At 59.3% G+C, this 57,671-nt stretch carries 51 protein-coding genes (2 of these 51 cut by a window edge); 32 read left to right on the top strand and 19 right to left on the bottom strand.

The window, feature by feature from the left end; all coding sequences use genetic code 11:
* Positions 1-399: the 5' portion of a LacI family DNA-binding transcriptional regulator gene (locus ACR0K1_RS08500; protein ID WP_480849945.1), read on the bottom strand. The gene continues 612 nt to the left of window position 1, outside the view; the window shows 399 of its 1,011 coding nt (coding positions 1-399); it begins with the start codon at positions 397-399; its stop codon lies off the left edge, out of view.
* 107 nt (positions 400-506) lie between these two features.
* On the opposite strand from ACR0K1_RS08500, the gene ACR0K1_RS08495 reads away from it, so the two are divergent.
* The 4 genes from ACR0K1_RS08495 to ACR0K1_RS08480 all read left to right on the top strand — a co-directional run bounded on the left by ACR0K1_RS08495 (position 507) and on the right by ACR0K1_RS08480 (position 6,474).
* Positions 507-2,828: a DUF1989 domain-containing protein gene (locus tag ACR0K1_RS08495; protein WP_480849943.1), complete on the top strand. Its 2,322-nt coding sequence runs from the start codon at positions 507-509 to the stop codon at positions 2,826-2,828.
* Positions 2,829-2,863: 35 nt separating this feature from the next.
* On the top strand, positions 2,864-3,832 hold the full coding sequence (locus ACR0K1_RS08490; protein WP_480849941.1) for an ABC transporter substrate-binding protein: 969 nt from the start codon (positions 2,864-2,866) through the stop codon (positions 3,830-3,832).
* 64 nt (positions 3,833-3,896) lie between these two features.
* On the top strand, positions 3,897-4,946 hold the full coding sequence (locus ACR0K1_RS08485) for a quaternary amine ABC transporter ATP-binding protein (protein WP_480609551.1): 1,050 nt from the start codon (positions 3,897-3,899) through the stop codon (positions 4,944-4,946).
* A gap of 10 nt (positions 4,947-4,956) precedes the next feature.
* Positions 4,957-6,474 (top strand): ABC transporter permease, encoded by a 1,518-nt coding sequence (locus ACR0K1_RS08480; RefSeq protein ID WP_480849938.1) that lies wholly within the window; start codon positions 4,957-4,959, stop codon positions 6,472-6,474.
* A 370-nt stretch (positions 6,475-6,844) separates the two neighbouring features.
* Here the strand turns inward: ACR0K1_RS08480 and ACR0K1_RS08475 are convergent, their stop codons facing one another.
* On the bottom strand, positions 6,845-7,996 hold the full coding sequence (locus tag ACR0K1_RS08475; RefSeq protein WP_480849936.1) for an adenylate/guanylate cyclase domain-containing protein: 1,152 nt from the start codon (positions 7,994-7,996) through the stop codon (positions 6,845-6,847).
* 237 nt (positions 7,997-8,233) lie between these two features.
* On the opposite strand from ACR0K1_RS08475, the gene ACR0K1_RS08470 reads away from it, so the two are divergent.
* The 4 genes from ACR0K1_RS08470 to ACR0K1_RS08455 all read left to right on the top strand — a co-directional run bounded on the left by ACR0K1_RS08470 (position 8,234) and on the right by ACR0K1_RS08455 (position 11,462).
* Positions 8,234-9,121, top strand: coding sequence for a helix-turn-helix domain-containing protein (locus ACR0K1_RS08470; RefSeq protein WP_480849934.1), 888 nt, complete (start codon positions 8,234-8,236; stop codon positions 9,119-9,121).
* Between the two features lie 113 nt (positions 9,122-9,234).
* Positions 9,235-10,188, top strand: a complete 954-nt coding sequence (locus ACR0K1_RS08465) for an alpha/beta hydrolase (RefSeq protein ID WP_480849932.1) — start codon at positions 9,235-9,237, stop codon at positions 10,186-10,188.
* Between the two features lie 60 nt (positions 10,189-10,248).
* On the top strand, positions 10,249-10,758 hold the full coding sequence (locus ACR0K1_RS08460; RefSeq protein WP_480849930.1) for a nuclear transport factor 2 family protein: 510 nt from the start codon (positions 10,249-10,251) through the stop codon (positions 10,756-10,758).
* Positions 10,759-10,769: 11 nt separating this feature from the next.
* Complete coding sequence (locus ACR0K1_RS08455) at positions 10,770-11,462, top strand: SDR family oxidoreductase (protein ID WP_480849928.1); 693 nt, start codon at positions 10,770-10,772, stop codon at positions 11,460-11,462.
* A gap of 1 nt (position 11,463) precedes the next feature.
* Here ACR0K1_RS08455 and ACR0K1_RS08450 read toward each other — a convergent pair whose 3' ends face one another.
* Positions 11,464-12,300 (bottom strand): LysR family transcriptional regulator, encoded by an 837-nt coding sequence (locus ACR0K1_RS08450; protein ID WP_480849926.1) that lies wholly within the window; start codon positions 12,298-12,300, stop codon positions 11,464-11,466.
* A 91-nt stretch (positions 12,301-12,391) separates the two neighbouring features.
* Here ACR0K1_RS08450 and ACR0K1_RS08445 point away from each other — a divergent pair, with 91 nt between their 5' ends.
* Positions 12,392-13,387, top strand: a complete 996-nt coding sequence (locus ACR0K1_RS08445; protein WP_480849924.1) for a quinone oxidoreductase family protein — start codon at positions 12,392-12,394, stop codon at positions 13,385-13,387.
* A gap of 26 nt (positions 13,388-13,413) precedes the next feature.
* Positions 13,414-14,154, top strand: a complete 741-nt coding sequence (locus ACR0K1_RS08440; protein WP_480849922.1) for an SDR family oxidoreductase — start codon at positions 13,414-13,416, stop codon at positions 14,152-14,154.
* 164 nt (positions 14,155-14,318) lie between these two features.
* On the opposite strand, the gene ACR0K1_RS08435 is transcribed toward ACR0K1_RS08440, so the two are convergent.
* The gene (locus ACR0K1_RS08435) at positions 14,319-15,263 is read right to left on the bottom strand and encodes an alpha/beta hydrolase (RefSeq protein WP_480849920.1); all 945 of its coding nucleotides are present in this window, start codon (positions 15,261-15,263) and stop codon (positions 14,319-14,321) included.
* 91 nt (positions 15,264-15,354) lie between these two features.
* Here ACR0K1_RS08435 and ACR0K1_RS08430 point away from each other — a divergent pair, with 91 nt between their 5' ends.
* Positions 15,355-15,972: a TetR/AcrR family transcriptional regulator gene (locus ACR0K1_RS08430; RefSeq protein ID WP_480849918.1), complete on the top strand. Its 618-nt coding sequence runs from the start codon at positions 15,355-15,357 to the stop codon at positions 15,970-15,972.
* A 69-nt stretch (positions 15,973-16,041) separates the two neighbouring features.
* Here the strand turns inward: ACR0K1_RS08430 and ACR0K1_RS08425 are convergent, their stop codons facing one another.
* Positions 16,042-16,923, bottom strand: a complete 882-nt coding sequence (locus ACR0K1_RS08425; protein WP_480849916.1) for a LysR substrate-binding domain-containing protein — start codon at positions 16,921-16,923, stop codon at positions 16,042-16,044.
* A 177-nt stretch (positions 16,924-17,100) separates the two neighbouring features.
* On the opposite strand from ACR0K1_RS08425, the gene ACR0K1_RS08420 reads away from it, so the two are divergent.
* Genes ACR0K1_RS08420 through ACR0K1_RS08405 form a run of 4 tightly spaced genes read left to right on the top strand, consistent with a single transcriptional unit; the run spans position 17,101 to position 22,083 of the window.
* A complete protein-coding gene (locus ACR0K1_RS08420) occupies positions 17,101-18,036 on the top strand; it encodes a sterol desaturase family protein (RefSeq protein WP_480849914.1) in 936 nt (311 codons plus the stop codon).
* Positions 18,037-18,058: 22 nt separating this feature from the next.
* A complete protein-coding gene (locus ACR0K1_RS08415) occupies positions 18,059-19,138 on the top strand; it encodes a zinc-binding dehydrogenase (RefSeq protein WP_480849912.1) in 1,080 nt (359 codons plus the stop codon).
* 9 nt (positions 19,139-19,147) lie between these two features.
* A complete protein-coding gene (locus ACR0K1_RS08410; protein ID WP_480849909.1) occupies positions 19,148-20,518 on the top strand; it encodes an MmgE/PrpD family protein in 1,371 nt (456 codons plus the stop codon).
* Positions 20,515-22,083, top strand: coding sequence for a trimethylamine methyltransferase family protein (locus ACR0K1_RS08405; RefSeq protein WP_480849907.1), 1,569 nt, complete (start codon positions 20,515-20,517; stop codon positions 22,081-22,083). Before ACR0K1_RS08410 ends, ACR0K1_RS08405 begins: the two co-directional genes overlap by 4 nt.
* Before the next feature lie 161 nt (positions 22,084-22,244).
* Here ACR0K1_RS08405 and ACR0K1_RS08400 read toward each other — a convergent pair whose 3' ends face one another.
* On the bottom strand, positions 22,245-23,147 hold the full coding sequence (locus ACR0K1_RS08400) for a LysR substrate-binding domain-containing protein (RefSeq protein ID WP_480849905.1): 903 nt from the start codon (positions 23,145-23,147) through the stop codon (positions 22,245-22,247).
* A gap of 115 nt (positions 23,148-23,262) precedes the next feature.
* Here ACR0K1_RS08400 and ACR0K1_RS08395 point away from each other — a divergent pair, with 115 nt between their 5' ends.
* The 4 genes from ACR0K1_RS08395 to ACR0K1_RS08380 all read left to right on the top strand — a co-directional run bounded on the left by ACR0K1_RS08395 (position 23,263) and on the right by ACR0K1_RS08380 (position 30,297).
* Entirely contained in the window at positions 23,263-24,804 is a 1,542-nt protein-coding gene (locus tag ACR0K1_RS08395; protein WP_480850085.1) for a trimethylamine methyltransferase family protein, read from the top strand.
* 215 nt (positions 24,805-25,019) lie between these two features.
* Positions 25,020-25,862, top strand: a complete 843-nt coding sequence (locus ACR0K1_RS08390) for a TauD/TfdA dioxygenase family protein (RefSeq protein WP_480849903.1) — start codon at positions 25,020-25,022, stop codon at positions 25,860-25,862.
* 169 nt (positions 25,863-26,031) lie between these two features.
* Positions 26,032-27,177 carry an efflux RND transporter periplasmic adaptor subunit gene (locus ACR0K1_RS08385; RefSeq protein ID WP_480849901.1) on the top strand — a complete coding sequence of 382 codons (1,146 nt, stop codon included), beginning with the start codon at positions 26,032-26,034 and terminating at the stop codon, positions 27,175-27,177.
* Positions 27,178-30,297, top strand: a complete 3,120-nt coding sequence (locus ACR0K1_RS08380) for an efflux RND transporter permease subunit (protein WP_480849899.1) — start codon at positions 27,178-27,180, stop codon at positions 30,295-30,297. It begins immediately after the preceding gene.
* A gap of 34 nt (positions 30,298-30,331) precedes the next feature.
* Here the strand turns inward: ACR0K1_RS08380 and ACR0K1_RS08375 are convergent, their stop codons facing one another.
* From ACR0K1_RS08375 to proX, 8 genes are all read right to left on the bottom strand, one after another.
* Complete coding sequence (locus ACR0K1_RS08375; protein WP_480609606.1) at positions 30,332-30,574, bottom strand: glycine zipper 2TM domain-containing protein; 243 nt, start codon at positions 30,572-30,574, stop codon at positions 30,332-30,334.
* A gap of 189 nt (positions 30,575-30,763) precedes the next feature.
* Complete coding sequence (locus ACR0K1_RS08370; protein ID WP_480849897.1) at positions 30,764-31,909, bottom strand: ABC transporter permease; 1,146 nt, start codon at positions 31,907-31,909, stop codon at positions 30,764-30,766.
* Positions 31,906-32,832 carry an ABC transporter ATP-binding protein gene (locus ACR0K1_RS08365; RefSeq protein ID WP_480849895.1) on the bottom strand — a complete coding sequence of 309 codons (927 nt, stop codon included), beginning with the start codon at positions 32,830-32,832 and terminating at the stop codon, positions 31,906-31,908. Before ACR0K1_RS08365 ends, ACR0K1_RS08370 begins: the two co-directional genes overlap by 4 nt.
* Complete coding sequence (locus tag ACR0K1_RS08360; RefSeq protein WP_480850083.1) at positions 32,829-33,782, bottom strand: HlyD family secretion protein; 954 nt, start codon at positions 33,780-33,782, stop codon at positions 32,829-32,831. Before ACR0K1_RS08360 ends, ACR0K1_RS08365 begins: the two co-directional genes overlap by 4 nt.
* 271 nt (positions 33,783-34,053) lie before the next feature.
* Complete coding sequence (gene betC / locus ACR0K1_RS08355) at positions 34,054-35,547, bottom strand: choline-sulfatase (RefSeq protein ID WP_480849893.1); 1,494 nt, start codon at positions 35,545-35,547, stop codon at positions 34,054-34,056.
* 4 nt (positions 35,548-35,551) lie between these two features.
* The gene (locus tag ACR0K1_RS08350; RefSeq protein ID WP_480609619.1) at positions 35,552-36,469 is read right to left on the bottom strand and encodes an ABC transporter permease; all 918 of its coding nucleotides are present in this window, start codon (positions 36,467-36,469) and stop codon (positions 35,552-35,554) included.
* Positions 36,470-36,479: 10 nt separating this feature from the next.
* Positions 36,480-37,499: a quaternary amine ABC transporter ATP-binding protein gene (locus tag ACR0K1_RS08345; RefSeq protein ID WP_480849891.1), complete on the bottom strand. Its 1,020-nt coding sequence runs from the start codon at positions 37,497-37,499 to the stop codon at positions 36,480-36,482.
* A gap of 64 nt (positions 37,500-37,563) precedes the next feature.
* Positions 37,564-38,520 carry a glycine betaine/L-proline ABC transporter substrate-binding protein ProX gene (gene proX / locus ACR0K1_RS08340; RefSeq protein ID WP_480849889.1) on the bottom strand — a complete coding sequence of 319 codons (957 nt, stop codon included), beginning with the start codon at positions 38,518-38,520 and terminating at the stop codon, positions 37,564-37,566.
* 118 nt (positions 38,521-38,638) lie between these two features.
* Between proX and ACR0K1_RS08335 the strand changes: the two genes are divergently transcribed.
* The 7 genes from ACR0K1_RS08335 to ACR0K1_RS08305 all read left to right on the top strand — a co-directional run bounded on the left by ACR0K1_RS08335 (position 38,639) and on the right by ACR0K1_RS08305 (position 46,660).
* The gene (locus ACR0K1_RS08335; RefSeq protein WP_480849887.1) at positions 38,639-39,541 is read left to right on the top strand and encodes a LysR substrate-binding domain-containing protein; all 903 of its coding nucleotides are present in this window, start codon (positions 38,639-38,641) and stop codon (positions 39,539-39,541) included.
* Positions 39,542-39,688: 147 nt separating this feature from the next.
* Positions 39,689-41,056: a dipeptidase gene (locus tag ACR0K1_RS08330; RefSeq protein ID WP_480849885.1), complete on the top strand. Its 1,368-nt coding sequence runs from the start codon at positions 39,689-39,691 to the stop codon at positions 41,054-41,056.
* A gap of 112 nt (positions 41,057-41,168) precedes the next feature.
* Positions 41,169-41,945 (top strand): SDR family NAD(P)-dependent oxidoreductase, encoded by a 777-nt coding sequence (locus tag ACR0K1_RS08325; RefSeq protein ID WP_480849883.1) that lies wholly within the window; start codon positions 41,169-41,171, stop codon positions 41,943-41,945.
* Between the two features lie 307 nt (positions 41,946-42,252).
* On the top strand, positions 42,253-43,362 hold the full coding sequence (locus ACR0K1_RS08320; RefSeq protein WP_480850080.1) for an ABC transporter ATP-binding protein: 1,110 nt from the start codon (positions 42,253-42,255) through the stop codon (positions 43,360-43,362).
* Between the two features lie 63 nt (positions 43,363-43,425).
* Positions 43,426-44,478 carry an ABC transporter substrate-binding protein gene (locus ACR0K1_RS08315; RefSeq protein WP_480849881.1) on the top strand — a complete coding sequence of 351 codons (1,053 nt, stop codon included), beginning with the start codon at positions 43,426-43,428 and terminating at the stop codon, positions 44,476-44,478.
* Positions 44,479-44,538: 60 nt separating this feature from the next.
* Positions 44,539-45,792 (top strand): ABC transporter permease, encoded by a 1,254-nt coding sequence (locus ACR0K1_RS08310; protein WP_480849879.1) that lies wholly within the window; start codon positions 44,539-44,541, stop codon positions 45,790-45,792.
* A 4-nt stretch (positions 45,793-45,796) separates the two neighbouring features.
* A complete protein-coding gene (locus ACR0K1_RS08305; protein ID WP_480849877.1) occupies positions 45,797-46,660 on the top strand; it encodes an ABC transporter permease in 864 nt (287 codons plus the stop codon).
* A gap of 7 nt (positions 46,661-46,667) precedes the next feature.
* Here ACR0K1_RS08305 and ACR0K1_RS08300 read toward each other — a convergent pair whose 3' ends face one another.
* Positions 46,668-47,147, bottom strand: coding sequence for an Lrp/AsnC family transcriptional regulator (locus tag ACR0K1_RS08300; protein WP_480849875.1), 480 nt, complete (start codon positions 47,145-47,147; stop codon positions 46,668-46,670).
* Between the two features lie 87 nt (positions 47,148-47,234).
* Between ACR0K1_RS08300 and ACR0K1_RS08295 the strand changes: the two genes are divergently transcribed.
* Positions 47,235-48,245 (top strand): pyridoxal-phosphate dependent enzyme, encoded by a 1,011-nt coding sequence (locus tag ACR0K1_RS08295; RefSeq protein ID WP_480849873.1) that lies wholly within the window; start codon positions 47,235-47,237, stop codon positions 48,243-48,245.
* A complete protein-coding gene (locus ACR0K1_RS08290) occupies positions 48,238-49,362 on the top strand; it encodes an amidohydrolase (RefSeq protein WP_480849870.1) in 1,125 nt (374 codons plus the stop codon). The genes ACR0K1_RS08295 and ACR0K1_RS08290 overlap by 8 nt, the downstream gene beginning before the upstream one ends.
* 129 nt (positions 49,363-49,491) lie before the next feature.
* On the opposite strand, the gene ACR0K1_RS08285 is transcribed toward ACR0K1_RS08290, so the two are convergent.
* Positions 49,492-50,457, bottom strand: a complete 966-nt coding sequence (locus ACR0K1_RS08285; RefSeq protein WP_480849868.1) for a chymotrypsin family serine protease — start codon at positions 50,455-50,457, stop codon at positions 49,492-49,494.
* Between the two features lie 248 nt (positions 50,458-50,705).
* Here ACR0K1_RS08285 and ACR0K1_RS08280 point away from each other — a divergent pair, with 248 nt between their 5' ends.
* Entirely contained in the window at positions 50,706-51,359 is a 654-nt protein-coding gene (locus ACR0K1_RS08280; RefSeq protein WP_480849866.1) for a hypothetical protein, read from the top strand.
* A gap of 33 nt (positions 51,360-51,392) precedes the next feature.
* On the opposite strand, the gene ACR0K1_RS08275 is transcribed toward ACR0K1_RS08280, so the two are convergent.
* A complete protein-coding gene (locus tag ACR0K1_RS08275; RefSeq protein ID WP_480849864.1) occupies positions 51,393-52,103 on the bottom strand; it encodes an aspartate/glutamate racemase family protein in 711 nt (236 codons plus the stop codon).
* Positions 52,100-52,804 (bottom strand): GntR family transcriptional regulator, encoded by a 705-nt coding sequence (locus ACR0K1_RS08270; protein WP_480849862.1) that lies wholly within the window; start codon positions 52,802-52,804, stop codon positions 52,100-52,102. Before ACR0K1_RS08270 ends, ACR0K1_RS08275 begins: the two co-directional genes overlap by 4 nt.
* Before the next feature lie 112 nt (positions 52,805-52,916).
* On the opposite strand from ACR0K1_RS08270, the gene ACR0K1_RS08265 reads away from it, so the two are divergent.
* Positions 52,917-54,611 (top strand): thiamine pyrophosphate-binding protein, encoded by a 1,695-nt coding sequence (locus tag ACR0K1_RS08265; protein WP_480849860.1) that lies wholly within the window; start codon positions 52,917-52,919, stop codon positions 54,609-54,611.
* Here the strand turns inward: ACR0K1_RS08265 and ACR0K1_RS08260 are convergent.
* The gene (locus ACR0K1_RS08260) at positions 54,572-55,492 is read right to left on the bottom strand and encodes a LysR family transcriptional regulator (protein WP_480849858.1); all 921 of its coding nucleotides are present in this window, start codon (positions 55,490-55,492) and stop codon (positions 54,572-54,574) included. The two genes, ACR0K1_RS08265 and ACR0K1_RS08260, sit on opposite strands and share 40 nt — an antisense overlap.
* Positions 55,493-55,588: 96 nt before the next feature.
* Between ACR0K1_RS08260 and ACR0K1_RS08255 the strand changes: the two genes are divergently transcribed.
* Both ACR0K1_RS08255 and ACR0K1_RS08250 read left to right on the top strand, forming a co-directional pair.
* Entirely contained in the window at positions 55,589-56,722 is a 1,134-nt protein-coding gene (locus ACR0K1_RS08255) for an enolase C-terminal domain-like protein (RefSeq protein ID WP_480849856.1), read from the top strand.
* Positions 56,719-57,671 carry the 5' portion of an NAD(P)/FAD-dependent oxidoreductase gene (locus ACR0K1_RS08250; RefSeq protein WP_480849854.1) on the top strand. The gene runs 298 nt beyond the window's last position, so only the first 953 of its 1,251 coding nucleotides appear in the window; the start codon lies at positions 56,719-56,721; its stop codon lies beyond the right edge, outside the window. Before ACR0K1_RS08255 ends, ACR0K1_RS08250 begins: the two co-directional genes overlap by 4 nt.

Genomic DNA, 57,671 nt, shown 5'->3' with positions numbered 1-57,671 from the left:
GACCCCGGTTATGATCAGCCCCTCAGCTCCGATATCCAGCAGGCTTTTGGCTTTCTCGGCTTCGATGTCCAGACTTGCCTCGGTGGTTGAAACGATCAGGGACAATTGGTGCTCTGACAGCTTGCGTTCCAGCGCTGCGAGAAAGCGGGCAAAGATCGCATTGTCCAGGGTCGGGACCAATGCGCCGACAAACCGTGTGCGGCCGGAATTGATCGCACGGGCGGCGGCACTTGGGACGAATTTCAGGTCGGCAATGGCGGCCTGAACTTTTTCCAATGTGTTTTTCTTGACCACCGCCGGTTCGTTCAGAACCCGCGAGACTGTCGCGACGGACACGCCTGCAGCCTTTGCCACGTCTCTGAGATTTGCTCGTTTTTTAGGCTCTGGGGCTTTTTCCATCGTGGGTTTTTGCGTCCGTTTCGCGGGTTTCTAAGGAAAGAGTTGACATATGTAACTAGTTTCATCAACCTCTGTAACTAGTTACATTTTGGGAATCTGACGCCGATATGCAGGGATCTTCGGTCTTACATGCGTTTACGAACACGGGATTTGACGGCCCCGGTCGCCTGTTTCCGGGGTTTCCAAAAGCGTCCGATACCCGCGCGCATATTCTTGCCCCACGTGAAGCCGTTCGGCTGACTGTGGAACCCGGAGATTTGCTTTCGATAGAAGGGGTTGCTCCAGCGCGACCGCTGGAAGTGGTGGCCTTCACCGACGAGGGGCAACCGGGACTGGCAGCGCTGGGTTTGACGGGAACCGGGCTGATTGAGTGGGACGAGTTTGACAGTACCCGGCTCTCGGCCTGGGTCTCGGGGCAGGGCGGGGGGCGGCGGGTTCTCTGTCACAGGTTGGATCATGGGCCCGAGCCGCTGATTCTCCGTGCGGATCAGGCGGTCACGGTCTGGGTGATCCGTCCTGCCTGTGTTCCAGGGCTGATCGAAGGCAGGGGAACCGGGAACATCACGGTCCAACACAAGTCAGCAGCGACCAAAGGCCCGCATTTGCCGCCTTTGCTGGGCGACACGCGGGATGAATTCACCGTGCAGCGGGGCAGCGCGCTGGCCTATGAGCTCAAGGCCGGAGAAGTCGTTCAGATAATCGATGTCGAGGGCCAGCAATGCTCTGACTTCATGGCGTTGCGGGCTGATGGTCTGGACCGGGGGCACGAGTGGATGATCGACTCGACCGCGACCCGCTCCATGGTGCGGCGGGCCTATCCCGGTCCCGGCTTGCTGGACAAGTTCTATGACCGCGAGATGCGGCCACTGCTGAATGTAGTTCAGGACACCTGCGGGCGGCACGATACATTCGGATTGGCCTGCACGGCGCGGGGCTATGAAGAAAGGGGTTTTCCGGGGCACCTGAACTGTTCTGACAACATGTCAAACGCTCTGGCCCCCTATGGGGTGGCGCGCCGCGCCGCGTGGCCTGCGATCAATTTCTTCTGGAGCACATGGATCGACCCGGCATCCCATCACATCCTGACCGAGGAATCCCACTCGCGCCCCGGCGATTACGTCGCCATGCGCGCTTTGGAGGATCTGGTCTGTGTCTCGACGGCCTGCCCGGATGACATTGACCCCATCAACGGCTGGAACCCGACCGATGTGCATGTGCGCATCTACCGTCCCGAAACGCCAATCCGCCGTGCGGTTGCCTATCGTGAAAAGGAAGACGCCCCGATGTCGATCAGTCAGGAGTCCGCATTTCATGACCGTCTGGCCCCACTGACCCAGAATTTCGCTCCGGCCCGGGACTTGTGGACGCCGGTCAGCTATCCCGCCCATGGCACTCTGGGCGAGTATTGGGCCTGCCGACAGGCGGTCACCGTGCAGGACATGAGCGGCCTGCGCAAGTTCGACATCATCGGCCCGGATGCCGAGGCGCTGTTGCAACTGGCCACCACGCGCAATGTCGCGAAACTGCCGGTTTGGCGCGGGTCTTACACGCTTATGTGCGACGAGAGCGGATCGGTCATCGACGATGGCACACTGTTTCGCCTCGCCCCCGAAATTTTTCGCTGGTGCTGCGGGTCCGAGGAAAGCGGGCGCGTGCTGCAGGAACTGGCGGATGCGCGCGGCTTGCAGGTGCGGGTCCATGCACTGCGCGGTGCAATGCCGAACCTTGCCATCCAAGGGCCGAAGTCGCGCGATCTGCTGCGCAAGATTGCCTTTACACAACCGCATGTACCGGGTCTCGATCATCTCAAATGGTTTGGCGTCACCATCGCGCGGCTGCACGACCGCGAAGGCGCGCCGTTCATGCTGTCGCGCTCGGGGTATACCGGGGAATTGGGGTATGAAATCTTCTGCTCAAAATCCGATGCGGTGGCGATCTGGGATGCCGTGATGGGCGCAGGTGAAGAGTTCGGGATCACCCCAATGGGCTCGGCCGCGCTGGACATTATCCGGATCGAGGCAGGGCTGGCCGCGGCCAACGCGGAATTCGCACCGGGCGTGGATGCCTTTGAGGCCGGACTGGGCTTCGCCGTCGATCTGAGCAAAACCGAATTCACCGGCAAGGCCGCGCTGGAACGCAACGCGCGTGACCCGCGCCGGGTGCTCAAAGGGCTGTTGATCGGCTGCGACGATGTGCCGGCGCATGGTGCCCCTGTCTATGCGGGTGAGCGGCAGGTGGGTGTAGTCACCTCGGCCACACGCTCGCCCATTCTGGAACACGCGATCGCCATGACACGTCTTTCGGTCGAACACGCGGAGAACCGTACTGCGTTGGAAATCGGTCAACTCGACGGGCGGATGAAACGCCTGAGCGCCACCGTCTCGGACATTCCATTCATAGACCCGCAACGCAAGCGGGCACGCGCCTGATGGCGCATGTAACTCAACATAACGGGAGAAATGATATGAAAAAACTTACGCTTACAACAACATTGGCGCTGGCCTTGGGCGCGACAACGGCAATGGCGCAGGATAAGGTCACGGTCGGTGAACCCAGCTGGCCCGGTGCCAAGATCATGAGCCGGGTTATCGGCCAGGTCATCGAAACCCGTTTGGGTGGGGAAGTTGGCTATGCCCCCGGTGCCAACGCGGTGATCTTTGCCGCGATGGATGGCGGGCGTGGCGATATCGACGTGCATCCGGATGTCTGGCTGCCGAACCAGTCGTCCTTTACGGATGAATATGTCGACCAGAAAGGCACCGTCGCGCTGTCCTCGGGCAGCTATGAAGGCCGCGCGGGGATTTGCGTGCCGAACTACATGGTCGAGGATCACAACATCCGCTCGATCTACGATCTGGCCACGCCCATGGCACAAGAGCTGTTCGATTCAGATGGCGACGGTATGGGTGAGGTTTGGGTCGGTGCGTCGGGCTGGGCCTCGACCAACACTTTCAAGGTACGTGTACGGGACTATGGGATCGAGACCTTCCTGACGCCGACCACCGAGGATGAGACGGTATTCTATTCGCGTCTGAAGGATCAGATCGATCAGCAGAAAGGGGCGGCCTTCTACTGCTACGCGCCGCATTACGTGCACGCCTTGTATGACGTGACAATTCTGGAAGAGCCCGAGCATGATGCGGCCACCTACAAGATGGTGCAGCCGGATCAGGACGCCGATTGGTACAACAAATCCAACGTCAGCACGGGCGAACCGGTCAAAACCGTGACCGTGGCGCATTCCAAATCGCTGGAACAGCGCAACCCGGCGGCGGCGTCTTTCCTGGCCAATATCGACATGGATGCGGGCGCGCTGAGCGGGTTGACCTATGAGGTCGTCGTAAAGGGTCGCGACACGGATGAGGTCGTCGCGGAATGGATTGCCGCCAATGGCGATACCGTCGACAGCTGGCTGGGTCTGACCACCAACTGAAGCCTGTGCGCCCCCGTTTCTGCGGGGGCACCACGACATACAAATCAACAGCGGTGGGGCCAGTATGACAGCGGAAATCGCAATCGACGCAAAAGGCGTGTGGAAAGTGTTCGGCGCACGGTCGCAGGAGGCTTTGAACGCCATCCATAGCGAGGGTTTGAGCAAGGCCGAAGTGCTGGAGCGCTTCAATTGCGTCGTGGGCGTGGCCGATGCCAGTTTCGAGATCGAACGGGGTGAGCTCTTTTGCGTCATGGGCTTGTCGGGCTCGGGCAAATCGACCCTTGTCCGCCACGTGAACCGCCTGCTGGAACCCACCGACGGCCATATCTATCTGGATGGAGATGACGTGATGGGCCTGAATGATGAGGGCCTGCGCGACCTGCGTAACCGGCGCGTCGCGATGGTGTTCCAGAACTTTGGCCTGATGCCCCACCGCACTGTCCGCGACAACGTCGCGATGCCGCTGGAAATCCGCGGCACCGGCAAGGCCCGCCGCTGGGAAGAGGCGGATCGGGTGCTGGAACTGGTCGAACTGAACGGCTGGGAAGACAAATACGCGCATGAGCTGTCGGGCGGCATGCAGCAGCGTGTCGGTCTGGCCCGCGCCATCGCTGCCGATCCTGAAATCCTGCTGATGGACGAGCCGTTCTCGGCCCTCGACCCGCTGATCCGCAAGCAGCTGCAGGATCAGTTCATGGAACTCAGCCACAAACTGAACAAGACGACGATGTTCATCACCCATGACCTGGACGAAGCGATCCGCATCGGCCATCGCATCGCGATCATGAAGGACGGGCGCATCGTGCAGATCGGCACGCCGGAAGAGATCATCCTCAACCCCGCCGATGACTACGTGGCCGATTTCGTGGCCGGGATTTCCAAACTCAACATGATCTTTGCCCACGCGGTCATGAAGCCGGTCGATGAGTTCGAAGCGCATCACGGCGAAGTGCCCGATGACGCTAAAGAGGCGCATCCGGATATGGACCTGTCCGATCTGATGAACCTGTGCGTCGATGGGCATGGCGTCGTGGCGGTGACGCAGGACGGCAAGACCGTTGGCGTGATCAACCGCGCGGGTCTGATCCGCGCGATTCAGGACAGTCAGGCATAAGGGGACCGCTATGAAACATGTTGATATGCAACAGATCCAACCGGAAACCGCCGACCGCCTGAATGGTCTGATCGGAGATTTTGTGGGGCAGGGGCAATCCTATTATCAAAAGACCTTCGCCTATATGATGCAGGCCCCCGGCTATCGCTTTACGCTGAACAAGGCGGCTGCGATCCTAGGGCCGATCTGGTTCGGGGCACGTGGTTTGTGGTCGTGGTTCCTCGGGTTTCTTGTGCTGGAGACGCTGGCTTACATTCAGATCGGGCTTGGTTTGTTCGGCGATCTCGGGCGCGAATTCCGCGAACGGGCTGAACAGATCGAACAGACGCTGGAACTGCGCCGCCAGCAGATCGCCGCGGCAGAGCAATCCGGAGCATCCTCTCTTGAATCCCTGAAACGCGCTGCGGAGTCGCTTGAGGGTGCACTTGCAAGCGCGCAGGAGGCCGCGCGCACCGCCGATTCGACCGGCATCACCTATCTGGTCATTGGGATCGTGCTTCTGCTGGCAGTCAAGTTTCTGGCCGCGTCGCTGGCCAACTGGACGCTCGAGGGGCAGTTCGCCCGCTGGCGCTCGGACCAAAGCGTCGCCCATGGCTGGTCGCTCCCCCGGCTGGTTGTTGCATCGGTGCTGACTGCCGTGGTGGTCATCCTGTCGATGATAAAATTCGCGCAGCCGGATGCGGTGGCCGTTCTGAAAACCTTTCCGACCAATCGCGACTGGCGTCTGAATGTCGGCGACGGGGTTCAGGCGGTGTTCGAATGGACCAAAACCGCCGGGCGCGGGTTTTTCGACGGGCTGACCTATGGAATGCGCACTCTGCTGGACTGGATCGAGGTCGTGCTGGTCGATACCCCCTGGCCGGTTGTGGCGCTGGTGATCATCATGCTGGCCTACCTGTCGGCTGGTCCGCGCGTGGCGATCTTTACCGGCGCGGCGCTGGCCTATCTGGGTCTGCTGGATTTCTGGGAAAAGGCGATGACCACGATTGCGCTGCTGGGCGCGGCTGCGCTGATCTCGATCACGCTGGGCATTCCGCTGGGCATCTATTGCGCCCGCCGCCCGCGCGCCTTTGCCATCGTGCGGCCCATTCTGGATTTCATGCAGTCGATGCCGTCCTTCGTCTATCTGATCCCGGTTGTGGCTTTCATCGGGTCGGGCAAACCTGCGGGCGTGGTCGCAACCATGATCTTCGGCAGCCCGCCGGTGATCCGTTTCACCGTTCTTGGCCTGCAACAAGTGCCCGAAACCGTGCGCGAGGCTGCCTTGGCTTTCGGTGCAACGCCCCGCTATTTGCTGTGGCGCGTGGATCTGCCTTTGGCGCACAAGACCATTATGGCGGGGGTGAACCAGACCATCCTGATGTCGCTGGCTATGGTCGTCGTGGCCTCGCTGATCGGAGCCAAGGGCTTGGGTGAAGACGTGCTGGAGGCACTGCAATACGCGGCAGCGGGCCAGGGCATTCTGGCCGGTCTGGCGATCCTGTTCTGTGCGCTCATTCTGGATCGGATTGTGGCCGGACGGAAATAAGGATTTTGGCAGGTGCATGATCGTCTGACAGGATTTCGAGGTGGGTGATCAGAGCCGGTTCGCAGAAGGTGCAGCTTGGTCTGACGTTGTAGACCGAGCTGAACCGTCGGTCCCGCCTAAATGGGCATGAGCAGAGTGTCTTAGCGGGGTGTGTGGGTCAGAGCCATCTGATCCACCGTCTCGTCCCGTAGAAAACCCGTGAGGCAGGCCTCGGGATAGTTGGGCTGGTGACACATATCGGATGTTCGAATGGCTTGGGATCGCTGTGAAGCCTAGTGCAGATTCTTCTGGCCCGGTCCCAGACGTCCAGATCGGTGATCGAAACGGTTGAAGTGACTGTTATTAAGAATTGAAATCAGAAACGGTTTGTTCAGACCTTGAACACTTCAATATCCGCGCGCAAACCGCGGATGGGATGGTAGCCGACTGACTCCGCATCACGCACCATGTGCTCTGCGACGCTCTGTGTCACCAGTATCTTTTCGTCAAGCGTCTTGCACAGGTCCTGAACGCGGCTGGCCACGTTCACAGCCTGACCGACGACCGTGAAATCTAAACGATCGGGGCTGCCGATATTGCCGAAGGTCACCCGCCCGAAATCGATGCCGATCACGAATTCGATGGCCTTTTGGCCTTTGGCGGCAGCTTTGTCGTTGTAATCGCGCAGATTGTCCAAGGCTTGATGTGCCGCCCCAACGGCCGCCCTGCAAGAGGCCTGAGCGCAATCATCAACATCAAAAACCGCAAGTATGCCATCCCCCATGAATTTCAGAACGTCGCCGCCTGTATCCTGAATGGGCGAGACGACCATCTCAAAATACTCACCCATCATGTTCAGCAAATCGGCCTCGGGCCAGGCCGAGGCTTTCTCGGTAAAGCCGCGGAGGTCGGCAAACAGGATCGCGGCAGAGACAGTCCTGTGTTCGCCGCGTTTTATTTGGCCCTGACCGATTTCCTCGGCCGGTCCATATCCCAGATAGGTTTGCAGCAGGCTCTTTTGCGAATGGCGCATTGCGATGGGTTCCAATGCAGCGGCAAGGGCGTAGCGCGTGTCTTCGATGTACAGGATATGCGCGTCCGAAAATCCTGTTTCTGCATTCGAGGTGAAACTGGTGCCCTGAACCGATCCGTTGCCGTGTTCCAGAGGGATGGCCAGAAAGTCGGTGGCACCCGTTTCGGCAAGTTCGGCATAAACCGGATGTTCAGCCTTGAGGTCGAGATCGGTCAGGCGTTTGCGCAATGGACGCCGCTGGGTGACGACATATTCGAAGGGGCTGCCATGCCACGCGCTGGTTGCCAGAACGGTGGTCGGTACGGTGTAGCGGCGGGTCTCTTCGGGTGTCCAGATGATGCCCCAGGCGCTGAGCAGTGGGTTGGAGTAGTTCTGAGCAATCCGCGCGCGGGACAAAGGGACACCAAGCGCCACCAAACCTTCGCAATAGCCCTGGACGATTTGCGTTTCATCGCCAAGCAACCGACCTTCGGAAGTTAGCCAGTGTTTCAGGTGATCAATCTCGGTCACGATGGTCTCAGAATCTGTTTTCGTGCTGATATTCTACCTATCGGTGGACGGGAAAGAACCCGTGCCGGCCCGAACTGTTGCCGCATTCGTAATGGCAGGGGGTTAGCCGTAGCTGTTCATCGACCATATGGAACAACACTTGACGGCTTGATCGGGACCAGTCAATCGCCCCAGTCCAGCGTTGTCTGCCATGCCGATACCTGCAAAGCTGGTTGCGTTCTCAGGCGGAGCCGGTGATTGCCCTTGAAATACGCTGATATCTATCCTTCGGAACCGCTGCTCAACAGTGATGCGATGCAGCGGCCTTCGGCGGCGGGGCTGATGTCTGTGCGATATTTTCAGGCGCAACCGGACCGCATGCCCGAGGATGTGTTTTCCGAACATCATGTCCTGTTGAACCTTCAGGAAAACGGCCACCGGGTGAAAAACTGGCGGGATGGTGCGTTGCGGGATTTCATCTTTCTAAAGGATGAAGTCATCGTGACCCCCGCTGGGATGCGGTCGGGATGGCAATGGTACGGGCAATCCGACGTAATCGTCATCACCTTGCACCCGGACAAGGTACAGAACTTTGCCCAGTCCGAACTTGGGATGCTGCTGGCACCGGAACAGTTTCACGACCTGCCGCAGTTTTCCGACCCCGATCTGTGTGCCGCCGGTGTCATTCTGCGCGATGCGCTGGAAACCAACGACATGTCCTCGGTCGTCATGTTCGAGGCCATGAGCCGGGTGTTTCTGGTCAAACTGCTGCAGAAATACGGAAAACGCCGCGCGGAAGAGGTTGAGTTGTCGGCGCGTTTCACGTCTCAGCATTATCAACGGGTGCTGGCCTATGTGCAGAACCGGTTGGATCAGACGATCACCGTCGAGCAGATGGCGTCTGAGGCGGGTATGAGCCCCTCGCATTTCGCGCGGGTGTTCAAGGAAACGCTGGGCTCGACGCCCATGCAATATGTCATGGCCTATCGGATCGAACAGGCGATGAAGATGATGGAGGATCAGGCGCGTCCTTTGGGGGACATCGCTTTGGCCTGCGGGTTTTCCGACCAGGCGCATTTCACCCGCAGCTTCAAACAGGTGGTGGGGCAAACCCCGCGAGCGTTTCGCGCAACAAACACAACCTGAAGCAGGATCTTTCAAAAACGCGGCAGTCCGGTGCAAGTTTGGCCGGTCCAAACCTCGTATCTCTTGGGTCATCGGGCTTGCGCCCTTTCAGAATGACCTTGGGAGATACCGCCATGAAAACCCTCGCTTTGAACACCGCCGCTGCGCTGATGGCCTCGACAGCCGCCGTCGCGCAGGTCGAAACCCGCACCGTGACGTTTGAGAACGAAGGCGCTGTCCTGTCCGGCACGCTGTACCTGCCGGAAGAGCGTGGTGAGAAACCGCTGCCGACAGTCGTCGTGACCGGGGCCTGGACCTCGGTTCAGGAGCAGATGCCTGCCAACTATGCCCGCGAAATGGCTGAACGGGGTTTTGCTGCCTTCACCTTCGATTTTCGCGGTTGGGGCAAGTCGGGCGATCTGCCGAACCATGTGCGTTTTGTGGAAAGCCCCGAGGCCAAGACCTCGGACATCAAAGCCGCAATTGCATTTGTCGCGACCCTGCCCGAAGTGGACGCCGATCACATCAACGGTCTGGGGATCTGCGCCTCGGCCGGGTACATGGTCGATGCGGTGTCCGGCAACCCGCTGGTTCAGCGGCTGGGTCTGGTCGCGCCCTGGTTGCAGAACGCCGAGATCGTCGAGGCCGTCTATGGCGGCGCAGAAGGCGTTGCCGGGCTGATCGAAGTGTCCCACGCAGCCGAAGCCGCAGGGGGTCAGATCATTCCCGCCGCAGGCCCCGAGGGTGCCGAAGGTGTGCTGATGCCGATTGGCGGCTACTATTACGAAGCCGACCGTGGCGCGATCCCGGAATACGACGGCAAGTGGGACAACGCAGGCTGGGAAGGCTGGCTGACCTATCATCCCGCCGACAATCCGCAGCGTCTGGACAAGCCTCTGGCCGTTGTCCATTCGGAAAGCGCGGCGATCCCGCAGGGTGTGCAGACCTTTCTGGCCGGGTTTGCGGGCGAAGCTACGGCGCAATGGCTGGAAGACGTCACTCAGTTCGATTTCTACGACAACCCCGAGGATGTCACTCGTGCCGCGGACGCGGTGGCCGTCCACTTTAGCGCCGGTCTGAGCAACTAAGACCCGTCGGGACGACGGACGACCCTTCGGCGTCCCCCCTCAGTCAATCGGAGACTTCCCATGCACAGAAAACTCACATCCACCCTTGCGGCCGTGACCATGATCGGAACCGCAGCGTTTGCCGAAGAACAGGTCGGCATCTCAACCGCGATCACCGACATTGCGGCAGGGGCCGACCGCCACGACTGGACCCGCGTGCGGGCCGCATTTGCCGACACCGTGACCATCGACTACACCAGCCTTTGGGGCGGAGAACCGGCAACACAACCCGCCGATGACCTCGTGGCGGGCTGGGCGGTATTCCTTCCCGGCTTTGACAGCACGCATCACATGGTGACCAACCACGCAATCACCTCGCTGACCGACAACGCGGCCACGGCGCAGGCCGATTTCACCGCGACCCATAGCCTTGATGATGGGTTGTGGGTGCTGGGCGGTCGGTACGATTACAAGCTTGAGAAATTGAATGACCGCTGGGTTGTCACCTCGATGACCATGACCGCATTGTGGGAAACCGGCGACCGTGGCCTTGTTGCCACCGCAGGGGAACGCGGCGCGCAGGCAAACTGACCGAGGTGATCATGACGACACAGCGAATTGCCCTAGTGACCGGGGCCAACCGGGGGATCGGCAAAGAGGTCGCGCGCCAACTGGCGCGGGATCATGGATTGAAAGTCCTGATGGGCGCGCGTGATCTGAGGAAAGGACAAGTCGCAGCGCAGGAGGTTGGGCACGATGCGGAAGCGGTAGAGTTGGATGTGTCCGATCCGGCCTCGGTCACTGCGGTTTTCGCGCAGATCGAAGCCAGCTTTGGCCGTCTCGATGTTTTGGTAAACAACGCAGGCGTGGATTACGACACGGATCAGCAGGCGCATCGCGCCGATCTTGATCGTGTGCGCCGTGGGTTTGACACCAACCTCTTTGGCCCATGGGCCACGACAATCGCCGCAGTCCCGCTGCTGCAAAACGGGCAGGGTGCCCGGATCGTCAACGTGTCGTCGGGCGCTGGGGCACTGACCGGCATGTCAGCAGGAACGCCCGGTTACGGTCTTTCCAAGGCGGCGCTGAATGCGCTGACCATCAAAACGGCGGCGGAACTGAAACCAAAGGGCATCCTCGTCAACGCTGTTTGCCCCGGATGGGTTGCCACGGATATGGGCGGCGGGGGACGTCCGGTGCCCGAGGGTGCCAAAGGGGTCGTCTGGGCGGCAACCTTGCCGCAAAACGGCCCGACCGGCGGGTTCTTTCGCGACGGCGTCGCGATTGATTGGTAGGCTATCCGGGCACCATGAAATCAATCAGTTTCCTGACCCGTGCAGGCAAAAGGCGTCGGCTTGGATAGACGGCAAACATGGCTCGGGTCAGGGGCACAGCATCCTCGACCTCGAGCGGGTGCAGGTCGCCATGGACCATATCTGCGGGCAACATTGCGACACCCAGATTGCGCTGCGCAGCCTGAGCGATGACATCAAGATCGCTTAAACTGTGCGCAATATGGGACGGCCGCACCGTCTCGCCGGTCTCCAGCACCCAGGGTTGACCCGCCGCCAACGCGGGCAATTCCTGAAACTCCTGACGCGAGATTGGTGCGCTCAGCCCGTGGTCCCGGATAAATCCCGCCCCGGCGCAAAACCGATAGGGCACCGACCACAGCCGCTTGGCGATCAGACCGGAATCCGTCAGGGGCCCGAGGCGAAACGCCAGATCGATATTGTCCCGAAAGAAGTCCAGCAACACGTTCGTTGTGGTCAGCTCAAGCTCAACGTCCGGGTTCTGCTCCGCAAATCCCAGCAAACGCGGGCCTATGGTTGTCCGGGCGGCCAGTGGCGGTGCAGTGATACGGATGATTTGCCGTCTGGTCTCGTCCGCGAAACCCGAAACGCTCTGAAGGGCTTCAATCGGGTCCTGACAGCGATCCAGAAGGCGGCGGCCCTCTTCCGTCAGGCGAACCTGACGGGTGGTGCGTTCAAACAGCTTTAGTCCCAGATGATGCTCAAGTTCGGCAACCCGGCGGCTGACCCGGCTTAGCGGAACGCCCAGCCGGTCCGCAGCCTTGGAAAAACTGAGGTGGTTGGCGACAACAGTGAACAGAGCAAGGTCATTATAGATCATTATCCTAATTTTGAGATAATCTGATCCAAAATCAACCATTATCACTAAAGGGCCCGAGTTCTACCTTCTGCGCAACAGAAGGAGACACATCATGCCGTTCGCTATTGAAATCACCCAGACCGGCGGCCCGGACGTTTTGCGCAAGACCGACCGCGCGGTTCCAGCCCCCGGTCCTCAAGAAGTTCTGATCCGCAACCATGCCGGGGCGGTCAACTTTATCGACACGATAATCCGCCGGGGCGAGATGCCCGAAGGGATGATCCCCGATCTGCCGCATGTGCCGGGTGTTGAAGGGGCCGGAGTTGTGGAAGCCTTGGGTGCGGGTGTCGAGGGGATCGCTGTGGGTGACCGCGTGGCGTGGATGGGGCCGATTGGTGCGGGCGGGTACGGCACGCATTCCGTGATCGCAGCGCCCTACGTGACCCGGTTGGCCGATACGATCAGCTTTGACACCGCTGCGGCGATCCCGGTCAACGCGATGACCGCCTATCACATGCTGGTCAATCTGGGCGGTGCGGCGGCGGGCAAATCCGTGCTGGTTCACGCCGCTGCAGGCGGTGTCGGCACCATGGCTCTGCACATCGCCAAACATCTGGGCATGACCGTGATCGCTTCGGCCAGCACCGACAAGCTTGGGTATGCCAAAGACCAAGGCGCCGATCACGGCATCGACTATCGCACCGAAGATGTCACAGCGCGGGTGATGGAGATCACCGGCGGGCGCGGGGTGGATCTGACGCTGAACCCGATCTCGGGCGAGTCATTGAAATCCGACCTCGACGCGCTGGCCCCGCTTGGCACGGCAGTTCTGTTCGGGTTCCTTGCCGGTCCGCCAACAGGCAGCTTTGCCGAAGATCTGGCGAAGCATTTCCAGAAATCCGTCTCGGTCCGGGTCAGCGACATTTACACCTATTACGTCAACGACCCCAATGGATTCAGAGCGGATATGGAGACGGTGTTCAACCTGCTGAAGACCGGCGTTCTGCGCCCGCAGATCACCACCTTGCCCATTGCAGAAGCCACCGAGGCGCACCGCCGTCTGGAAGCAGGCGAAATCACCGGCAAGCTGGTGCTGAGCATCGACTGACCAACCTGACAAAAAGGAGCTAAGCAATGAGCACGGTTTTCGAACCCGCCCTGAAAGACAAACATATCGTCATCGTCGGCGGCAGCAGTGGCATGGGTAAGGCCACCGCAAAAATGGCTACCGCCCTTGGCGCGAAGGTCACCATTGCCAGCCGCAACTCGGCCAAGTTGCAGGCCGCAGCGGAGGAAATCAGGGGCGGGGTGCAGATCGCGCCAGTGGACACGACGGATGAAGTTGGCGTGGCATCCTGGGCCGGCGGGCTGGGACCGGTGGATCATCTGGTGATCTCGGCCTCAAGCGCTGCGCGTGGAGCGTTCACGGATCTGCCCACGGACGATCTGCGCGCCATGGTCGAGGCAAAGTTCATCGGCCCCTATGTGGCTGCGCGCGAAGTCTTGCCTGTGTTGGTCAAAGGCGGCTCCATCACATTCTTTTCCGGCGTCCTCAGCCGCCGCCCATCTGCCGGAGCCTCGGGTCTGGGTGCGGTGAATGCGGCGGTCGAGACGCTGGCGAAAGGGCTGGCGCTGGAGCTGTCCGGCCGCGCGCGGGTGAATTGCATCAGCCCCGGCATGGTCGCAACCGAAGCCTATGCCGCAATGCCGGATGAGGCGCGCGAGCGTATGTACACCGAGGTTGGCAGCAGCTTGCCCGTCGGGCGTGTCGGTAAGGCCGAAGACGTCGCTTTGGCTGCGGTCATGGCCATGACAAACGGGTTTCTGACGGGCGCGGTGCTGGATGTGGATGGCGGCCATCTTGTCCGCGATTGATGCCTTGCCCAAGTCCGGCATAAGGGACGTAACATGCCAGCCAAGGTCTTGGGCTGGCATTGATTAAAGCTCTGGCAAATCCCATGCGGAGCGTTTGCCGCTGATACCGCGATCATACGACTTTGAGAGGGCAGAGGTCGCAGTGCGACCTCTGCCAAATCGGTTTACCGGTCGAAGAATTCCGCCACGGCGTCGGTCGATGCCTTCACGGCCTCGGGCTTGTAGTAGAAATCCACGTGGCCGAATTCGTCGAAGGTCAGTTCCTCATGCTCATTTGTCAGCTTTTCGACAAACTGGGTCGAGCAAATCGCTGTAAATGCCGACGTGCTGTAGATGGTCAGAGAGGGCTGCACGATCTTGTCGGCATAGGCTTCCCCGATAGAGATAAGGGATTGCATGCCCTGATCGCCGATATGCATGTTCGAGTAGGTCGGAACCGCCGTTGGCCCTTTCACGCCGTCGCGCCCGTAATAGTCATAGGATTCTCCGGCCATCGGATTGACGCCCAGATCAGTGAACTCTTGTCGAGACATCTCGTCGTTCAGGCCGAAGGGGGCCACGACATCGGGCTGGCCTGTCTCGTACATCTTTTGCTTCGACGCGTTCGCGGCCGCGATCTGCTGATTGGCCATGTCGCGGTCGGCCCATTGGAATGCATCCGCCGCCATCATGCCCGATACCATGGCGATCTTCTTGATCCGGTGATCGGTCACGGCTGCCGATGCGATGATCGAGCCGCCCTGGCACACGCCCAGACCGTAGATTTCTTCGACGCAGGGAAGTGTTCCAAGGTAAGAAACCGCGTCCCAGGTGTTTTCAATCAGGCGGAACATGTAGCGGGACCGTTTGTGCTCACCCGGCAAGGCCGGGGAGTCGCCCATGCCCAGGTAATCGAAGCCCAGATAGATGAAGCCCCGGGCGGCCATTTCCGGGCCGTAAGTAGCCGGAATCTGATCCTTGACCTGCGGGAACGGGCTGGCGCCCACGATTGCCTTGTACGTCTTGGTCTCATCAAAACCTTCGGGAAGGTAAAGATCGCCAGCCAAATCCACTCCAAAGGATTTGAAGGTTACTTGGTTTTTGCCAGCAGTCAGAGTTTGGGAAGCCATAACTCGTATCCTTTCGGGTTGGTTGGCATCTCGCCTTGCCAAAGTAAATCGTTCTGTTTACTTATGTTGTGGATCTCGTGTTTGTAAACACATGATTTTACTTTTTGAGGCAAAAATCGTGAAGCGTACTGAAAAGAAAAGAAAAGATATCATCGATGCTGCCATCGAAGAGTTCCGCGAGCAGGGATTTCTGGGGGCCAAGACCACCTCGATCGCCAAAAAAGCGAATGTATCGAGTCGCACGCTCTACAATCATTTCGAAAGCAAAGAGGCGCTGTTCGAGGCGATCTCGGAGATTATGGTTGCCCAGAACCAGAGAATGGAGCCGGTGCCCTATGACCCGGATCGCGACTTCGTCGAACAATTGAAGGACGCTTTGTGGCGGTACATTGATGTGATCACTGACGAAACGGCGATAGGTTTGAACCGGATGGTCATATCGGAACTGATCCGTGACCTTGATCGCTCCCGCCAATTCTTCACGGAAACGGCAACCCATGACTACCCGATAACAAGGCTGATCAGCGAAGCCATGGACGCAGGTGTGATCCGCACAGCCGATCCTGCCTTGGCGACCAGCCAGCTTCTGGCGCTGGTCAAAAACTTCTTCTTCTGGCCCGAGTTTTTCCTGGGAGAGAACCCAACACCCAAAAACGTATTGGACGATTGTGTCGCAATGTTCATGGCACATTACAGGCGGGACACGTGAAGGTTCCGGCCACGGCATCAGTTTCGGCTACGGAACTTCAAAACAGCATCGTCGGGTCAGAGCAGCGTTCTAAGACGCGAGAGAGGACACCCAATTCCAAAGCGTTCTGGCAGACGGGCTGTTTTCTGCCCTTTCGGTCAGGCAGGCGAAATAGCCCCTGTCGGTTTCAACGGTCCTCTCAGTCAGACGGACCAACTGGCCCTGATCCAGCAAACTCTGAAACAGCGTCTCCCATCCGAGAATGATGCCGTCGCCATTTAGCGCGGCCTGCAGGTATACCATGAATGAGGTGAACCTTTGCTCGGATCTGGGGGCGGGTAGTGAAATGCTCGTTCCCTGAAAGTACGTTTCCCAGTCACGTGCGTGAACACCGGTGGACAGATGCAGCAGTTCAAACCGTGCGAGGTCTTCCAGCGCATCGCCGACCGGCCGAAACACATCCGGCTTTCCGACAGGTATTAGCTTCTCAGAAAATATGCGTTTGGTCTGAGTGTTAGGCAGATTTTTCGGCTCATCGAACACGATAAGGACGTCTGCCTGCGCGCTTCTGTAAGCCTCATTCTGATCGCGGGAAACAAGTTCGACCGCGATATCGGGATGCTCCAGCCGAAAATTCGCCAGATGTTGCATCAGGTAGCAGCTAGCAAATCCGATTGTCGTGTTCACCACCACGACATTCCGATCCTGTTGCGCCCTTATGTGATTCAAGGCCTCTGTGACCTGAGCGACCCCGCCTGAGATCGCACGGAACAAAAGGTCTCCTTCCGCCGTCAGGGCCGCAGTTGGGCGTGTACGAACCAGGAGTTTGACGCCAAGCTCGTCTTCCAGTTCCGCAACCCGTCTGCTGATCGACGGTTGCTGTACGTTCAGTTCACTTGCAGCGCGGGTGAAATTCAGATGCCGGGCCACAGCTTCAAAGGCAGTAAGGAGTTTCCAGTTCAGTGCCGGCATCGCGCATTCCCTCATGGAATAGTTAGCATAGCTCTTTTAGGCGTTCTCAGAAGCCCGGCAAAAGCCCAAAAATGAAACTGACACGTCAGTTGACGGGCTTGCTTGCGAATGAATGCGCATATCACGGATCATCCCGTCCCCGAGGGCGGTGCCAGAGAATGGGCATGGAACCCTGCAATGCCCATTCCTGTGAGCCCGGTTTTTGCCTGGCCGCCACGCCCTGTCCAAGCGGTCAAATGGCTTGCGTCCTATTGGCTGGCGTTGTCCTCGACCGTGATTGAACTGGCGCTGGCAATTGTGATCTGGTGGCTGTTTCAGCCGCCCTTAGAAGCAATACGAACGCTGGAACCTGCGTGGATCGCCGCGATCTGGTCGCGCAACATGGCGCTGTTGGTTCTGGTCGCAGGGGGGCTTCACCTCTGGCTTTGGCGGTGGCGCGGGCAGGGGACGACCACCAAGTTCGATGCGCGCGACCTGGCTGTCGACAACCGGAAATTCACCTTCCGAAACCAGGTTTTCGACAATGTCTTTTGGTCCTTGGCGTCCGGGGTCACACTCTGGACCGTTTACGAAGTTCTGTACTTCTGGAGCGCCGCCAACGGCTTTGCGCCAACCATCAGCCTAAGCGACGCGCCGGTCTGGTCGGTGGCGTGGTTTGTTTTGATCCCGCTTTGGGCGTCGTTCCACTTTTACTGGATCCACCGCCTGCTGCACTGGCCGCCAATCTACAAGCGGGTGCATTCCCTACATCATCGCAATGTCAACGTTGGCCCATGGTCGGGCATGTCGATGCATCCGCTGGAACATCTGGGTTACTTCTCGTCTGTTCTGATCCATCTCGTGGTTCCTTCAGACCCGATCCACGTAATCTTCCACCTCTACAACCTCGCGCTAAATCCGGCGGTCTCGCATGCAGGGTTTGAGAAGCTGTTTGTAAGGGATCGAAAGCGCATGGCGCTTGGGGACTTCTTTCACCAGCTTCACCATCGCTATTTCGAATGCAACTACGGTACGGCCGAGGTTCCCTGGGACGTTGTTTTTGGCTCGTTCCACAACGGCACGCCAGAGGCGACGCGGCGGATCCGAGACCGCAAGCGTCGATTGGGGCGCTGATATGCGGGCGCGGGCGGCAGTGATGTATGATGTGGGTGAAACCCTTCGCGTTGAAACGCTTGAACTGGCGGAACCGAAGGCCGGAGAAGTGCGCCTGCGGATGGGCGCGGCAGGTGTTTGCCATTCAGACTATCACGTCATGTCGGGCCAATCGGGTCATGAATTGCCCGTTGTGCTGGGGCACGAGGGGGCGGGGACGATCACGGCTGTCGGCGAGGGTGTCGAGACCCTCAGCGTTGGCGATCACGTCGTGCTCAGCTGGATCCCATACTGCGGCGAATGCTTCTTTTGCGACCGCGACCAAACCCATCTGTGCCAGACCTACAAAACCCCACTTTGGGACGGGACAATGATGGATGGCTCCTGCCGGTTTTCGAATGGCAACGGACCGGTCCGGCATCTGTCGATGCTCGCCTGCTGGGCTGATACCGTGGTCGTGCCGCAAGAGAGCTGCGTGCCGATAGACAAAGCTGTCCCGTTCGAAGTCGCCGCCCTTTTGGGATGTGCTGTCACCACCGGCGTCGGAGCGGCTCTCAACCGGGCCAAGGTCGCTGCGGGTGATCGGGTGGCGGTGATCGGAGCAGGCGGCGTTGGGCTGTCCATCATCATGGGCGCAAAACTTGCTGGCGCGGAACAGATCATCGCCGTTGACGCTTCACCCGAGGCTGAAACCAAGGCCCGGGCGCTTGGGGCGACGCATTTCCTGAATGCGAAACAGGACGTTGGCGCAGCAATCCGGGCGCTTACCGCGCATGGTGCAGACCATGTTTTCGAGGCGGTCGGCAAGCGCGCGTTGCAACGCGCGGCAATTGATTATTGCCGGCCGGGCGGTCAGGTCACCTTTGTCGGCATGGACGCCAATGATGCGACCATCGATCTGCCTTCGACCGGTATCACGCGGTCCGAGATCAACGTGACGGGCTCGATCTTTGGCTCTGCCTGCACGACGCGCGATTTCAAAGCCTATGGCCAGCATTTTCTGGAAGGAAAGCTGCCGATCGACCAACTGATCGGTCGCCGCTATAGACTGGAAGAGATCAATCTGGCCATTGACGATATGCTCTCCGGTAAACCCGGCCGCGGCGTCATCCTGTTTGACTAGGGTGGTGGCATGATCGAGACCGCACTCACGCGTCTTGCACAATTCGTGGCCGAGGATGGTCTGACCCCGGATCCGGCGACTATGGCGGTACTGCGAGACGGCGTGATCGACACGCTCGGATGCATGCACGCGGGCGCAAAAACTGAGGTCGCGCAACGCAGCCTATCCGCCGTCGATCAAATGGGCGGCGGCGGACCCGCCCGTGTCGTGGGTGCGTCGAGCCGTGTGTCGCGCCCGCATGCCGCGTTCCTGAATGCGGTTGCGGGGCACGCGCTGGACTTTGACGACTGGGAAATTCCCGGAAACACGCACCCCACTGTGGTCCTGGTGCCCGCCCTTTTGGCCATGGCGGACGCACGGACGGGTGGACGTGACCTGGCCCGCGCCTATCTTGCGGGCTTCGAGGTGATTGCCCGTCTCGGCGAAGGCCTGAATTTCGAACATTACGATGCGGGGTGGCACTCGACGGCGACGCTTGGCGCTATTGGTGCGGCAGCAGGCTGCGCGCGCTTGATGGGGCTGGACGCCTTGGCAACCACGCGGGCCATGTCTTTGGCTTGTAGCGCTGCCACCGGCTATACCTGCCAGTTCGGGTCACATGCCAAGCCGGTGCAAGCGGGCTTTGCCGCTCGGGCCGGGGTAGAGGCTGCCTGTCTTGCCAAAGCTGGCTTGAGCGCACAGCCTCATGTGCTGGATCATCCCCGTGGCCTCGCTGCGCTGATGGGCGGTCTGGATCGCAACCGCCTGTCAAAAGCGCTGTCAAAGCTCGGTCAGATCTACGCCCTGAGCGAACATGGACTTGTGCTGAAACCGTGGCCGAGTTGCGGCTACACCCATCGGATCATGACCTGCGCCTTGGCGCTGCGAAAGCGCATCGAAGTGGAAGATATTGCGCGTGTGATCCTCTGCATGCCGGATTTTCACGCCGCCGTTCTGCCTTTTGGCTCACCGAAGTCGCGATCAGAGGCGCTGTTCAGCGTGCCCTTCGTTGCCGCCATCGGCCTGCTGCAAGGCGACCTAACGCTTGCCGATCTTGATCGCGAAGCGTGGCAAGCGCCCGAGATTGCAAGACTGGCGGCGCGCTGCGAACTTCGGCCATTCAGCCCGAAAAGACCCGATCTGAACTACAGCCCGGAAGACCCGGATCGCATGGAATTAATCCTCGGATCAGGGGAACGCCATGAGGAACGCTGCGTCTATCCCATCGGCGCACCCGAGGTGCCGATGTCCCCGTGCCGTGTGATGGCAAAGTTCAACGCCAATCTCGGCCAAACGTCCAAGGCGAGCGCGGGGCGCGAAATCTGGATGCAGAAAGTGCAGGATTGGCCAACCGCACCATCCATCCTTGAACTCTTCTTTGAAAAAGGAGTCACCGCATGAACCGAACGAGATCCGGACGGAATGCGCGCCGTGCGGCCCGGCAGGGGGGCGCAGGTTCTGGCCCCACGACCTCGATCTGGCCCGGGATCGAAGGTGGGCGATACCGCCCGCTCCCCCAGAACGGGATCGCGGCCATTCATCGAACTGCACTTCGCATCCTCGCGGAAATCGGTTTCGCAAGGGCCACCCCGCGCTGCACCGAAACCATAGTCGCGGCCGGAGGTTCGGTTTCCGATGCCAGAAGACTGCTTTTCCCCTCTGACATGGTTGAGCGTGTTCTGGAAACGGCAGGCCGCGGGTTCAAGCTTTATGGTCAGGTGCCGGAATTTGATCTCGATCCATCAGGCACCCGCATCCATCTGGGCACGTCCGGGGCAGCCGTGCACATCGTCGACAGCGAGACTGGCGAGGTGCGTGATACAACTTTGGCAGACCTTCATGATATGGCCCGTCTAGCGCAGGCGCTTCCCAACATTCATATGTTTCAGCGCACTGTCGTGGCACGCGATATCCTCGATCCGCATGCGATGGAACTGAACACGGCCTATGCCTGCGCGGCGGGGACGAAAAAGCCCATTGGAACGTCGTTCAGTTCGGTTGAGACGATGCGGGCCGCCGTTGAAATGTTCCACATCATCGCGGGCGGAAAAGACGCCTGGCGCGCGCGGCCTTTTTGCTGCGTCTCGACCTGCTTTATCGTGCCGCCACTCACTTTCGCCGAAGAAGCACTGGGGATTATCGAGTGCGCCGCAGACACCGGAACACCCCTGAAGCTCGTGTCAGCCGGGCAAGCCGGAGCGACCAGCCCCGCCCCGCTGGCCGGAGCCGTTGCGCAGCAGACTGCCGAAGTGCTTGCCGGGCTGGTCTACGTCAACCTGTTGAACCCGGGCCACCCTGCGCTTTTCGGGGCGCTGCCCTTTGTCAGCGATCTGCGGACCGGCGCCATGTCTGGCGGCAGCGCGGAACAGGGTGTTCTGATGGCGGCATGTGCACAGATGGCGCAACACTACGGAATTCCCTGCGCGGTCAGCGCAGGTATGACGGACGCCAAGCTACCCGACTTTCAAGCGGGCTACGAAAAAGGCATCACCGAGCTTTTGAGTGCTTTGGCCGGTGCCAACCTGATTTACGAAGCCGCCGGCATGTACGGGTCCTTGTTAGCCGCAAGCAAGGAAAGCTTCGTTCTCGACAATGACCTCATCGGATCGGTCATGCGCGCGACGCGCGGGTTTGAGATCAACGACGATGCGCTGGCCTTCGACGTCATACGCGACGTCTGCCTTGGGGGCCCCGGGCACTTTCTTGGTAGCGATCAGACATTGGGACGGATGCAAAGCGACTATTATTACCCGGCGCTGGCTGATCGTGCGACACCGCAAGCCTGGGCGGACGCTGATACCCCATCCTTGTTGCAAACCGCCCGAGAGAAGACGAACGAAATTCTGAGCCAACCTTCAGAACCGGTTTTTGGGTCAGACAGAAATGCGCAGATCATGAAGCGATTTCCAGAAATTTTGGGTGCTTGGTCCGGCCAGCGGGCTTTGGACGCTTCGACAAACCAATAGATGGCTAGGCCTGCGAGGGACCATTGTTGCGGGTGGCTAAAGTTGAACTAGATTCGCAGCAAAACAACGGGTGAAGCCTCCGTTTCGAAGCAGTAAGCTCAGAATGTCATGTATCACAGGCGGTTTCGCCTGAGTATTTTGCCTAGCTGGCCACCCGTGTCTCAGGCGGGATCAGCCATCGCGTCTGAAATTGGTGCCTGGCTTTGTAGCCAGTCAATGAAAGCCCGGACACTTTCGGGGCTTCCGTTTCCCTTTGGACGCGCGATGAAATAGCCGTAGTCGTGAAGCGTATGGTGCGACAGCCTGAACAGGTATTCTTCCCGAAATTCCTGCGCGATCAGGTCGTCCATCAAAGCTATCCCCTGACCATCGATAACCGCCTGAACCCGAACGTTCGGGTCCGGAATGATAAGGGTGTCGCGGCGCGTCTGGTGCGGCAAATCCGCGATGTTCAGCCAGTCGGTCCAGGCGTTGCTGTCGTCATGATCGCGCAGCAGCGTGAGAGAGGAAATCGCCCGCTCCATGCCGAGTGTCTCGACCGTTTTCAGCGCGTCTGCATTACCGACAGGATAGGCCGGGAAGGGCAGGAACGGGGTGACTTCGACGTCGGTCCAATGGCCATTGCCCCAACGGATCGCAATATCCACCCCTTGAGTTTCAAGATCGAACAGACGGATCATCGGCTGCAGGCGCAGTTGGATGGCCGGGTGATTCTGCATGAACGACATCAGTCTGGGCGACAGCCAGCGTGCGGCGAAATAGGTCGAGACGCCGACGGTCAATGTGCGGGTCGAGGTACCCTTCTGGGCCAGAATCTCTGCCTCGATATCTTCGTAGTGGCTTTGGCAGGCAGCCAGTAGCTTTTGCCCTGCGGCTGTCAGCTCCACCCCGCGGGCTTTCCGCTGGAATAAAGAAAAGCCCATGTCCGCCTCCAGCGTTTTGACCTGATAGCTGACGGCCCCTTTGGTCATGTGCAGCGCCTCGGCCGCGTCAGAAAAACTGCGGTAGCGGGCGATTTCAATGAACAGGCGCAGTGTGTCGTGATGGCGGAACTCTATGGGCATGGGTCAAGCGTGCAATGTTTTTTGACAATATGGACAAATAAATTCGATTGTCGGGTATGTATATCAACAAATTAAATACTTCTGAAACCCTTCAGGAGTTTGACCGTTGGGAATTGTGAACACTCAGATGCATATCACCCAGCGCGGCAGGTCGCGCCGGGGCCGGCTGACCAGACGTAACACGCCGCCGGAAACACCCGTATATCATCGTCGCAAAACCCCGACTTACGAATTGCTGGATGAAACCGCCTTGGGCCGGATCGAATCTCAAGCGGACTGGATTTTGGACAATATCGGCATCGACTTCCGGGGCGACGATGTGGCGCTTGCCCTGTTTGCCGAGGCCGGAGCGCGGGTCGAGGGTTGCCGGGTTCGATTTGAACCCGGCCACGCCCGGCAGATTTGTGCAGATGCCCCCGCCGAATTCCTGCTGCATGGCCGCAATCCCGCCCGCACGGTTTCTTTAGGGGGTGACAATCTGGTGCTGATGCCGGGTTATGGCTCACCCTTTGTCAGTGATCTGGCGCGGGGGCGGCGCTATGCCACCATCGAGGATTTCCGGAACTTCGTGAAACTCGCGCATCTTTCATCCGCGCTGCACCATTCCGGCGGAACCGTGGTCGAACCGACAGATGTGCCGGTGAACAAGCGGCATCTCGATATGATGCTTGCGCATCTTAGCCTGTCGGACAAACCTTTCATGGGGGGCGTGACTTCCGAACAGGGCGCTTTGGACAGTCTGGAAATGGCCCGCTTGGCCTTTGGCGCGGCATTTCTGGACAAACATGCGGTAATGCAAGCCAATATCAACGTCAACTCGCCGCTGGTCTTTGACGAGGTGATGTCCCGGTCGCTGCGGGCCTATGCGACCGCCAACCAATGCGTCTGTGTCTCGCCCGCCATTTTTGCGGGGGCAATGGGGCCACTCTCGCCCGCTGCGGTCGCTGCGCAGACATTGGCCGAGGCGATGGCGGGCATTGCGCTCACCCAACTAGTGCGCCCCGGCTGCCCTGTCGTGTTTGGCAGTTTCCATTCCACGATGAACCTGCGGACAGGGGCGCTGACCTTTGGTTCGCCCGAGGCCAACCTTACGACCATGGCGCTGTCGCAGCTGGGCCGCAGGCTTGGTGTCCCGGTGCGCTCGGGCGGCGGGCAGGTCACCGCCTCCAATGCTGCGGATGGTCAGGCCATGCAGGACAGCACCGGCGCGATGTGGGCAACGCTCCTGTCCGGGGGGCATCAGGTCTGGCATGCGGCTGGCTGGCTCGAAGGTGGGCTGGTGATGTCTTATGAAAAGTTCATCATGGACCTCGATCATTGCGGTGCCATGCTGAAGATGTTGCAGGGGTTCGGGACCAGCGACGAGGATTTCGGGCGCGACGCGTATCACGAGGCCGGTCCGGGCGAGAACTTCCTGTCCACCGGCCACACGTTGCGCCACTACGCGACAGCAAATTTCGAACCGCAACTGCCCGAGGCCGGGCCTTTTGAGGCATGGGACGAAAAGGGCCGCCAAACCGCCGACCAGCGCGCAACCGCATGCTGGCAAAAGATGCTGGCAGAGTATGAGCCACCGGATATGCCGCACAGCACCCGCGCTGCATTGACTGACTTCGTGACGGAACGCAAAGCCGCGATGCCCGACGAATGGTATTGAATTAGGACGTTGCGGAGGACCGAAGAGCTGAGTCGCATCTCGGTACCACATACCCGGCAAGCTGTGTGTGGTTGATTTCGGCGATCACGCAAGCGTGCCGCTGGTTCCAATGCACATCCCGCGACAGGTCCAATGCACATCGAGCCCGGATAATTCTGTCTATCCGATCACCGGCATTCCGATAAACTGCCGGTGGGAGAGCGAGGAGCAGACCGTTGGAGATAAGACCACTTACAGGCGGCTTAGGAGCAGAGATCGTGGATGCCGACATCCGCGATGGTGCTCAGTTCGAGGATATTCACGCCGCTTTTGCCAAACATTCCGTGATCGTCATCCGCGACCAGCAGGTCAGCCCGGACGAGCATCTGGAATTTGCCCGTCGCTTCGGCCCTATCAACGTCAATCGCTTCTTCAAACCGGTCGAGGGCCATCCCGAGATCGCCATGGTTCTAAAGGAAAAGGACCAAAAGGAAGCGGTCGGCGAGGGCTGGCATACCGACCATTCCTACGATCAGGAACCCGCCATGGGCTCGATACTTCATGCGATCGAGATGCCGCCTTACGGCGGGGACACGCTGTTTGTTTCAATGGGCGCGGCCTATGACGCACTGTCCGAGCCGATGCGCCGGTTCCTGCATGGGCTGACAGCAATCCACTCCTCGCGGCATGTCTTTGGCGTGGCCGCGCAAGACAGCGAAGCTGCCAAAAGCGGGCGTCTCAGCAACGCGGATAACGCCATTCAGGACGCGCGCCACCCTGTGGTCATCACGCATCCTCTGAGCGGGCGTCGCGGATTGTTCGTGAACCCGGTGTTCACCACGCATATCGAGGGGCTTAGTACAGAGGAATCCGACGCAATCCTCAGCATGCTCTTTGAGCATTGCAAGCAACCTGAATTCCAGTGCCGCGTCCGATGGCAGGCCGGAGACATCACCATGTGGGACAACCGCGCGACATGGCACAAGGCCATCAACGACTATCACGGATTTCGGCGCTTGATGCATCGAATAACTGTGGAAGGCTCGGCAGTTTCCGGCCTGCAAGGCGATGTTGAGTAAACGGACATAAAGCTTCGCACTAAGCCCAAATCCCGACTCGTCCACTGCGTGCCCAACACCCGCAATTTGCAAAAGACATCGAAATCGCAGGCGCAAAAAATTGTTGTCGGTGATAATGCGGGCAAAATAGGCTATCAGTTAGTCAGGGTGTTGATTTAGGGAGGTTTACGTGCGCTTAGGGCTGCGAATATTGGGTGAAAGCCGGCGTACACGCCATGTTCTTCCCTTTTTCCTGCTGATCCTGATCGCGGGCTGCTTCGAGAAAGAGGCAGAGGAAACACAAACTGCCGCACCGAAGGTCGTCGTCGCCCAGGCAACGACAGAAGAGGTGCCGCTTTTTCTTGAACTGACCGGGCGCACTGAATCTCCCAACACGGTGTCCATCCGGTCGCGCGTCGATGGCCATGTTGAATCCCGGCCCTTCAAAGAAGGCACCGATATCGTCAAGGGCGATACCCTGTTTGTCATCGACAAACGCCCCTACGCCTCTGAGCTAAGGCGTCTGAAAGGCGAGCGGGACAAAAACCAGGCCGGGTTGGATTTCGCCAACCGAGAGCAGGCGCGCTATTCCGCGCTGGCGAGTGACGGAACGGTCGCGCAGGAGCAATTGGACAGGTCAACCACCGATGCAGCCCAGGCAAAAGGCGATCTCGACAGCAGTCAGGGCGCGGTGGACACGGCGCAGGTCAATCTTGATTACGCAACCGTGTCTGCCCCGATCAATGGGCGGATCGGACGGGTTTATCAGGATGTCGGCAATGTCGTTTCGGCAAATGACACCGTTCTGACCGAACTGGTCCAGATGGATCCGCTGTTTGTCTATATAAGCCCGAGCGAAACGCAGTTTCTGGAACTGGAAAAATACAGATCGGCAAACCCAAACCTGAAGGTTGAGGTGGCGCTGCTTGACGGCAGCGTCCACCCGCACGCCGGTGCGCTTGATTTCTCGGCACCGGGTCTTGATCCGACGACTGGCACGATCGCCGTGCGCGCCGTGTTTCCGAACCCGGATAAAACGCTGCGCCCCGGTCAATATGCCCGGGTGAACATCCAGCTTACCAAGCAGTCAGGTCAGATAACCGTACCCTCCGAATCTGTCGCTCAGGATCAGGCCGGTTTCTTTGTTTTTGTCGTGGGTACAGATAACAAGGCCGAAATGCGCCGGATTACCGTTGGCCGCAACTACCAAGGCCGCCGCATCGTCGAGACGGGGCTCAAGGACAAAGAAGTGGTGATTGTGCAGGGGCAACAACGTGTCCGGTCGGGCATGGCTGTTGATGTCAAAAAGCCACCCGCAGACAAGGCTGATGGCTGAATGCTGAGCCGGTTCTTCATCTTCAGACCCGTCTTTGCGTCGGTCATCGCGCTGGTGATTGTGATCGCCGGTTTGATTTCGATCCCGCTGCTTCCTGTCGGCGAATTCCCCGAGGTCGTGCCCCCGACTGTTGTCGTCAGCGCCACCTACACAGGCGGCAGCGCCGAGGTCGTTGAAGAAGCGGTGACCATACCCCTGGAAGAGCAGATCAACGGAGTCGAGGGCATGGTCTACATGGCCTCGACCAGTTCCAACGATGGCACCTCGAACATTACGGTTACGTTCGAGGAAGGGTATGACCTAAGTATCGCAGCCGTGGACACGCAAAACCGGGTATCTACGGCGATGGCGCAACTCCCGGATGAGGTCGTGGCGTCTGGCGTGACCGTCACGAAGGAGTCGGTTGACCTGATCATGGGGGTCAACCTTATCTCGCCAAACGGCCAGTTCGACGAGTTGTTCATCTCAAACTACGCGGACATTCACATCACGGATCGCCTGAAACGTATCCCGGGTGTTGGCACGGTGATGGTTTGGGGTGAACGGGTTTATGCCATGCGGATCTGGCTTGATCCGGAAAAGATGGCAAGCCTTGGCCTGACCACGTCCGACGTTTACGACGCCATTACAGAACAAAACCAGCAAGTTGCGGCTGGTGCATTGGGCGCGCCACCCATCGGTAACAACCAAAAGTTCCAACTGACACTAACCGCTCAGGGGCGACTGCAAAGCAAGGAAGAATTCGAAAACATCGTTCTGGGCATCGGCGAGGACAGCGCCGTTATCAGGCTCAGGGACGTGGCGCATGTGGAGTTGGGCGCAGAAGACTATTCCTTCAGTTCAACGCTCGATAGCAGTCCGACGGTGGGTCTTGGCATCATGCAGCTACCCGGTGCCAACGCCCTGCAACTGGCATCGCAGGTCCGCGAAACCATGGCGGAACTGTCTCAGGACTTTCCCGAGGGCCTTGAATACACGGTGATCTACGACACGACCAACTTCGACCGCGAAGCCATTCGGGATGTTCTTTTGACACTTGGGCAGGCCATCCTGCTTGTCGTTTTTGTCATCGTCATCTTCCTGCCGAACCTGCGGGCGGCGCTTATTCCAGTGATCACAATTCCCGTCTGTCTGATCGGCACCTTCGCCCTGATGCTGGCGCTGGGCTTTTCCATCAATCTGCTGACTTTGTTTGGCCTCGTGCTGGCGGTTGGTCTGGTTGTTGATGACGCCATTGTCGTAGTCGAGAACGTGTCGCGGCACATCGAAAACGGCGAAAAGGATGCAAAGGTGGCAGCCCGCCGTGCAATGGACGAAGTCACCAGCCCGATTGTGGCCACCTCATTGGTTTTGATGGCGGTTTTCATTCCTGTTGCCCTGATGCCGGGGCTGACAGGAAAGTTGTACCAGCAATTCGCCCTGACAATTGCATCCGCCGTTGCTATTTCAGCGATCAACGCCCTGACACTCAGCCCCGCCTTGTGTGGTTTGCTTTTGGGCGGAGCACGGCCAAAAGCCAAGATAATCCAGAAATTCGATGTCGGCTTCGCCTGGTTCACGCGGCGGTACGAGGCTGTAGTTGGCTGGTTCATCCGTGTCTGGCAACCCGTGGCGCTGGGCTTTGCGGCCTTGTTGGCGGGCACGGTCTACATGTTCACCGTCGTGCCTGCAGGTTTTATCCCGAACGAAGATCAGGGCTACTTCATCATCAGTCTGGAAACGCCGGAAGGCACGGCGCTGGGCCAGACCCAGAAGGTTGTCGATGAGGCCTACGAAATTCTGCATGATCTGCCCGGTATCAAAGGCGTTATTACCTTCACCGGCTTCAGCGTTCTGACCAATACATCCGCCCCAAATCAGGGCAACCTGTTCGCCATTCTCGAACCCTGGGATCAAAGAAAGGGTGCGGGTGAGAGCGTCACTCAGATCATGGCCAAAGCGCAGGCGCAGTTCGACGAAATTCCGGGCGGCGTTCTTGCCACCTTCAACCCGCCCCCGATCTTTGGCCTTTCGCCCACCGGAGGGTTCCAATTCGAACTGCAGGACACCACCGGCGGCTCACTTCAGGATCTCGAGCAGGTGACCCGGGACATGGTCGCAGCCGGAAATGCCCGACCCGAGCTGTCTGGCCTCTACAGCCCGTTTTCCGCGAGCACCCCGCAGTTGCATATCGAGCTTGACCGAACCAAGGCCCTGACCGAGGGTATTTCGATTGGTGGCGTTTTCGATGCGTTGCAGACGTTTTTGGGCGGCGTTTACGTCAACGATTTCAACGTCTACGGCAGGGTTTATAAAGTCTACCTGCAAGCTGATGTAGATGCCCGGCAAGCCGAGGAAGATATCGGTCGGCTTTATGTCCGCAATGACGAAGGCAGTATGGTGCCGCTCAGCGCTGTGGTGACGGTTACGCCCCAGATCGGGGCGCGCACCATCAATCACTACAACCTCTTCCGCTCGACCAGCATCAACGGTGCGGCAGGACAGGGGCACAGTTCCAGTCAGGCGATTGCAGCCATGGACAGCCTGTCAAAGCAGACACTGCCCCGAGGCTACACCTATGAGTGGACCGGCAATGCCTATCAGGAGATCAAGGCCGGGAACGTCGCCCCGATCCTTTTCGCGCTGGCTGTCATCTTCGCCTTCCTGTTTCTGGCCGCCCAGTATGAAAGCTTCGTTATGCCGCTGATGGTATTGCTGGCGGTTCCACTTGCGATATTCGGGGCTTTGGTTGCGCAATGGATGCGCGGCTACGACAACAACATCTATTGCCAGATCGGGCTGGTCATGCTGATCGGTCTTGCAAGCAAGGGCGCCATCCTGATCGTCGAATTTGCCCGACGCCGGCGTCAGGAGGGTCTTACGATCGAGGAATCAGCAATGGAAGCCGCGCGTATCCGAATAAGGCCGCTGTTGATGACCGCGTTCGCATTCATTCTGGGCGTCATCCCGCTGGTGATTGCCAGCGGTGCCGGATCTGCGGCGCGCAGATCGCTTGGAACCGCTGTCTTTGGCGGGATGATTGTCGCTACCGTCCTGAGCCTTGTGCTTGTGCCGGTTTTGTACGTGGTCATTGAACGGCTGCGAGAGCGTTTGACGAAAAGGCGCGCGAGCGCGGGCTGAGGCCGGCCATTTCGGCCAGCCCCTTCCTTGATCGTCAGCCGCAAGCCGACTGGCCTGCGTACATTCCAAGCCCTGCGCCTGCCGCTGTTGCCAGAGTCTGACCCGTTCCGCCGCCGAAGCGGTTGCCAACGACACCGCCCAAAGCGGCACCGCCCAGAATACCGGCGGCACAGCGCGCATCGTGCTGGGCTTGAGCCTGCGTTGCAGTTGTCGGTGCGCCACATGCCGCCAGAAGCAATGAACCACCAAGCAGGCAAGCTACTGTAATCTTCTTCATTTCGGTTTCCTTCCGTTTAAACGTACGTCACTGCCTCTTGTTTCCAGACATGTAGGATCGACCGATCCGCTCTCCAACCCGTTGAAGGTCAAAGGGAACGGAAATCCGCGCATTAGCGGGTCAATGCATCGGATGCGCGCCAGCGCTTTGAACGGTTGGCTGAATGCGGGGCAGGGTGGCGAACGGCCTCTATCCCAGCCGCTTTTTGAACCGCAGCGTTGCGGCGACCAATCCGAAAGCCGCAAAGCCGATCATCCAGAGTATTTCCCAGCGCAATTCGTAGAGTGAGGCATCGCGCAGGACCACGCCGCGGATCATGTCCATGAAATGCGTGGCAGGCAGAACCTGAGCGATGATCTGAACGGTTTTTGGCATGCCGTCGAATGGGAACATGAACCCCGACATCAGGATCGAGGGAAGAAGGATGAAGATGGTCATCTGCATCGACTGCAACTGGTTCTGCGCAAGTGTCGAAATCACCAGCCCAAGCGACAGGCTGGCGATGATGAACAGCAACGTCACCACAAGCAGCACGCCCAACCCGCCGTTGATCGGCAAATCGAACAACACGTGCCCGAGGCCGAGGATGATCGCGACCTGTATCAGACCCAGAAAGATGTAGGGGATGATCTTGCCCACCATCAGCTCAATCGACCTGATCGGAGTGTTGATCAGCATCTCCATATTGCCCCGCTCGCGTTCGCGCACGATGGCGGCCGAGGTGAACAGGATCATCGTCATGGTCAGGATGACGCCCACAAGGCCCGGCACGATATTGACCGCCGATCGCTGCTCGGGGTTGAAATAGAGCGTTACCTCGAACGTGGGCACCTGCCGGTTCGGTGGCTGTTTCAGCAACTCCGTCAGGGGCATCGTCCGCAAGGACTTGATCGCGCTGGCCACCATCGTGTCCGAACCATCGACGATCCAATGGGCAACAGGCCGGCTGCTGGTCTGATCTGTTGCGTTGGGCAGGCCCAGCCCGACAGAAGGACTGCGCGCAAGGCGCTGGCTTACATCTGGCGGGATGATCATCGCGGCGCGTACGCGGGATTCGGTGATCGCCTGCTCGGCCTCCAGCGGGGTGGAGAGTTCCTCGGTGATCGTCACAACCTGCGTGGCCTGAACGATCTGGGCCAGCGTGCGGGACAGTTCCGTTCCGGACTGATCCACAAGCGCGACGGGCACGTGGCGCAGGTTGGTGTTGATCGCATAGCCAAACAGCAGCAATTGGATCAGCGGGATCATGATGACCATTGCAAAGGTAATCCTGTCCCGCCGCAGTTGCAGCAGCTCTTTCTTCAAGACAGCGGCGATGCGGCGCGGAGAGATCATTGTTCCGGCCCCCGCGTTGCGCTGACAAATACGTCTTCAAGGTTTGGTCGCTGCGGCGTCAGGGACAGGTCGGGAAACGCGCCCAGCAAGCCCCGCAACATTTCCGCCGGGCGGGGTTCGGATTTATCCACCAGCACGCGAAGGCGCGACCCGACCTGGGCGGTCGAGAGTATCCGTGGCTTGCCGTCCAGCTCGTGTTTGACCTTCCTCAGGTCCGGGCCTTCGACCTCCACCACATCTGCTTGCAGATTGTCCATTAGTTCCCGCGGCGATCCGTCTGCCTTTTTGACGCCATGCTGCAGGATGGCCAGCCGGTGGCAGCGCTCAGCCTCGTCCATGAAATGGGTCGAAACAATCATCGTCGCGCCCCGATCGACCAGATCGAACAATTGTTCCCAGAACGTGCGGCGGGTTTCGGGATCAACGGCCGAGGTCGGCTCGTCCAGAAACAGCAATTTCGGGCGGTGCATGACCGTCGCGGCCAGCGCCAGCTTTTGCCGCTGGCCGCCGCTCATACTGCCGCTAAGCTGGTTGATATTCGAGGTCAGGTCATAGGTATGAAGCAACTCGTCGATGCGATCTTTGATCGATTTCGCAGGAATTCCATAGATTTCCGCCGCAAACCTAAGGTTTTCCAACACGGTCAGATCCCGGTAGTACGAGAAGATCTGCGTCATATACCCGATCTCGTTCTTCAATGGCTCTGCCGCCTCGGGCATCGACTGGCCCAGAACCGAAATCTTTCCGCTGCTGGGGGTCAGCAGCCCCGTCAGCATGCGCATGGTCGTGGTCTTGCCGCAGCCATTGGGGCCGAGAAATCCGTAGATCTGGCCGGTTCGGATCTCGAGATCCAAATTGTTGACTGCAGTGTTCTCCCCGAATTTCCGGGTCAAACCCTGTGTCGAGACGACGACGTCATTCATGGCATGGGGACCTGCACCGGCACCCCTGCAGGCAGGTCCGGAGCGGCGCCGGGCAAATCGATCTCGGCCAGATAGACAAGCCGTGTCCGGTCGTCCTGGTTCAACCCGTAATAGGGCGTGAAGGACGCGTCGTCGCTGATCCATCGGACGACGCCGTCCAACGGGTCGTCCAGCCCGTCGATACGCACCTTTAGCGCGTCGCCGGGTTTCAAATTGACGCGGTGCGGTTCGGGGACATAGACGCGCGCATAAGGTGTCTGGCCGGTGACCATCACGGCAACGGGGCTGCCGGAGGTCACACGCTCTCCAAGGTTCCACGGCAACGAGTCCAGCACGCCATCGCGGGTCGCCACTACCGTCAGATCGTCCAGAACGGTCTGTTCGGCGTTGACCGATGCTTCTGCGGCACGCACGTTGGCCTCGGCAACCGCCAGATCTTCGGGGCGGGTGCCGTTTTGCAGTTCCCTCAGGGATTCCTGAGCGCTGGCCAATTCCGCCCGCGCGGAATCGCGCAAGGCCAGGTCATTCGCAACCTGCGCCTCGGTCACGACCGAGTTCTCGACCAGTCTGGCGTTTCGGTCATAAATAGCCTCGGCATCGGCCAGCCGCGCGACAGCGCCTGCGACTTTGGCCTCGGCAATCGCAATCTCTTCCTCTCGCGGTCCGACCTGTAGCTTCAGAAGGGTGGCCTGCGCCTTTTCAAGCTCGGCCTGCGCCAGACTTAGCTTTGCGGTCTGCAAGGTGGGATCAAGTTGGACAAGCGTATCGCCTGCCTTGACGACAGTCCCTTCGGCCACAGGCAAATCCACAACGATTTCATTGGCCGTCGCCGTCAAGGCCACACGATCCCGCGCCAGTACACCCAGCGCCACGCTGGTATCGGAACCGGAACAACTGTCCAGAAAGGCAGGCAGCGCCGCCGCCAGGATCAATGGGATGGGGATCGACATGTTCAGCACGGCTAACCTCCGGTAACGAGGACCTGAACCTGCGGGTTCAGGTGTCAGACCATACAATCAGGAAACCTGATTTGTGTATACCGTCTGATTAACCGCGCATCCTGATTAACCCCGCATCTGGCCGAGCTTCCATGCCATTGGGAAAGGGATAGCCTCGGACCGATTCAAACGGCAGGGCTTACCGATGGATGAATCCTGGTGGGCGATATCCAAAGCGGCGAAACCGCCAAAAAAGCGCAGACATCACTCGTTATGACTTGGGTCAGATGTAGTCAAAGGCCCACTCGTTATATCCCTGTTCGCCGCGATACCAGATGACCCGGTCCGTGCCGCTTTCCCCATGGTTCCAGCGCTGTTTTTCGCCCTGCATCATTGCCGATCTCACTAGGGCGCGCCGCTTTTGGCTAAGCAGGATGTCGCGGGTAAGCTCAGCCTCGTTCCATTTTTGCGAAACCTCTTTGCGGAAGCTTGCGACGGTGTCCTGATGGGTCTGCTCGTGGATCAGATTGATGCGCTCGTCCGGGTCGTTCGACAGGTCAAACAGCAGGTCTCCATCATGCGAGGAAGAGATGAATTTGAACGCCCCGCGCCGGATCATGAAGATCGGCACCGGTGTCGCCTCGGCCAGATATTCTGCATAGACGGCCCGACGTGGTTCCGGGTCGTCCTGATTGGTCACACTGGCAAGATCCACGCCTTCAAGGGGTTCGACTTCGCATTCCACGCCTGCGATGGCGTTGAACGTGGGCAGAAGGTCAACAAGTGAGGTCAGTTCCCGAACCCGTTGGGGCTCTATCCATGGCGCTGACATTATCAGCGGAATCCGCAGGGATTTTTCAAAGAAGTGTTTCTTGAACCACATACCGCGTTCGCCCAGCATTTCGCCGTGATCCGAGGTGAAAACCACCACAGTGTTTCTATCGGCGCCGGTGGCCCCAAGCGCATCCAAAACCCGGGCCACAAGGCTGTCGATGTAACTGATCGACCCGTAATAGGCGCGGATTGCGCGACGGATATCTTCATCGCTGAACTGAATGCCCAGCATTCCGAAATCGCGCAGAAGACGGGCAGAGTGCGGGTCATGTTCCTGCTCGGGCAGGGCGCCGACGCGCGGCATCGGGATATCCGTGCCTTCGTACAGGTCCCAGAATTCCTTTCGGCACAGGTAAGGTTCGTGCGGATGGGTATAGGAGACCTGTAAAAAGAAGGGCCGGTCATCGTCCGAGCGCGCCATATCATAAATATGCTGGACGGCCCTGAAGGTGACCTCTTCATCATAGTCGATCTGAACCGAACGCTCGCATATCCCGGCAATCCGAACGGCGCGCGGGTCGTTGGTGTCGCGTTTGCCCTCGTTGCCCCAACTGGGCACCCAGGCGAAATCTGCCGGGTAGAGGTCGGCGGTCAGGCGCTTTTCAAAGCCATGAAACTGGTCCGGCCCGATGAAGTGCATCTTGCCGGACAGCGCAGTCTGATAGCCCGCCGCGCGCAGGTAATGCGCATAGGTGGGTATTTCGGCAGAAAACTCGGCTGCGTTGTCATAGGCCCCGACAGCCGAACAAAGCTGGCCCGTCGCCATGGAAAATCGCGAGGGCGCACACAGCGGGAAGTTGCAATAGGCGTTCTCGAAGACCACACCGTTGTTTGCCAGCGCATCCAGCGTGGGTGCGTGGCAGATCGTATCGCCATAGGATCGCAGCGCCGATGCGGTCAGCTGGTCCACCTGCAGAAACAAAATGTTAGGCCGGTCAGACATCGGTCTAGGCCTTCCCGATCAGGGCACGCACAGCGCCCACCGGGCCGGTTTCGTACCATTTCTTGTGGTTGCGTTCGCGGGCCGAGATGCCGAAGCTTTGCGAGGTACGGTCGATGACGATGGCCAGAAAGACAATTCCCAGCCCGCCGACCGTGGCAAGGCCCATGTCCAGACGCCCGATACCCCGCAGCACCATCTGCCCCAGTCCGGTGACCGAGATCATCGAGGACACAACAACCATGGACAGGGCCATCATGATGGTCTGGTTCACACCGGCCATGATCGTGGGCATCGCCAACGGCAATTCGATTTTGTACAGCGTTTGACGGTTTGACGCCCCAAAGGCGCGGGCCGCTTCGACCATGTCCGGACGCACCTGCCGGATACCCAGATTGGTCAGGCGGACAACCGGCGGCAGCGCGTAGATAAAGGTCACGATCACGCCCGAGACGTTGCCGATTGAAAACAGCATGACGATCGGGACCAGATAGACAAAGGACGGAATGGTCTGCATCAGGTCCAGAATGGGCTGCAACACGGTCCAGAACCGGTTGTTCTTGGCCGCAATCACGCCCAATGGAATACCGATGAGCGAGCAGAAGACGACGCATGTCAGCACGATGGACAGGGTCGTCATGCTTTCTTCCCACGCGCCCATCAGACCAATGCCCAACATGCACGCCGTCGAAACCAGCCCCAGTTTTCGGCCACCTGCCTGCCACGCGATCAGAATGATCAGTGCAAAGATCAACAGGTCCGGGGCCTGTGTCAGAGCATCCTCCAGACTGGTCAGAACGATTTCGAACGGGACTTTGATGGCCTGAAAGATAAAGCGGAAATTGGTCACCACCCATTGCAAGGCGTTCTCGACCCAGGTGCCGACCGGCACCCATTCAGTATCGAAGATATTCCAGAGATCCATGGTGCCTCCCTTAACCGCGCAGCGCCGTCAGTGCGGCTTTGATGGTGATTTGACCCACAGCGGGGCCGTCCGGGCTGACAACGGTCACCGGCAATTGGTCGTCCATGAAATGTTCGATGATTTCGCCAAGCTCGGCATCGGTACGAACCTGTTTCGCGGTTGCCTCGCGACCGTCCAGCTTGTCCATGATGGTTTCGGCGCGCACCAGACCGACGCGGCTGATGCCTTTGACGAATTCGGCGACATAGTCGTCGCGCGGATTGGTCACGATCTCTTCCGGCGTGCCGATCTGCACGATCTCACCGTCGTTCATAATGGCGATGTGATCGCCCATTCGGATGGCCTCATCCAGATCATGCGTGATGAACAGGGTGGTTTTGTCCAAATGGGCGGACAGGTTCAGGAACTGGTCCTGCAACTGGCGGCGTATCAGGGGGTCGAGGGCTGAAAACGGCTCGTCCATCAACAGGATTTCGGGGTCGGCGGCCAGCGCACGGGCAAGGCCCACACGCTGCTGCATTCCGCCCGAAAGCTGATCCGGGTAGTGATCGATCCATCCGCCAAGGTCCATAGCCTCAAGCGCTTTGATCGCTGCGTCGCGACGCTGTTGTGCCGTGATACCACGTACCTCGAGGCCAAAGCCCACATTGTCGCCCAACGTCCGATGCGGCCAGAGCGCCATGTGCTGAAACACCATCCCGATGGTTTCGGCCCGCAATTGCCGCAACTGAGATTCGTCCATCGTATCAACGCGCTGCCCGGCGACGTGGATTTCACCCGAGGTCGGTTCGATCAGACGGTTCACGTGCCTGACAAGGGTCGACTTACCTGAACCTGACAGGCCCATGATGCAGAAAATCTCGCCCTTTTGGACGGTGAAGCTGGCATCCCTTACACCCAGAACGCAATCAAAGCGGTCGCGCACCTCTTCCTTGCTCAGCCCTTCGGTCAGAACGGCCTGCATCGCTTCGTCTGCGCGTCGGCCATAAATCTTCCACAGATCGCGGCATTCGATTTGCGCGTCACTCATGGACAGTCCTTTCCGGAAAAGAGAGGGCGCGACACGGGCCGCGCCCACCAGTGACGAGGAGGTATCAATTGGCCTGAGCGGCTTCGGCAACCCAGCTGTCGAACGTGTCCTGATTGGCGGCAACCCAGTCTGCGGCGTGGCGACGGAAATCTTCCAGCGTGTTTTCCCCGTCGCGCAGCTTGACCTGAGCCGCGTTGACAGCCGCGATCGGGATGTCGACCAGCTCAAAGAACCTGGCCGCCGCCGGGTTGTCTTCGAGGAAATCGTTGTTGGCGACGATATAGACGTCGTTCACCGCAAACCCTGCGTCGAAATCGCCGTCGGTCGGTACGCCGATTTGAACGACATCCGTTCCGGGGACCAACACGTCGCTGATCCAGTTCGGAGTCCATGTGTAATACAGGATCGAACCGCCCTCGTTGTAGCGCGTGATCGTGTCTGCCATGATCGCGAAGTAGCTGCCCTGATCATGCTGGACCACATCGCGCAGGTCGTAGTCGTCCAGATGCGTTTCGATGGCCAGTTCGCATCCCCAGCCCGGATTGCAGCCCGAAAGGTTTGCCCGCCCGTCGCCGTCGCTGTCGAAGACGGCTGCCAGTGCCGTATCCGACAACTGACCGATATCCGTAATGCCGTGCTCTTCGGCGGTTTTCTTGTCGATGAAATAGCCCTGACCCGCGCCTTTGATGGCGGGGTTAACGCGGGTCATCACGCTTTCCCCGCCCGACTTGTCGAAGAATTCGTTATGCAGCGGCTTCCAATGGTTGAACGTATAATCCGCGTCCCCGGAAGAGACCGCCAGATGGACGGCAGGGAAATCTGCTTCCAGCGTCTCTTCGACCTCGTAGCCCAGTTGTTCCAGCCCCAACTGCACCACCATGTGCTGAAACCACGCATTGGCAGGCGAGCCCTTGATTGGCGATACCGATACGCCTGTTCCGGGTTGATCCGCTGCCAGTGACGGCAGAGCCAGTGTAGCGCCAAGCGCGGTGGCCAGGGTGAGTTTGGTGAATGTCGTCATGCTGTCCTCCCACATGCGCGGAAAACCGGGGCAGGCCGCGCCGTTGCGCATAATGTTTGGTGAGAATGCCGGGCTTGTGAAGTTCCAAAATGCGTCGCCTTCTGTTAACCATAGCGTTATGGCAAATCTCCGAAACACGCTTACAAAGATACCGCATCTGATCACTTTTGAAGCGGCCAGCCGACACTCAAACTTTACAAGAGCGGCCGAGGAACTTGGCGTCAGCCGGGTATCGGTAAGCCGCCAGATCGCCGATCTGGAAGCCGCTCTGGGGGCCAAGCTGTTCTATCGGGAACACCGAAAAGTCACGTTGACGCAAACCGGTAAGGCACTGGAGTCCGAGGTCTCGCCGGCCTTGCACCAAATCGCATCGGCGCTGAGCAGCGTACAGGCTCGTTCAGGTGGGCGGCGACTGACGGTTACGACTACGTCGGCCTTTGCCACCTATTGGCTGATGCCGCGCGTGGTTGAGTTCAGCAATATCCACCCCGAGATCGAACTGAATTTGATGGTTTCCGACCGCAAGCTTGATCTTGAGGCCGAGGGCGTGGATGTGGCGATCCGATATTCAAAAACGCTGCCCGGCGGGAAGTCGGTAACGCCACTGCTGCAGGAACGTGTTTTCCCGGTTGTCAGCCCGAAGTACCACGCGCGTACCGCATTGCGCGAACCTCAGGACCTGATTCAGGAAAACCTTCTGCACCTGTCCGGCATTTACCGTCCGGGCGCGCGCTGGCCGAACTGGTTCCGCCAGAACGCGATCACCCCGCCGCAAGAATCGTCGGGGGTGGTTCTGAACACCTATATCAACATGCTTCAGGCGGCGATTGCCGGGCATGGCATAGCATTGGCCGGAAACCCGCTGGTTGATCCTTATCTTGAGGATGGATCGCTCAGGAAACTTGACGGGTTTCTCGAGATCGAACGCGATTGGTTTTACCTGATCAACACGACCGAAAACCGCGCCGATGCCGAAGCCTTTTGCGATTGGTTGATCGAACAGGCGCTGGGCATGGTTTGAAACGGTTTGCCCTCTGACGCCCATCTTCGGGCGTTTTGGGCTGAACGGCCTTTCGCGGACTGACAATAAGCGAAGATTATCTTCTGCGGACTTGCAGGCCCAATTCAGTTTCGCCAGTTTGAACGGGACCACAGGGGAGGGCAGGCCATGGGTTGGGAAGAGTATCTGGACACACATCAACCGCGTTTCGTGGAAGAGCTGTGCGATTTCATACGAATTCCTTCTGTTTCAGCCAAACCCGAAAACGCTGGCGATGTTCGGAACGCCGGGCAGTGGGTGGTTGACCGGCTCATTTCGGCCGGAATGGAAAATGTGCAGATGATGGACACCGCAGGCCATCCGGTCGTTTGCGCCGACTGGCTTCATGCCGGGTCGGGTGCGCCGACGATCCTGATCTACGGTCATTTCGATGTGCAGCCGGCGGAACCGTTTGAACTCTGGTCGTCTCCCCCGTTTGAACCAACCATCCGCGGGGATCGGATTTACGGGCGCGGGGCGACCGACGACAAGGGGGCGATGCTGATACCGATCCTCGCCGCCGAGGCGCTGCTGGCAGAGACCGGCAAACTGCCGGTAAACGTGCGGTTTTTCTTTGAAGGGCAGGAAGAGATCGGCTCGCCCGATCTGCCGCCGTTTATCGAAGCCAATCTCGACCGCCTTCAGGCGGATATGATTTTTTCGGCGGATGGCAGCCAGTGGGATACAGAGACCCCGCAGCTGGTTCTGGGCCTGAAAGGTCTCACCTCGCTTGAAATTTCGGTGCAGGGCGCGGCATCCGATTTGCACTCGGGCCTGCATGGGGGAGGGGTCGCAAACCCGGCAATGGCCCTTGCCCAACTGCTGGCCAGCATGAAGTCACCCGATGGGCGGATCACGGTTGCCGGTTTCTACGACGATGTTATAGACCTGACCGATGAAGATCGCGCGGCGATCGCGAAGGTGCCGTGGGATGAAGCGACTTATCTTGCGCAAACCGGTGCCCCCTCGACACTTGGTGAGCCGGGATACACGACACGTGAAAACCTGTGGGCGCGCCCGACACTTGAGGTCAACGGTCTGACCAGCGGCTGGCAGGGTCAGGGCACAAAGACCGTGCTGCCTGCGGTCGCCTCGGCCAAGATCACCTGCAGGCTGGTGGCAGATCAGAACCCCGAGAAGATCTTTGACCTGATTGCCGCGCATGTCGGGGCGCATTGCCCGCCCGGCGTAACCGCCGAGGTGTCGCGGAACCCCGGTCGCGCGGATCCGTTTCTTGTCCCCGCCGGGCACAACGCGACCGCCATTGCGGGTCAGGTTCTGGAAGAGGTTTATGGAAAACCCGCCTACAAGACGCGGGTTGGCGGGTCGATCCCGGTGATGTCAACGCTTCTGGATGAGCTGGGTCTGCACGCCGTGATGTTTGCGTTCGGTCATGAAGATGAAAACCAACATGCCCCGGATGAGTTCTTTCGCGTGCCCACCTTCCGGCGGGGCCAGACGGCATATGCACGGCTTATGGAACGATTGGGAGAGTGAGCGCAGGCCGGGTTCTATCCAGCCGGGGACAGTCATTGTCACGTGGAAAAATGTAAGTTGAAGCGGCGCGCTATCCCTGCGACCTTCATTGCAATAGCTGAGGAGACCACGCATGCCCAACACAGCCCTGATCACCGGCGCGTCCTCTGGCATCGGCCGGGAATTTGCACGCCTGCATGCCCGCAATGGGGGCGATGTCATCATCACGGCGCGCCGCAAGGACGAGTTGGAAGCGCTCAAGACCGAGCTTGAGGCCGAGCACAAGGTGACGGTCACGGCGATTCCGCTGGATCTTGGTGCCAAAGGGGGTGCGCAGACTCTCTATGAGGCAGTGGCCAAAACCGGTGTTCAGGTCGATATCCTGATCAACAATGCAGGCTTCGGCGGCCACGGCAAGTTCGTCGAGCGCGAGTTGCAGGCCGATCAGGCGATGATCGATCTTAATGTCGATGCGCTGGTCGCGCTCTGCCATATGTTCGGCAAGGACATGGTGGCACGGGGCGGCGGCAGGATCCTCAACGTCTCGTCCACGGCGGCGCATATGCCGGGGCCATTACAGGCCACGTATTTTGCCACAAAGGCCTTTGTGTCCAGCTTCAGTCAGGCGCTGGCCGAGGAAATGAAGAACGACCGGGTAACGGTGACGGCGCTGGAGCCGGGCTATGTCAAAACGGGCTTTGCCGATGCCGCCGATCTGGGGGGCACCGGTCTGGTCAAACAAAAGGGAATGACGGCGGTCGAGACCGCCAGGATCGGCTATGACGCCATGCTTGCGGGCAAGTTGACGGTGATAAACGAGGGCCGGTTGGGTTTCGTTTTGAACTGGGTTTTGCCGTTTCTTCCCCAGAAGACCAAGCTGTCTATGGTGCGGAAGATGCAAGAGAAGTAGGTGCCGGACGCGCGCTTGATCCTGACCGGGAAACGCAGGGCTTTGCGCTGGCGGCAAGCGGCGGGGTCGACAGGCCTGCACGCCACATCACTTGGTCGCCAGAAAGCGGGACCCTGTCCAAAACACGCTTTGCTAGCTACGGCAGAAGGGGGCGCAAAAACCGCCTTGGAAATACGGTCGCTAGGCAGAAAAACCGCAAAATACCAACTCTGATTAATCAGTTGCAGTAAATGAGAATCCGCGTTTAACTCCTTAGTATTGCGAGAAACCGCGACGAATATGAACGGTCAACACGGTGGCGAAAATCATGGGCACCCAGAAGCTGCAGGTCGGGAACGCAAGGCCTTTTCTGGTATTTGATGACGTCAAGAAAACCTACGATCAGAAAAATCTGGTCGTAAAGGGCTTTGACATGCAGGTCGAAGAAGGTGAGTTCATTACCCTTCTTGGTCCGTCCGGGTCCGGCAAGACCACCGTTCTGATGATGCTGGCCGGGTTCGAAAGCGTCACCTCGGGCGACATTGCGATCAGGGGGCAATCGATCAACCGCATCGCGCCCTACCGCCGAAACATCGGGATGGTCTTTCAGAACTACGCGCTGTTTCCGCATATGACTGTCGCGGAAAATCTGGCCTATCCGCTTTCGGTTCGGAAAATGTCCAAATCCGAGATCGAGGCCAAAGTGGTCGCCTCTCTCAAGCTTGTTGAACTGGATGGATTTGGGGGGCGTTATCCCGGCCAGCTTTCCGGCGGGCAAAGACAACGGGTTGCACTGGCGCGGTCGATGATATTCGAGCCGACGCTGATCCTGATGGATGAACCTCTGGGGGCGCTGGACAAGAAGCTGCGCGAACAGATGCAGTATGAGATTACGCGCCTGCACGAACAGCTTGGCGTCACCGTCATCTACGTGACCCACGATCAGGCCGAGGCACTTTCGATGTCCAGCCGGATCGCCGTTTTCAACGACGGTGTCGTGCAGCAATGCGCGCCGCCTGCCGAACTTTATGAACGTCCTTCGAATGCTTTCGTGGCCGAATTCATCGGTGAGAACAACTTTATCGAAGGGCAGGTGCAGTCGATCTCGGGCGATGAAGCCAGGATCGTGACGCCGGGCGGCGAAACCGTGGTGGCCGTGGCGGGGGAGGGGCTGGCCGAGAAGGCGCCGTGCCGCGTGTCGGTGCGGCCCGAAAAGCTGTTCATTTATCCCACGACCCATGATCACGACAACGAACTGACCGCGAAATTTATCACCCGCATCTATGTGGGCGATTTCATCCGGTATTATTTCAAACTGGCGAACGGGTCCGAGATCGTCGTCAAAGTTCTCAACGACCTGTCGGCCCCAGAGTTTTCGGATGGACAGGATGGTCGCCTGATGTGGCTGACTTCGGATTGCATTGCGTTCCCGGCATAAGGGCGCGCGAGGCATGTACAGGGAAGGCGGGACCCAAATCTCCCGCGACAATAGGAGGTGAAAGTGATTAGAAAATCTGAATTGCTCACATGCGCTGCCGCTCTGGCACTGGCGGCATCAGGTGCCGCAGCGCAGGACCTGACCGTCACGTCGTTCGGTGGTGCCTATGGGGCCGCGCAGCAAGAGCACATGATCGACCCCTACATGGCCGAGAGCGGCGTCAATGTCCTGTTCGAGGATTACGGCGGCGGCGTGGCCGAAATGAAGGCGCAAAGCGAATCCGGCAACGTTCAGTGGGATGTCGTCGATATCGAGGTGATCGACCTCGAACGCGCGTGCTCGGAAGGCTATCTTGAGGTCATCGATCACTCGATTCTGCCAGCCGGTGACGACGGCACGCCTGCGGCGGATGACTTCATCCCCGAGGCGCTGCACGAATGCGGTGTCGGCAACATCGTCTGGACCATCATCTTTGCCTATGAAAACGATGCTTATGCCGACGGGCCTAAGACGATTGCCGATTTCTTCGACACCGAAGCCTTCCCGGGCAAGCGCGGTCTACGCAAACGTCCGCAGGTGAATATGGAATGGGCCCTACTGGCCGATGGCGTCGCACCTGATCAGGTCTACGACGTCCTGGCCACCGACGAGGGCCAGGCGCAAGCCTTTGCCAAGCTCGACACCATCAAGGACGATATCGTCTGGTATGATAGCTGGTCGCAGGCGCCCGTTCTGTTGAACGACGGCGGTGCGCAGATGGTGCAGTCGGCCAATGGCCGCATCTTTGCTGCCATCAAGGAGGAAAGCGCGCCCTTCACAATGGTCTGGGACAGCCATGTCTATGACCTTGACGTGTGGTCGATCATGAAAGGCACGGATCAGCTGGACACGGCGCTGGAGTTCGTCAAGTTCGCAACCCAGACCGTGCCGCTGTCGGGCATGCAGGACGTGGCCTACGGCCCGACCCGCAAGTCCGCGCAGGCGCTTCTGCCCGAAGACGTCAAGCAGGACCTGCCGACGGCGCACCTCGACAAAGGGGTCAAGGCTGACGGTATTTTCTGGGCCGACTATGGCGAGTCGCTGGGCGAGAAGTTCAACGAATGGCTGCTGCAGTAAGCCTGTGACACCTGCCTGTGCCGGTTGCCCGGCGCAGGCATTTTGACCGGAGATAAGCATTTGCCCGAGGCCACAGGCACAGTTTCAGAGGGTTTGAGCCGCGAAGACGCCCGCAACGCCGCGCGCGAATACCGGGCACGCCGCCGACGGGCGTTTATGTTCGTTGTGCCGCTGCTGGCCTTTATCGGCTTTTCTTTCGTCGCGCCGATTGCTTCGATGCTGTATCGCGGCGTCTACAATCCAACGGTTGCCAGTCTGGTTCCCGACACCCTTGCGCCGCTTGCCGATTGGGACGGTCAGGCGCGACCGGACGACGAGATACTCAATACCTTCGCCACCGACCTCAAGCGGCTTGCCAATGACCGCACATCCGGCCAACTGGCCGAAGAGGTGAACCGCGCCCTTCCCGGATCGTCCAGCGTCATCAAGTCCACCGCCCGCAAGCTGCGCCGGGCCGAGGACAGCGAACTGGCCAGTAACGGCTCCGCGATTCTGACTGAGGCCAATGCCAAATGGGGTGAACCCGAAATCTGGCAGGCGCTGAAGAAAACCGGTCAGGTCTATACCGCCGGATATTACCTTACGGCGCTTGATCTGGAAAACGACCCCGACGGCGGCATCCAGCGCCGCGAGACGCAGATATATGTCAAACTCTATGGCAAAACGCTCTGGATGGCGCTGATCATCACCATCCTGACCGTCGTTCTGGGCTATCCGCTGGCCTATTTCATGGCCAACAGTTCCAGCGGAACCGCGAACCTTTTGATGGTCTTTGTCCTGTTGCCCTTTTGGACATCGCTTCTTGTGCGGACAACCGCCTGGATCGCCCTGCTGCAAACGAACGGAGTGGTCAACTCTACCCTGCTTGCCCTGGGCCTGACCGATGCGCCGCTTGAGATGCTGTATACGCAGTTCTCGACCATAATCGCGATGACGCACATCCTGCTGCCCTTCATGATCCTGCCGCTCTATTCGGTCATGCGCGGCATCGACCCCAGCTATATGCGCGCGGCGATGTCGATGGGCAGCCCGCCAATTGCCGCGTTCCTTCGCATCTATCTACCGATGAGCTTGCCGGGCCTGTCGGCGGGCGCGCTACTGGTTTTCATTATCTCGGTCGGCTATTACATCACGCCGGCTCTGGTCGGCGGCACGGACGGCCAGATGATCTCGAACATCATTGCCTTCCACATGCAGCAATCGAACAACTGGGAACTTGCAGCCGCGTTGGGCTCGCTTCTGCTGTTCCTGATCCTTGCGCTTTACTGGCTTTATGACCGGTTCGTGGGCGCGGGCAACATCAAGCTGGGTTAAGGCGATGCGGAAGTTCCCAGAGTATTTCACCTTTTGGCACATCGCCGGGCACTATGTTTTGCGCTTTTCGGCCTATCTGGTGCTTGTATTTCTGATGCTGCCCATTCTGGTCATCGTGCCCCTGTCCTTTAATGCCGAGCCGTTCTTTACCTTCACCGAAGGCATGCTCTCGCTCGACCCCGAGGCTTATTCCCTGCGCTGGTATCAGGCCATCGCCGAGGATCAGAAATGGACGCTGGCGATCTGGAACAGTTTCGTGGTCGGCATCGCTGCCGCGATTTTGGCGACGGTGCTGGGCACGCTGGCAGCGGTTGGTCTTGCGTCGCCCTGGATGCCGTTCAAACGCCTGATCACCGCGCTGCTTCTGTCGCCCATGATCGTGCCGCTGATCATCATCGCGGCTGGCATGTTCTTTTTCTACACGAATTTCAATCTGGTCAGCACCTATGCAGGTCTGATCATCGCTCACGCCGCGCTTGGCGTACCGTTTGTCATCATCACCGTCACCGCAACGCTGACCGGCTTTGATCGATCTTTGTTCAGCGCGGGCCTCAGCCTGGGGGCTTCGCCGGTAAAGGTGTTCTTCGATGTGGTCATACCGATCATCCGGCCCGGCGTGATCTCGGGGGGGCTATTTGCGTTTGTGACATCGTTTGATGAGGTTGTTCTGGTGTTGTTTCTGGCCGGTCCCGAACAACGCACAATACCCCGTCAGATGTTCTCGGGTCTCCGGGAACAGATCAACCCGACGATCCTTGCGGTGGCGACACTGTTGGTGCTTTTGTCCATCGCGCTGTTGGCAACGCTCGAATTGCTGCGCCGCAGGTCCGAACGCTTGAGGGGGGCCTTTCAGGCGGACGCGGCCTGACACGGCTTCAGTTTTGTCCGTCCGGGTCGCCAACGGGAACACCCAAACCGACTTTCTTTCGCCCCATCACAACGGATGTCCGAAAGCGACGGACGTTTGAATTGTCGAAGAACAGCCGCTGCGTAAGTTCCTGAAAGTCGTCCATATCCTTTGCGGTGCACACCAGACAGAAATCGGCGTCCCCGGTGATGTAATAGCACTGCTGGACCATGGGTTCAGACTGCACCTGGCGCGAAAACGCGTCGATCTGATCCTGACGTTCGCGTTCCAGTTCGACCATGACAATGAAACTCATCGCAACGCCCAGCTTTTTGGGGTCGACGATCGCCACTTCGGAAAGAATAGCCCCCGAGGTTCTGAGCGCTTTCAGCCGCCGTTGGACGGATGCAACGGACAGGCCTGTTTCGGACGCCAAAGCTTCAAGGCCCATTTTCGCGTCGGTTTGCATCAGTTGAAGCAGGTTTCGGTCGAACTGATCGAGTTTCACGAGTTTTCCTTATGATTTGAGAAAGTTTCCCAAAAATTTAGCCAAATTGACCATAAATGATCAAACTTTAAACGTAAATCTCTTCCTATGGAAAACTCTGTCAAACTCGACGTTGCAAAGCCGCTGGCATTGCTGGCTGAATGCCCCGCCTACAGGCCCAGCCCCTTGGAAACCTGCGGTTTTCGGGGGCGGTCAATACTGATCAAGGATGAAACCAACCGCATGGGCCTTGGCGCGTTCAAGGCGCTGGGCGGGGTTTATGCGGTCGCCAAGCTGATCGAAGCGCGCGTTGGTCGCCCGTTGGAAGCCAGCGCCTTTCTGGATGATCCCGTAAGGGAAACTGCCCGCGCGATGACCTTTGTCTGCGCCAGTGCTGGCAATCACGGCATGGCCGTGGCCGCTGGCGCGCGCCTGTTTGGCGCAAAGGCGCGCATTCATCTTGCCGAAACGGTGCCCGAGGACTTTGCCATTCGTCTGCGGGACAAGGGAGCCGAGGTTGTACGATCCGGCGAAGACTACGAGGCAAGCGTAGCAGCAGCCATTGCCGATGCCGAGGCAAGCGGGGCCATCCACCTCGCCGACGGGTCCTGGCCGGGATACACCGAACCGCCCCGGCTGGTGATGGAAGGTTACACCGTCATCGCCGAAGAAATACGCCACAAGCTAAAGGGCGCGGGGACCTGGCCCAGCCATGTGTATTTGCAGGCAGGCGTTGGCGGGCTGGCTGCGGCGGTCGCTTACATGATCCGGTCGAACTGTCCGGTTCAGCCTAAGATGATCGTCGTCGAACCGGACGCCGCCCCGTGCCTCAAAGAAAGCGCGCGGGCCGGAGGGATCGTGACCGTCGACGGCCCGGTGTCGCACATGGGGCGTCTGGATTGCAAAACGCCATCCATGCTGGCTTTGGATATTCTGAAACACTGTGCCGACGATTGGGTGACGATCAGTGATCAGCAGGCTCTGGCCGCTGTTGAGTACGCGCGTGAATTGGGGTTTTCCACCACGCCCTCCGGGGCGGCAGGTCTGGCAGCCTGCTTGACGGATCAGGCGGAATTGCCGTTGATTATCCTGTCTGAAGGAAGTGTGTCCGATGCTTGACCTGACCGCATTTCGCCGTGATCTGCATGCCCACCCGGAAACCGGCTTTGATCTTGACCGGACCCCGCATCTAATCGCAACAGAGCTGGAACGCGCAGGGCTGGAAGTTGCCCGTGGCGTAGGCCGGTCGGGTATCGTTGCCACCTTGCGCCGCGGTCCCGAGGACACCGCAATCGGCTTGCGTGCCGATATGGACGCGTTGCCGATTCAGGAAGCGACCAACTTGCCCTATCGCTCGCAAACAGACGGCAAGTTTCACGGATGCGGTCACGATGGCCACAGCACCATGCTGCTCGGGGCCGCGCTGGAACTCGCCGCAGACACAGCTTTCAAACGCACCGTTCATTTTATCTTTCAGCCGGATGAAGAGAACGGAAACGGGGCCGCTGCGATGATCGCGGATGGATTGTTCGACCGCTTTCCCATGGCCGCGATCTTTGGCCTGCACAATTTGCCGGGAATGGAGCTTGGCCATTTCGCCACGCAAGCAGGCCCGTTCTGCGCGTTCGAGGATAATTTCGAAATCCGCATTCAAGGTCGGGGCGGACACGCTTCGATGCCGGAGGCAGGTATTGATCCGATAGTGACAGGGTCCGCGATTGTGCAGCAGTTGCAGTCGATCGTCTCACGCTCGCTTTCCCCCCGTGAACACGCAGTGGTTTCCGTCACCGAGTTTCTGACCGATGGCGCGCGGAATATCCTGCCGAGCAACGTCACCCTGCGTGGGGATTGCCGTGGGTTCTCTGACGATGTTTCTGCATCAATCGAACGCAGAATGCGCGCTATCGTGGCCGGCGTCTGTGCCGCGCAAGGGGCCGAGGCGCAAGTCGACTACTCGACGTCCTTCCGGCCTCTGGTCAACGATGCCGCAGCCACCGACCTGATCGCGAAAGCGGCCAGCGATGTCGGCCGTGTCGACGCCAATTACGGACGGGTGGGGTTCTCAGAGGATTTTGCCGAGTTTCTTGCCCATCGTCCGGGGGCAATCATCATGATGGGCAACGGGGTCGAGGGGAACAACGCCATGCCGCTTCACAACCCTTCCTACGATTTCAACGATGACGCGATCCATCACGGCATCGCGTTCTGGACCAACCTTGCGCGGCGGGAGTTTTGACCGCGAAGCTCCAGTCGGAAATTGCAGACACAATGCAGACACAATAATGTGTCGCACCGCCGCTTCCAGAGCGCCTGAACAAAGGCCCCCAACACTGCTGAGGGCCTTCGTCCTGTTCTGATCAGGAAATCAGCTGGTCGTCACCAATTCGACCCCAAGCGTGTTCTGAACGTCAAGCAGATGGTTGTGGATCGTGATAATGGGCGAACCCGCAAACAGCAGTCCGACCCCATTCAGATCAAAGTCCATCAGCAAGCTGCCAGAGTCTCCGCCTGCCGCCATTGCCGTCGTCAGGATCTGGTGGCGGAAGGTCGCAACACCTGCGCCGCCGAACCCGACCTGAACCGTTGCATTAGTCGCCAGAACCACTCCGGCGGTCACTTCCGTTGTGCGGCCAACTTTCAGGACGTTCAAAAGCGGGAAGGCCTGACCAACCCCGGTCGGGGCCGCAGCGCCAAGGATCGACGCCGTGACATTACGGCTGTCGGTCGGGCGCGCCACCGCAGCATCGACAAGATTGTACCCGCTTGCGCCAAACACAATCTCTTCGGTCCGCTCGAACGTTGCCACCATGTCCGAGGGGAACAGACCGCCATCCACCGGCCCCGGCTGCAGGATCTTGTCGCCCGGGCGGGCCTGATTGACATCCGCCAGAACGTGGTTGTTGGACAGGATCAGATAGTCGCTTTCGCAGTCTTGACGATACCCGTCGCAGTCACACCCTTTCTCGACTTTGCAACAGCACCGCCGCACGTCCCGGACCAGAGCACCGAACGTGCCGGCCGAGATATTGTAATGCCCGATGCTGTAGCCGGGCAAAGCTGGCCGGACCTTTGCGTTGAACGCAAGCGCCTCGATCTCGCCGACTTCTACGACATCGGTGGGCACGCCATCAATTCTCGAGGGCACTTTTGACGCCTTGTCGAGATTTGCCGACTTTTGTTTTGCGGTGACGTAGACGGTCAGGGTGCTTTGATCCCCCGGATTTCCGCCCTTGACCTTTTTCGAAGCGGCAACGCCGACCACGTTATCCATCGCCAAAAGCTCGGCCTCGTGCTTGTCCTGCACTTCCGCAATACGAGCGATATCACCCATCGCGGCCAGACTTTGTTCATTAGGTGCGCCCTGCTGCTGCTTTGCAAACGCAGTCCACGAATCTGCAGATTTCTGACCGGTTTTCTGTTGAGCACTTGTCCATTTTGAAAGATTTTTGGGCATAATTTACTCCTAAAAATGAAGTTCTTCTGAGAAAATACACGCTCCGTCCCGACCTGAAAAAAGGTCACGGAAGTTTCGTCATTGAATGAGTGGAGCGAGATTCAAGTATAGCAGAAACAACCATAATGCGAAACAGCGGCCACGCTGTCTTGGCGGCAATCCGCCAAGGTGACGAGGCATGCCAGGCCAAGCTCTGGTTGTTTTCTAAGGCGGCGAACTTATATTTGAAAGCCAGAGTAGGGTACGCTTGGGTCGATCAACGGGTTGGCGTCTCCTCAACTGACTTGGGAAAGCATGGTAAGATGATTGCCCAGATTTTGATCGTTGCCATCAGCAACGCGTTTACCGTTTCACCGGCAGATTCCAGCGCAAACGGTTTTCATCTTATTTCCGTTTTGGAGGGGCCAATGACAAAGACACCGGGACCAAATTGGTCAGAAGATCAGATTGCCGCCGGACGCCAATTCGCGGACGGATGGCGGAAATTTGCCGCGGCAAGCGACGCGACACAGCCGCTTGCCGAGGATCGAGCAAAAGTTGCAGGCGTTCTGGCCCGGCACGAGGCCGAGTTGATGGGTTATCCGCATGTGGTGGCCGTGGCGGATGGTGTCTGCCGTGAAGACGATGGCCCGGCTGGTGCGGCCTGTATCGTTATCTACGTCGAAAAAATGGTGGATCAGGAGGAACTGAGCGAAGACGAGCGGTTTCCGGAAGAGATTGAAGGCGTCAGGGTGGAGGTGGTCGAGGTCGGGCAAATCAATGCCCTTCCTTTGGAGTAAAGGCCGGAAGCAAGCCGAACTAACGGTGTCGCTCTAGTACGTCGGGGGCGTCAGTCCCGCCTGAAACCAGCTGACAAGTGACACCATCGAATAAACCGGCAGGCCTGTTGCCTGCTGAATATCCGCCGCATAGGGGCACATATTCGTGCATTCCAGAACAATCGCGCCCAGATCGGGGTGGTTTGACTGCAGGTCAAGGGCAGCCTCGATATTGTCGGCGCGGGCTTTGTCCACATCCAGCGACATCTCATTTCCCAGAATGGCCCGGGTGAATTCATGGCCGCCTTCGGTGGTGCCGATCGGCGTGCCCGGCGGTACCTGCGCCGCCTGCAAGTGATCCCCGGTCAGCGTTGAGGCCGAGATCGTCAGAATACCTGCCCGTTTGCCCGCCGGAAGCGTCCGGTTCACCATGTCGACCTGCATCAGCGAGGATGTGACGACCGGAACCGGAACGGCGCTGGCCAGTTCCTGCTGGAAAAGTGACAGGAACCCACAATTGGTGGTGATACCATCCGCTCCATCTTTGACCAGCTCTTGGGCGGCATCGATGAACGCCTCCAGCATGCCTTCGGCCTTATGGCGCACAACCCTGTCGGGTGAGGCGTCGCGGACAATGCGATAGAGAACCGGGAACGGCCATGTCAGCGCGTTGCCCATGTCACCCGGGATGCGGGGAAACCGGGCGTCCAGCATGAGGATGCCGACAGACGCGCCGTAGATGGATTTTCCGCCCTGCGCGATCATGCCTGCGCCTCCTCGATGATGCGGGTCGAGATGACTTCGGACCCTTCCATGTAGATGCTGGAGATGCCTTGCCGCACGGCGTCCTGCACCTGATCCATCCGTTTGGCGATATGGGCGCCCAGAATGCGCGTGGCCTCATCCGCGTCGCGGTTCAGAAGGGCCTGCATGACCTGTTTGTGCTCGTCTTTCGAGCGGTGCAGTCTGTCCAGGCTCATCGAGATCCAGCGGATATAGCGGATGCGTTCGTTGATCCGGGTCAGGGTCTGCAAAAGCTCTGAATTGCCAGTGAGTTTTGCGATGCCCAGATGGAATGCTTCATCTCGGTTGACGGCGTCCTCGACGGTCAGACCGGTGATGTCGATCCCGGTTGCATAAAGGTCATCCCGCAGTGACTGCAGGTCGTCGTCCGAGGCTTTGGCACAGGCGGCGCGGACAGCCGCGACCTCGATAATCTGGCGCAGTTCGAACAGGTCAAACACGCTTTGCGCATCCAGCGGTCGGCAAAAGAAGCCTTGGCCGGGACGGAAATCGAACAGCCGCTCGGCGACCAGCCGGTTCAGCGCCTCGCGCAGGGGGGTGCGGCTGACGCCCAGCTCTTTTGACAACGCCACTTCATTCAGGCGGTCGCCGGGGCGCAGACGGAATGAGACCGCCATCGCCTTGACCTGATCATAGATGTCATCGACGCGCGGGCCCGCCATGAGTTCTGTCCTTTCGGTTGCGATCCACAGGTGCCACAAGCAGTTCTTGAAATCAATATACAAAACTGTATACAGGCTTGTGTGCAGAATTGATCCAAAGGAATCGCAAGCCATGACAGGAACGAATTATCTGACCGGAGCCGAGGCGATGGTGCGTATGCTTGAAGCGCATGGCGTGACCCATATGTTCGGCCTGTGCGGTGATACCACGCTGCCGTTCTATGATGCGCTGGCGCGGATGGATCATGGCATTCAGCATTTCCTGACACGGGACGAACGGCACGCGGCCTATATGGCCGATGGCTATGCCCGCGTGACCGGCAAGCCGGGGGTTTGCGAGGGGCCGTCCGGGGGTGGGGCGACTTACATTCTGCCGGGGGTGGTCGAGGCCAATGAAAGCTCTGTTCCGATTCTGGCGATCACCTCTGACGTGGCGACGACCAGCCGCGGGAAGTATCCGCTGACCGAGTTAGACCAACCGGCGCTATTCCGACCTCTTGCCAAGTGGAACGCATCGCTGGATGACGCGACACGGTTGCCGGCGATGGTCCGCGCCGCGTTCCGGGCGATGACAACCGGCACACCGGGCGCGACCCATCTGGCGCTGCCGTTTGACACGCAGAAGGCCCAGGTGGACGAGGCCGAGATCTGGGCCGATGCGCGCCATCGCAGCTATCCGGCGGAACGCGCCGGACCGGACATGGATGCCGTTGAGGCAGCGGCAGAGATACTGGCCAAGTCAAAATCCGCCGTGGCCGTCTGTGGTGGCGGGCCGGTTCTGTCCGGTGCCGAAGGCGCGCTGCGCCACGTTGCCAGCTTGTTGGACATGCCCGTTGCCACCACCGTCTCGGGGCAGGGATCGATTGCCGAGACCGACCCGCTTTCCCTGGGTGTCGTCGGATCGAACGGAGGCGTCCCGGCAACCCGCGCCGTGGTGGATCAGGCCGATGTGGTCCTGTTTATCGGCTGCCGCGCCGGGTCCGTTACCACTGAACGGTGGCGCAGCCCCGGTCGCGACGCCACCATCATCCACATCGACAGCGACCCGATGGTGATAGGCGCGAATTATCAGACCCAGGTCGCCATCTGTGCCGATGCCCGTCTGGCGCTGGAAGCTCTGGCCGCAGCGCTTGAGGCACGACAGGATCTGCCAAGCCTCGGCGGTGCCGAGAAAGCGCGCGCGGCGTGGCAGGCCAAATTGGCCGCCTTCGCCGCGCTTGCCGCAAGCCGTGAGACTCCAATCCGGCCCGAGGCTGTTATGGCATCCCTGATGGATATCCTCGACGACGATGCGATTGTTGTCGCCGATCCCGGCACGCCTTGCCCCTATTTCAGCGCGCATTATCGCTGGCGCAAGCCGGGGCGGCATTTCATCACCAACCGGGCGCATGGGGCGTTGGGCTATTCGCTGGGGGCCGCGATGGGGGCGCATGTGGGGCGCCCGTCCGTCAAAACGCTGTCTGTCATGGGCGACGGGTCGTTCGGGTTCACCTGCGGCGAGTTCGAAACCATGGTGCGGCACAAAATGCCGATCACTTCGATCGTGTTCTCGAACTCGGTTTTCGGCTGGATCAAGGCCGGGCAGGAGGCCGGGTTCGGCCAGCGCTACTACAACGTCGATTTCAACCGCACCGACCACGCCGCCGTCGCCTCGGCCTTCGGCGTCAAGTCATGGACGGTCAAAGACCCCGAGGATCTGCCCAAGGTTCTGAAACAGGCCATCGAACATGACGGTCCCACGTTGGTCGACATCCATTCGCAACAGCTTCACGAAGCGGCTGCGCCGGTCTCGGAATGGGTGGCGTAAGCGGCGATTGACGGGGTCAGTTGCGCCAGAAACGCCTGCGCGATGGTCGAAAGGGGCCGCCCTTTGGCGGTGATGATGGCAAGGTCCAGCATCACCGCCGGACGGAACGGGCGGGTCTGATACCCGCTCTCTTCGTCAAAGGTGACGGTGAACGGGTCGATCATCGCAACGCCCATGCCCTGTTTGACGAAACTCAGCAGGTTTTCGGACAGGTGCGTGTGAATCTGGGTGCGCCATGCGCGCCCTGCGGTTTGGAATATGTCGCGGGTTCTCCGGTGGGTCTGATGCTCGGGGCCCATGACGATGAAGGGCTCGTGTTCCAGAATATCCGGGGTCAGCACATCGTGTTTCGCCAGCGGGCTGCCCTCGGGAAAGGTCGCCAGCGTTTCGAACTGAAACACCTGGTAGTTCAGCGTGTCATGCAGGATGGGCATCTCGACAATGCCGATCTCGAACAGACCCGAGATCACCCATTCCTGAATCTTGGACGAATACTGCGATTGAAAACTCACCGACAGGTTCGGGCGGCTTTTGGCAAAGCGCGCAATCTCGCGCGGCATGAAGCCGAAGGACAGCAGATGCGGCGCGGCCACCTGCAACTGACCCGGGTGCTTGTTCTGCAGGTCTGTGACCGCCTGCGCCACGTGATCCAGCCCGCGCACGACCGTATCGACCTCTCGGTACAGCAACTCGGCCTCGGGCGTCGGCAGCAGACGGCCCTTGTTGCGTTCGAACAGCGGCAACCGCGCTTCGCGTTCCAACTGTGCCAGCAGGTTGCTGATCCCCGGTTGCGAAATACCCAGAACCGAGGCCGCGCCGGTCACGGTTCCGGTCTCCATGATGGCGTGAAAGGCCTGTAGCTGGCGAAATCGTAGGGACATCGTTGGGCATCATTTTTTCTGATGAACTCTCAAAGATATAGTATTTGAAATGATATACCGGTCAAGGCAGGCTTGCTTTCGTCAACTGGGGGCGAAATGAGCGGTCTGGACCAGAAAATCATCGGGTTTGATCTGTGGCACCTGAAACTGCCGGTCACGTCGCGGCGGGATCATGGCATTGGCTCGGTTGAAGGGGCCTGTGAGATTGTCGTCCTGCGTCTTACGGCAGAGGGCGGGGCGGAAGGGTTCGGAGAGGCCTCGCCCTGGTCGGTGTTTACCGGCACGCCTGAAGCCACTTATGCCGCGCTGGACCGCTATCTGCGCCCGCTTGTGATGGGCGCAAGGGTCGGGGATCGGTCGGCGATCATGGCGCGTGCCGCCTATGCGGTGGCCCATTGCACCGAAGCCAAGGCGGCGCTTGAAACCGCGCTGCTGGATCTTGCCGGGCGGATCAGCGGTGTGCCGGTGTGGTCCCTGCTGGGGGGCCGGTGTCGTGATACGATTCCGCTGAGCTGTTCCATCGCGAACCCGGATTTCGCGCAGGATGTCGACCTGCTGGCGCGGTTGCAGGAGGATGGTGTCCGGATCGTCAAACTCAAGACCGGGTTCAGGGATCATGCGTTTGATATCATGCGGTTAGAGCATCTTGCTCAGAACTACCCCGAGTTCTCGGTGCGGGTGGATTATAACCAAGGGCTTGGTATCGAAGAGGCTGCGGCGCAGGTGCGGGATGTGGCTCAGTTCAACCCGGACTTCATCGAACAGCCGGTGCGCGCGCATCATTTCGGGATGATGGCAAGGCTGCGGCAGATGATCGATGTGCCGCTTTTGGCGGATGAAAGCGTCTTTAGCCCCGAAGATATGGAGCGCGCCGCCCGCGAAGGGATTTGCGACGGCGTGTCGGTGAAAATCATGAAATCCGGCGGCCTGACGCGCGGCCAGACGGTTGCGCGCATCGCGGCGGCGCATGGGCTGACGGCCTATGGCGGCGACATGTTCGAGGCCGGTCTGGCGCATCTGGCAGGCACCCATATGATCGCCGCAACGCCGGAAATCACGCTGGGGTGCGAGTTTTATCAGGCGTCGTATTTTCTGCAGGAAGATATTCTGGAAGACCCCTTCCAAATCCGCGATGGGCAGGTGGTCGTGCCCTCGGGCCCCGGTTTGGGCAGCAGGCTCGATGTGGCGAAACTGGATCATTACGCTGTGGCCAAGGCGGTGGCTGCATGAGCGACCGAAAGACCATAGCCATCATTGGGGCCGGTATCGTGGGCGTATCGGCGGCGGTCTGGCTGCAACGGGACGGCCATGACGTGATCCTGATCGACAAGGCCGGACCGGGTGAGGGCACATCGCACGGGAATGGCGGTGTTCTGGCCTCCTGTTCCATCGTGCCTGTGACGGTTCCGGGCCTGCTGGGCAAAGCGCCGAAAATGCTGTTTAACCCGTCTCAACCGTTGTTTCTGAAATGGGGCTATCTGCCGAAACTGATCCCGTGGCTGAGGCGATATCTGAGCCACGCCAACGCCGATGACGTCGCGCGGATCGCTGCCGCCCTTGCGCCCATCGTTGGCGACAGCCTGAACGATCACAAGGCTCTGGCCGCCGGCACAGGTGCCGAAACGTGGATCGTGCCGTCTGACTATCTGTTCCTCTACAACGACCGGGCGCATTTCGAAGGGGATGCGTTCGGCTGGGACATCCGGCGCAAGAACGGGTTTCAGTGGGACGAGTTGGAGGGCGAGGCATTTCACGACTACGACCCCGTTTTCAGCGAAGAGATCGGCTTTGCCGCCAGGCTGTCGGGCCATGGTCACATCACGGACCCCGGACGCTATGTGAAAGACCTCGCCGCCCATGTCGAAGCGAACGGAGGCCGGATCATCCGCGCCAGTGTCGAAGACGTGGCGCGCGAAAATGGCTGCGTAACCGGTGTGCGTACAAATGGCGAAACCATCCCCTGTGACACGGCGATCATAACCGCCGGGGTCTGGTCCGGGCCGTTGGCCAAACGGTTGGGAATTTCTGTTCCTCTGGAAAGCGAACGTGGCTATCATCTTGAATTGGTGGACCCTTCTGCGATGCCGCGCAGCCCGGTCATGGTGGCCTCGGGCAAGTTTGTTGCCACGCCCATGGACGGGCGGATACGTTTGGCGGGGATTGTGGAATTTGGCGGGCT

Source organism: Ruegeria sp. F5 (genome assembly GCF_056533845.1).
Note: the sequence above shows the minus strand (reverse complement) of the source record. Positions and strands in the feature narration are given on the sequence as shown.

Bases quoted from the DNA above. Each gene is read 5' to 3' on its own strand.
- ACR0K1_RS08305 (WP_480849877.1), top strand. From the start codon at position 45,797: ATGCGGAAGTTCCCAGAGTATTTCACCTTTTGGCACATCGCCGGGCAC.
- ACR0K1_RS08380 (WP_480849899.1), top strand. From the start codon at position 27,178: ATGCTGAGCCGGTTCTTCATCTTCAGACCCGTCTTTGCGTCGGTCATC.
- ACR0K1_RS08325 (WP_480849883.1), top strand. From the start codon at position 41,169: ATGCCCAACACAGCCCTGATCACCGGCGCGTCCTCTGGCATCGGCCGG.
- ACR0K1_RS08365 (WP_480849895.1), bottom strand. From the start codon at position 32,832: ATGAATGACGTCGTCGTCTCGACACAGGGTTTGACCCGGAAATTCGGG.
- ACR0K1_RS08275 (WP_480849864.1), bottom strand. From the start codon at position 52,103: ATGATCGCGCAGGGCGGAAAATCCATCTACGGCGCGTCTGTCGGCATC.
- ACR0K1_RS08430 (WP_480849918.1), top strand. From the start codon at position 15,355: ATGATTTTACTTTTTGAGGCAAAAATCGTGAAGCGTACTGAAAAGAAA.
- ACR0K1_RS08345 (WP_480849891.1), bottom strand. From the start codon at position 37,499: ATGAGTGACGCGCAAATCGAATGCCGCGATCTGTGGAAGATTTATGGC.
- ACR0K1_RS08445 (WP_480849924.1), top strand. From the start codon at position 12,392: ATGCCGTTCGCTATTGAAATCACCCAGACCGGCGGCCCGGACGTTTTG.
- ACR0K1_RS08410 (WP_480849909.1), top strand. From the start codon at position 19,148: ATGATCGAGACCGCACTCACGCGTCTTGCACAATTCGTGGCCGAGGAT.
- ACR0K1_RS08400 (WP_480849905.1), bottom strand. From the start codon at position 23,147: ATGCCCATAGAGTTCCGCCATCACGACACACTGCGCCTGTTCATTGAA.
- ACR0K1_RS08350 (WP_480609619.1), bottom strand. From the start codon at position 36,469: ATGGATCTCTGGAATATCTTCGATACTGAATGGGTGCCGGTCGGCACC.
- ACR0K1_RS08435 (WP_480849920.1), bottom strand. From the start codon at position 15,263: ATGGCTTCCCAAACTCTGACTGCTGGCAAAAACCAAGTAACCTTCAAA.
- ACR0K1_RS08480 (WP_480849938.1), top strand. From the start codon at position 4,957: ATGAAACATGTTGATATGCAACAGATCCAACCGGAAACCGCCGACCGC.
- ACR0K1_RS08285 (WP_480849868.1), bottom strand. From the start codon at position 50,457: ATGGGTGATATCGCTCGTATTGCGGAAGTGCAGGACAAGCACGAGGCC.
- ACR0K1_RS08330 (WP_480849885.1), top strand. From the start codon at position 39,689: ATGGGTTGGGAAGAGTATCTGGACACACATCAACCGCGTTTCGTGGAA.
- ACR0K1_RS08485 (WP_480609551.1), top strand. From the start codon at position 3,897: ATGACAGCGGAAATCGCAATCGACGCAAAAGGCGTGTGGAAAGTGTTC.
- ACR0K1_RS08360 (WP_480850083.1), bottom strand. From the start codon at position 33,782: ATGTCGATCCCCATCCCATTGATCCTGGCGGCGGCGCTGCCTGCCTTT.
- ACR0K1_RS08260 (WP_480849858.1), bottom strand. From the start codon at position 55,492: ATGTCCCTACGATTTCGCCAGCTACAGGCCTTTCACGCCATCATGGAG.
- proX (WP_480849889.1), bottom strand. From the start codon at position 38,520: ATGACGACATTCACCAAACTCACCCTGGCCACCGCGCTTGGCGCTACA.
- ACR0K1_RS08425 (WP_480849916.1), bottom strand. From the start codon at position 16,923: ATGCCGGCACTGAACTGGAAACTCCTTACTGCCTTTGAAGCTGTGGCC.
- ACR0K1_RS08420 (WP_480849914.1), top strand. From the start codon at position 17,101: ATGCCCATTCCTGTGAGCCCGGTTTTTGCCTGGCCGCCACGCCCTGTC.
- ACR0K1_RS08490 (WP_480849941.1), top strand. From the start codon at position 2,864: ATGAAAAAACTTACGCTTACAACAACATTGGCGCTGGCCTTGGGCGCG.
- ACR0K1_RS08465 (WP_480849932.1), top strand. From the start codon at position 9,235: ATGAAAACCCTCGCTTTGAACACCGCCGCTGCGCTGATGGCCTCGACA.
- ACR0K1_RS08265 (WP_480849860.1), top strand. From the start codon at position 52,917: ATGACAGGAACGAATTATCTGACCGGAGCCGAGGCGATGGTGCGTATG.
- ACR0K1_RS08455 (WP_480849928.1), top strand. From the start codon at position 10,770: ATGACGACACAGCGAATTGCCCTAGTGACCGGGGCCAACCGGGGGATC.
- ACR0K1_RS08290 (WP_480849870.1), top strand. From the start codon at position 48,238: ATGCTTGACCTGACCGCATTTCGCCGTGATCTGCATGCCCACCCGGAA.
- ACR0K1_RS08295 (WP_480849873.1), top strand. From the start codon at position 47,235: ATGGAAAACTCTGTCAAACTCGACGTTGCAAAGCCGCTGGCATTGCTG.
- ACR0K1_RS08320 (WP_480850080.1), top strand. From the start codon at position 42,253: ATGGGCACCCAGAAGCTGCAGGTCGGGAACGCAAGGCCTTTTCTGGTA.
- ACR0K1_RS08460 (WP_480849930.1), top strand. From the start codon at position 10,249: ATGCACAGAAAACTCACATCCACCCTTGCGGCCGTGACCATGATCGGA.
- ACR0K1_RS08450 (WP_480849926.1), bottom strand. From the start codon at position 12,300: ATGATCTATAATGACCTTGCTCTGTTCACTGTTGTCGCCAACCACCTC.
- ACR0K1_RS08375 (WP_480609606.1), bottom strand. From the start codon at position 30,574: ATGAAGAAGATTACAGTAGCTTGCCTGCTTGGTGGTTCATTGCTTCTG.
- ACR0K1_RS08370 (WP_480849897.1), bottom strand. From the start codon at position 31,909: ATGATCTCTCCGCGCCGCATCGCCGCTGTCTTGAAGAAAGAGCTGCTG.
- ACR0K1_RS08335 (WP_480849887.1), top strand. From the start codon at position 38,639: ATGGCAAATCTCCGAAACACGCTTACAAAGATACCGCATCTGATCACT.
- ACR0K1_RS08405 (WP_480849907.1), top strand. From the start codon at position 20,515: ATGAACCGAACGAGATCCGGACGGAATGCGCGCCGTGCGGCCCGGCAG.
- ACR0K1_RS08440 (WP_480849922.1), top strand. From the start codon at position 13,414: ATGAGCACGGTTTTCGAACCCGCCCTGAAAGACAAACATATCGTCATC.
- ACR0K1_RS08280 (WP_480849866.1), top strand. From the start codon at position 50,706: ATGCGAAACAGCGGCCACGCTGTCTTGGCGGCAATCCGCCAAGGTGAC.
- ACR0K1_RS08255 (WP_480849856.1), top strand. From the start codon at position 55,589: ATGAGCGGTCTGGACCAGAAAATCATCGGGTTTGATCTGTGGCACCTG.
- ACR0K1_RS08270 (WP_480849862.1), bottom strand. From the start codon at position 52,804: ATGGCGGGCCCGCGCGTCGATGACATCTATGATCAGGTCAAGGCGATG.
- ACR0K1_RS08495 (WP_480849943.1), top strand. From the start codon at position 507: ATGCAGGGATCTTCGGTCTTACATGCGTTTACGAACACGGGATTTGAC.
- betC (WP_480849893.1), bottom strand. From the start codon at position 35,547: ATGTCTGACCGGCCTAACATTTTGTTTCTGCAGGTGGACCAGCTGACC.
- ACR0K1_RS08415 (WP_480849912.1), top strand. From the start codon at position 18,059: ATGTATGATGTGGGTGAAACCCTTCGCGTTGAAACGCTTGAACTGGCG.